At 71.5% G+C, this 57,671-nt stretch carries 51 protein-coding genes (1 of these 51 running past the window's edge); 38 read left to right on the top strand and 13 right to left on the bottom strand.

Annotated elements, in window-relative coordinates; translation table 11 throughout:
• Positions 1 to 583 carry the 5' portion of an MIP/aquaporin family protein gene (locus BZZ08_RS21365; protein WP_104633861.1) on the bottom strand. It extends 212 nt beyond the left edge of the window, so the window shows 583 of its 795 coding nt (coding positions 1-583); the start codon lies at positions 581 to 583; its stop codon lies beyond the left edge, outside the window.
• Between the two features lie 338 nt (positions 584 to 921).
• On the bottom strand, positions 922 to 1,686 hold the full coding sequence (locus tag BZZ08_RS21360; protein WP_104633860.1) for an IclR family transcriptional regulator: 765 nt from the start codon (positions 1,684 to 1,686) through the stop codon (positions 922 to 924).
• 447 nt (positions 1,687 to 2,133) lie between these two features.
• On the opposite strand from BZZ08_RS21360, the gene metH reads away from it, so the two are divergent.
• The 3 genes from metH (at position 2,134) to BZZ08_RS21335 (ending at position 8,524) form a co-directional block, all read left to right on the top strand.
• Positions 2,134 to 5,646 carry a methionine synthase gene (gene metH, locus BZZ08_RS21350; protein ID WP_104633858.1) on the top strand — a complete coding sequence of 1,171 codons (3,513 nt, stop codon included), beginning with the start codon at positions 2,134 to 2,136 and terminating at the stop codon, positions 5,644 to 5,646.
• A 128-nt stretch (positions 5,647 to 5,774) separates the two neighbouring features.
• Complete coding sequence (locus BZZ08_RS21345) at positions 5,775 to 6,476, top strand: HAD family hydrolase (protein ID WP_104633857.1); 702 nt, start codon at positions 5,775 to 5,777, stop codon at positions 6,474 to 6,476.
• Between the two features lie 443 nt (positions 6,477 to 6,919).
• Complete coding sequence (locus tag BZZ08_RS21335) at positions 6,920 to 8,524, top strand: ABC transporter substrate-binding protein (protein ID WP_104633855.1); 1,605 nt, start codon at positions 6,920 to 6,922, stop codon at positions 8,522 to 8,524.
• A gap of 117 nt (positions 8,525 to 8,641) precedes the next feature.
• On the opposite strand, the gene BZZ08_RS21330 is transcribed toward BZZ08_RS21335, so the two are convergent.
• Positions 8,642 to 9,313 carry a response regulator gene (locus BZZ08_RS21330; protein WP_007447882.1) on the bottom strand — a complete coding sequence of 224 codons (672 nt, stop codon included), beginning with the start codon at positions 9,311 to 9,313 and terminating at the stop codon, positions 8,642 to 8,644.
• A 16-nt stretch (positions 9,314 to 9,329) separates the two neighbouring features.
• Positions 9,330 to 10,328, bottom strand: coding sequence for a RecB family exonuclease (locus BZZ08_RS21325; protein ID WP_198601609.1), 999 nt, complete (start codon positions 10,326 to 10,328; stop codon positions 9,330 to 9,332).
• A 173-nt stretch (positions 10,329 to 10,501) separates the two neighbouring features.
• On the opposite strand from BZZ08_RS21325, the gene BZZ08_RS21320 reads away from it, so the two are divergent.
• The 3 genes from BZZ08_RS21320 to BZZ08_RS21310 all read left to right on the top strand — a co-directional run bounded on the left by BZZ08_RS21320 (position 10,502) and on the right by BZZ08_RS21310 (position 14,008).
• Complete coding sequence (locus tag BZZ08_RS21320; RefSeq protein WP_198601608.1) at positions 10,502 to 12,166, top strand: site-2 protease family protein; 1,665 nt, start codon at positions 10,502 to 10,504, stop codon at positions 12,164 to 12,166.
• A 128-nt stretch (positions 12,167 to 12,294) separates the two neighbouring features.
• A complete protein-coding gene (locus BZZ08_RS21315) occupies positions 12,295 to 13,197 on the top strand; it encodes a tRNA (adenine-N1)-methyltransferase (RefSeq protein WP_104633854.1) in 903 nt (300 codons plus the stop codon).
• A 220-nt stretch (positions 13,198 to 13,417) separates the two neighbouring features.
• Positions 13,418 to 14,008 carry a hypothetical protein gene (locus BZZ08_RS21310; RefSeq protein ID WP_104633853.1) on the top strand — a complete coding sequence of 197 codons (591 nt, stop codon included), beginning with the start codon at positions 13,418 to 13,420 and terminating at the stop codon, positions 14,006 to 14,008.
• Between the two features lie 73 nt (positions 14,009 to 14,081).
• On the opposite strand, the gene BZZ08_RS21305 is transcribed toward BZZ08_RS21310, so the two are convergent.
• Positions 14,082 to 14,387 (bottom strand): ferredoxin, encoded by a 306-nt coding sequence (locus BZZ08_RS21305; protein WP_052837735.1) that lies wholly within the window; start codon positions 14,385 to 14,387, stop codon positions 14,082 to 14,084.
• Positions 14,388 to 14,632: 245 nt separating this feature from the next.
• Here BZZ08_RS21305 and arc point away from each other — a divergent pair, with 245 nt between their 5' ends.
• The 6 genes from arc (at position 14,633) to prcA (ending at position 20,783) form a co-directional block, all read left to right on the top strand.
• Positions 14,633 to 16,399, top strand: a complete 1,767-nt coding sequence (gene arc, locus BZZ08_RS21295) for a proteasome ATPase (RefSeq protein ID WP_030190765.1) — start codon at positions 14,633 to 14,635, stop codon at positions 16,397 to 16,399.
• Positions 16,400 to 16,630: 231 nt separating this feature from the next.
• Entirely contained in the window at positions 16,631 to 18,142 is a 1,512-nt protein-coding gene (gene dop, locus BZZ08_RS21290) for a depupylase/deamidase Dop (RefSeq protein WP_338119079.1), read from the top strand.
• A gap of 178 nt (positions 18,143 to 18,320) precedes the next feature.
• Positions 18,321 to 18,539 carry a ubiquitin-like protein Pup gene (locus BZZ08_RS21285; protein ID WP_011027899.1) on the top strand — a complete coding sequence of 73 codons (219 nt, stop codon included), beginning with the start codon at positions 18,321 to 18,323 and terminating at the stop codon, positions 18,537 to 18,539.
• A 33-nt stretch (positions 18,540 to 18,572) separates the two neighbouring features.
• Positions 18,573 to 19,166 carry an endonuclease VII domain-containing protein gene (locus BZZ08_RS21280; protein ID WP_104633872.1) on the top strand — a complete coding sequence of 198 codons (594 nt, stop codon included), beginning with the start codon at positions 18,573 to 18,575 and terminating at the stop codon, positions 19,164 to 19,166.
• The gene (gene prcB, locus BZZ08_RS21275; RefSeq protein WP_104633850.1) at positions 19,118 to 19,963 is read left to right on the top strand and encodes a proteasome subunit beta; all 846 of its coding nucleotides are present in this window, start codon (positions 19,118 to 19,120) and stop codon (positions 19,961 to 19,963) included. Before BZZ08_RS21280 ends, prcB begins: the two co-directional genes overlap by 49 nt.
• Positions 19,964 to 20,024: 61 nt before the next feature.
• Positions 20,025 to 20,783, top strand: coding sequence for a proteasome subunit alpha (gene prcA, locus BZZ08_RS21270; protein ID WP_104633849.1), 759 nt, complete (start codon positions 20,025 to 20,027; stop codon positions 20,781 to 20,783).
• 34 nt (positions 20,784 to 20,817) lie between these two features.
• On the opposite strand, the gene BZZ08_RS21265 is transcribed toward prcA, so the two are convergent.
• Positions 20,818 to 21,828 carry a LacI family DNA-binding transcriptional regulator gene (locus BZZ08_RS21265; protein WP_198601607.1) on the bottom strand — a complete coding sequence of 337 codons (1,011 nt, stop codon included), beginning with the start codon at positions 21,826 to 21,828 and terminating at the stop codon, positions 20,818 to 20,820.
• A gap of 104 nt (positions 21,829 to 21,932) precedes the next feature.
• Between BZZ08_RS21265 and BZZ08_RS21260 the strand changes: the two genes are divergently transcribed.
• The 16 genes from BZZ08_RS21260 (at position 21,933) to BZZ08_RS21185 (ending at position 38,364) form a co-directional block, all read left to right on the top strand.
• Positions 21,933 to 23,192 carry an MFS transporter gene (locus tag BZZ08_RS21260; RefSeq protein ID WP_104633847.1) on the top strand — a complete coding sequence of 420 codons (1,260 nt, stop codon included), beginning with the start codon at positions 21,933 to 21,935 and terminating at the stop codon, positions 23,190 to 23,192.
• Between the two features lie 9 nt (positions 23,193 to 23,201).
• Positions 23,202 to 24,563, top strand: coding sequence for a Pup--protein ligase (gene pafA / locus BZZ08_RS21255; protein WP_003977186.1), 1,362 nt, complete (start codon positions 23,202 to 23,204; stop codon positions 24,561 to 24,563).
• A 164-nt stretch (positions 24,564 to 24,727) separates the two neighbouring features.
• Positions 24,728 to 25,735, top strand: a complete 1,008-nt coding sequence (locus BZZ08_RS21250) for an FKBP-type peptidyl-prolyl cis-trans isomerase (protein ID WP_104633846.1) — start codon at positions 24,728 to 24,730, stop codon at positions 25,733 to 25,735.
• 60 nt (positions 25,736 to 25,795) lie between these two features.
• Complete coding sequence (locus BZZ08_RS21245; RefSeq protein WP_064727030.1) at positions 25,796 to 26,167, top strand: FKBP-type peptidyl-prolyl cis-trans isomerase; 372 nt, start codon at positions 25,796 to 25,798, stop codon at positions 26,165 to 26,167.
• 137 nt (positions 26,168 to 26,304) lie between these two features.
• Positions 26,305 to 27,258 (top strand): helix-turn-helix transcriptional regulator, encoded by a 954-nt coding sequence (locus BZZ08_RS21240; protein ID WP_104633845.1) that lies wholly within the window; start codon positions 26,305 to 26,307, stop codon positions 27,256 to 27,258.
• A gap of 18 nt (positions 27,259 to 27,276) precedes the next feature.
• Positions 27,277 to 28,365: a helix-turn-helix transcriptional regulator gene (locus tag BZZ08_RS21235; protein ID WP_104633844.1), complete on the top strand. Its 1,089-nt coding sequence runs from the start codon at positions 27,277 to 27,279 to the stop codon at positions 28,363 to 28,365.
• Positions 28,362 to 28,685: a hypothetical protein gene (locus BZZ08_RS21230; RefSeq protein WP_104633843.1), complete on the top strand. Its 324-nt coding sequence runs from the start codon at positions 28,362 to 28,364 to the stop codon at positions 28,683 to 28,685. The genes BZZ08_RS21235 and BZZ08_RS21230 overlap by 4 nt, the downstream gene beginning before the upstream one ends.
• 10 nt (positions 28,686 to 28,695) lie before the next feature.
• Complete coding sequence (locus tag BZZ08_RS21225; RefSeq protein WP_059299654.1) at positions 28,696 to 28,890, top strand: hypothetical protein; 195 nt, start codon at positions 28,696 to 28,698, stop codon at positions 28,888 to 28,890.
• Positions 28,891 to 29,167: 277 nt separating this feature from the next.
• Positions 29,168 to 29,455, top strand: coding sequence for a Sec-independent protein translocase subunit TatA (tatA, locus tag BZZ08_RS21220; protein ID WP_104633842.1), 288 nt, complete (start codon positions 29,168 to 29,170; stop codon positions 29,453 to 29,455).
• Between the two features lie 47 nt (positions 29,456 to 29,502).
• The gene (tatC, locus tag BZZ08_RS21215; RefSeq protein ID WP_104633841.1) at positions 29,503 to 30,453 is read left to right on the top strand and encodes a twin-arginine translocase subunit TatC; all 951 of its coding nucleotides are present in this window, start codon (positions 29,503 to 29,505) and stop codon (positions 30,451 to 30,453) included.
• Positions 30,454 to 30,519: 66 nt separating this feature from the next.
• Entirely contained in the window at positions 30,520 to 33,372 is a 2,853-nt protein-coding gene (locus BZZ08_RS21210; protein WP_104633840.1) for a DEAD/DEAH box helicase, read from the top strand.
• Positions 33,373 to 33,734: 362 nt separating this feature from the next.
• Positions 33,735 to 35,360 (top strand): sensor histidine kinase, encoded by a 1,626-nt coding sequence (locus BZZ08_RS21205; protein WP_104633839.1) that lies wholly within the window; start codon positions 33,735 to 33,737, stop codon positions 35,358 to 35,360.
• A gap of 26 nt (positions 35,361 to 35,386) precedes the next feature.
• Positions 35,387 to 35,764, top strand: a complete 378-nt coding sequence (locus BZZ08_RS21200) for a roadblock/LC7 domain-containing protein (protein WP_167308645.1) — start codon at positions 35,387 to 35,389, stop codon at positions 35,762 to 35,764.
• Positions 35,761 to 36,195, top strand: a complete 435-nt coding sequence (locus tag BZZ08_RS21195; RefSeq protein ID WP_104633838.1) for a DUF742 domain-containing protein — start codon at positions 35,761 to 35,763, stop codon at positions 36,193 to 36,195. Before BZZ08_RS21200 ends, BZZ08_RS21195 begins: the two co-directional genes overlap by 4 nt.
• Positions 36,176 to 36,796, top strand: coding sequence for a GTP-binding protein (locus BZZ08_RS21190; protein WP_104633837.1), 621 nt, complete (start codon positions 36,176 to 36,178; stop codon positions 36,794 to 36,796). Before BZZ08_RS21195 ends, BZZ08_RS21190 begins: the two co-directional genes overlap by 20 nt.
• A gap of 62 nt (positions 36,797 to 36,858) precedes the next feature.
• Positions 36,859 to 38,364 (top strand): cytochrome P450, encoded by a 1,506-nt coding sequence (locus BZZ08_RS21185; protein WP_104633836.1) that lies wholly within the window; start codon positions 36,859 to 36,861, stop codon positions 38,362 to 38,364.
• 21 nt (positions 38,365 to 38,385) lie between these two features.
• Here the strand turns inward: BZZ08_RS21185 and BZZ08_RS21180 are convergent, their stop codons facing one another.
• Positions 38,386 to 39,348 carry an RluA family pseudouridine synthase gene (locus BZZ08_RS21180; protein WP_104633835.1) on the bottom strand — a complete coding sequence of 321 codons (963 nt, stop codon included), beginning with the start codon at positions 39,346 to 39,348 and terminating at the stop codon, positions 38,386 to 38,388.
• Between the two features lie 107 nt (positions 39,349 to 39,455).
• Between BZZ08_RS21180 and BZZ08_RS21175 the strand changes: the two genes are divergently transcribed.
• Positions 39,456 to 40,037 (top strand): GNAT family N-acetyltransferase, encoded by a 582-nt coding sequence (locus BZZ08_RS21175; RefSeq protein ID WP_198601606.1) that lies wholly within the window; start codon positions 39,456 to 39,458, stop codon positions 40,035 to 40,037.
• Positions 40,038 to 40,109: 72 nt separating this feature from the next.
• Here BZZ08_RS21175 and BZZ08_RS21170 read toward each other — a convergent pair whose 3' ends face one another.
• Together BZZ08_RS21170 and BZZ08_RS21165 are read right to left on the bottom strand one after the other, a co-directional pair.
• Positions 40,110 to 40,952 carry a siderophore-interacting protein gene (locus BZZ08_RS21170; protein ID WP_104633833.1) on the bottom strand — a complete coding sequence of 281 codons (843 nt, stop codon included), beginning with the start codon at positions 40,950 to 40,952 and terminating at the stop codon, positions 40,110 to 40,112.
• Positions 40,953 to 41,042: 90 nt separating this feature from the next.
• Complete coding sequence (locus BZZ08_RS21165) at positions 41,043 to 41,948, bottom strand: 5'-3' exonuclease (protein ID WP_104633832.1); 906 nt, start codon at positions 41,946 to 41,948, stop codon at positions 41,043 to 41,045.
• 192 nt (positions 41,949 to 42,140) lie between these two features.
• On the opposite strand from BZZ08_RS21165, the gene BZZ08_RS21160 reads away from it, so the two are divergent.
• The 4 genes from BZZ08_RS21160 (at position 42,141) to BZZ08_RS21145 (ending at position 47,531) form a co-directional block, all read left to right on the top strand.
• Entirely contained in the window at positions 42,141 to 43,253 is a 1,113-nt protein-coding gene (locus tag BZZ08_RS21160; RefSeq protein ID WP_104633831.1) for a quaternary amine ABC transporter ATP-binding protein, read from the top strand.
• A complete protein-coding gene (locus tag BZZ08_RS21155; protein WP_104633830.1) occupies positions 43,246 to 45,861 on the top strand; it encodes an ABC transporter permease/substrate binding protein in 2,616 nt (871 codons plus the stop codon). Before BZZ08_RS21160 ends, BZZ08_RS21155 begins: the two co-directional genes overlap by 8 nt.
• A gap of 370 nt (positions 45,862 to 46,231) precedes the next feature.
• Positions 46,232 to 46,801 (top strand): helix-turn-helix domain-containing protein, encoded by a 570-nt coding sequence (locus BZZ08_RS21150; RefSeq protein ID WP_104633829.1) that lies wholly within the window; start codon positions 46,232 to 46,234, stop codon positions 46,799 to 46,801.
• 10 nt (positions 46,802 to 46,811) lie between these two features.
• Positions 46,812 to 47,531 carry a helical backbone metal receptor gene (locus tag BZZ08_RS21145; protein WP_104633828.1) on the top strand — a complete coding sequence of 240 codons (720 nt, stop codon included), beginning with the start codon at positions 46,812 to 46,814 and terminating at the stop codon, positions 47,529 to 47,531.
• Here the strand turns inward: BZZ08_RS21145 and BZZ08_RS21140 are convergent.
• Positions 47,458 to 48,636 (bottom strand): TDT family transporter, encoded by a 1,179-nt coding sequence (locus BZZ08_RS21140; protein ID WP_104633827.1) that lies wholly within the window; start codon positions 48,634 to 48,636, stop codon positions 47,458 to 47,460. The two genes, BZZ08_RS21145 and BZZ08_RS21140, sit on opposite strands and share 74 nt — an antisense overlap.
• 70 nt (positions 48,637 to 48,706) lie before the next feature.
• Here BZZ08_RS21140 and BZZ08_RS21135 point away from each other — a divergent pair, with 70 nt between their 5' ends.
• Positions 48,707 to 49,693, top strand: coding sequence for a LysR family transcriptional regulator (locus BZZ08_RS21135; protein WP_104633826.1), 987 nt, complete (start codon positions 48,707 to 48,709; stop codon positions 49,691 to 49,693).
• Positions 49,694 to 49,780: 87 nt separating this feature from the next.
• Here BZZ08_RS21135 and BZZ08_RS21130 read toward each other — a convergent pair whose 3' ends face one another.
• Both BZZ08_RS21130 and BZZ08_RS21125 read right to left on the bottom strand, forming a co-directional pair.
• Entirely contained in the window at positions 49,781 to 50,473 is a 693-nt protein-coding gene (locus tag BZZ08_RS21130) for a gamma-glutamyl-gamma-aminobutyrate hydrolase family protein (RefSeq protein ID WP_104633825.1), read from the bottom strand.
• 63 nt (positions 50,474 to 50,536) lie between these two features.
• Positions 50,537 to 51,247: a FadR/GntR family transcriptional regulator gene (locus BZZ08_RS21125; RefSeq protein ID WP_104633824.1), complete on the bottom strand. Its 711-nt coding sequence runs from the start codon at positions 51,245 to 51,247 to the stop codon at positions 50,537 to 50,539.
• A 107-nt stretch (positions 51,248 to 51,354) separates the two neighbouring features.
• Between BZZ08_RS21125 and glnA4 the strand changes: the two genes are divergently transcribed.
• The 4 genes from glnA4 to BZZ08_RS21105 are packed head-to-tail and all read left to right on the top strand — an operon-like array spanning position 51,355 to position 55,875.
• Positions 51,355 to 52,713, top strand: a complete 1,359-nt coding sequence (gene glnA4, locus BZZ08_RS21120) for a gamma-glutamylethanolamide synthetase GlnA4 (protein ID WP_104633823.1) — start codon at positions 51,355 to 51,357, stop codon at positions 52,711 to 52,713.
• A gap of 8 nt (positions 52,714 to 52,721) precedes the next feature.
• The gene (locus tag BZZ08_RS21115; protein ID WP_198601605.1) at positions 52,722 to 54,101 is read left to right on the top strand and encodes an aldehyde dehydrogenase family protein; all 1,380 of its coding nucleotides are present in this window, start codon (positions 52,722 to 52,724) and stop codon (positions 54,099 to 54,101) included.
• A 6-nt stretch (positions 54,102 to 54,107) separates the two neighbouring features.
• Positions 54,108 to 54,905 carry a 3-oxoacyl-ACP reductase gene (locus BZZ08_RS21110; RefSeq protein ID WP_104633822.1) on the top strand — a complete coding sequence of 266 codons (798 nt, stop codon included), beginning with the start codon at positions 54,108 to 54,110 and terminating at the stop codon, positions 54,903 to 54,905.
• Between the two features lie 37 nt (positions 54,906 to 54,942).
• Complete coding sequence (locus BZZ08_RS21105; protein ID WP_104633821.1) at positions 54,943 to 55,875, top strand: DUF2510 domain-containing protein; 933 nt, start codon at positions 54,943 to 54,945, stop codon at positions 55,873 to 55,875.
• 21 nt (positions 55,876 to 55,896) lie between these two features.
• Here the strand turns inward: BZZ08_RS21105 and BZZ08_RS21100 are convergent, their stop codons facing one another.
• Positions 55,897 to 57,105 (bottom strand): amino acid deaminase/aldolase, encoded by a 1,209-nt coding sequence (locus BZZ08_RS21100; RefSeq protein ID WP_104633820.1) that lies wholly within the window; start codon positions 57,103 to 57,105, stop codon positions 55,897 to 55,899.
• Between the last annotated feature and the right edge of the window lie 566 nt (positions 57,106 to 57,671).

Genomic DNA, 57,671 nt, shown 5'->3' with positions numbered 1-57,671 from the left:
CGGTGATCAGGGCGCCCAGGATGCCGAGGCCGTTGCCCTCGTCGTTGAGGCCCTGGGTGAGGATGGCGAGGAGCAGGACGAAGGTGCCGATGATCTCGGTGGCGAGGTTCTGGACCGTGTGCCGGATCTCCGGACCGGTGGAGAAGACGCCCAGGACGGGGCCGGCGCCCTTCTCCTGCGCCTCGACGGACTTGGCCGTCGTGTCCTGCGCGCCGGGACCGCCGACGATCTCCCGGTCGGTGAGGTGGGCCTGGAACTGGCCGTAGTAGGTGATCCAGACCAGCACCGCGCCGATCATGGCGCCGAGGATCTGTCCGGCGAAGTAGGTCGGCGTGTTGCTCCAGTCGCCGTCCTTGATCGCGATACCGATCGTCACGGCCGGGTTCAGGTGGGCTCCGGAGAGCGGCCCCGATATGTAGGCCGCCGTCATGACGGCGAAGCCCCACCCGAGGGTGATGGCGACCCAGCCGGCGTTGCGCGCCTTGGAGGCCTTGAGCGTCACGGCGGCACACACGCCGCCGCCGAGCAGGATGAGTATGGCGGTACCGATGGTCTCGCCGATGAAGATGTCGGAGCTGGACACCCGCGACTCCTTTGTCCTTCGTCCAGGGGAAGCCGAACCCCCGGGTCCCTCCGGGTGTTCCGGCGCCCTCGGTATGAGAGCGATGGCGGCCCTTGGCACTGTCCCACTCTAACGCGTATTGCCGGTAGGTGTTCGACAATGCCGACCGATGGACGCGAGTCTCGTTCGGCGCCACGCGTGCGTCAAGAGCTGTGTTATCGAAAGCACGATCGTTATTGATCGTCGCGGGTTATCGCTCTCCGGCCATCCCCGCGGGGATGGCATCCGCGGGAACGCCGAGGGCCGGAACACCGTCGGTGCCCCGGCCCCTGCGCGTGTGCGCGCCTGCTCGCGCGCCCCTAGAACCGCCCGGCGCCCAGATCGCGCGACACCGCGCGGGCGCAGTCCCGTACCGCCGCGACCAGCTCGGGCCGCAGCTCGCCCTCCCGGCACAGCCGTTCCACGGCCCCCGTGATGCCGACCGCGCCGACCGGCATGCGCCTGCGGTCGTGGATGGGGGCGGCGACGGAGGCGATGCCCTCCCAGGTCTCCTCGACGTCGGCGGCGTACCCGCGCGCGCGGGTGATGTCCAGGACGTGCTCGAAGCCGTCCGGCTCGCAGACGGTGCGGTCCGTGAACGCCTCGCGGTCGGCCTCCAGCGCCTCGCTGTGCGCGACCGGGTCGTACGCCGACAGCACCTTGCCCAGCGCCGTGGAGTGCAGCGGCTGCATGGCCCCGATCTCCAGGACCTGCCGGCTGTCGTCGGGCCGGAAGACGTGGTGCACAATCAGAACGCCCCGCTGGTGCAGGACCCCGAGGTGGACGCTCTCGCCGCTGGAGCGGGCCAGGTCGTCCGTCCACACCAGGGCACGGGCCCGCAGTTCGTGCACGTCCAGGTAGGTCGTGCCCAGGCGCAGCAGCTCGGCGCCCAGCTGATAGCGCCCCGAGGCGTCGTCCTGTTCGACGAAGCCCTCCTGCTGGAGGGTGCGCAGAATGCCGTGCGCGGTGCCTTTGGCCAGACCCAGCGACGAGGCGATGTCCGACAGGCCGAGCCGCCGCTCGCCGCCCGCGAGCAGGCGCAGCATCGCGGCCGCCCGCTCGAGCGACTGGATGTTCCGTGCCATCGACGTACTGCCTCCGTCCCCTTCGACTGCCGACCTCGGCGTCGCTGACGTCGTTCGGCAATGCCGAACACTACCGGTCGATGCCGACCTCCCGCTAATGGTCGGCGGGCAACTGTTGCACTTCGGCCACCTCACGGTGACCACGGACGTCCGCACCGGGCCCGCGACCGGACGCGTGCACCGGGCCCGCGACCGGACCCGTGCACCGGACAGGTGTACGGACGGCTGTGCCGCGCGGGCCACCGCCGTCGCGGGGGTGTTCCGGGCGGGCCAGCTCATCCGTTCGGCGGCTCTTCGCGCCGCCATCCTCGTCCGTCTCGTGGACGCCCCGACCATCGGCCCCCGGTCCCGGCTACCCTGGCGGCGTGCGTTCTCCCGGGGCGTCCACGGCGGACGGCACCGGGCACACGCAAAGCCGACAGCCGTCGCACCCTAGGGAGCCCCTTCATGGCCTCGTCGCCATCCACCCCGCCCGCCGACACCCGCACCCGCGTGTCCGCCCTCCGAGAGGCCCTCGCCACCCGCGTGGTGGTCGCCGACGGCGCCATGGGCACCATGCTCCAGGCACAGAACCCCACGCTGGACGACTTCCAGCAGCTGGAGGGGTGCAACGAGGTCCTGAACCTCACCCGGCCCGACATCGTCCGCTCGGTGCACGAGGAGTACTTCGCGGTCGGCGTCGACTGCGTCGAGACCAACACCTTCGGCGCCAACCACTCCGCCCTCGGCGAGTACGACATCCCCGAACGCGTCCACGAGCTGTCCGAGGCCGGCGCACGCGTCGCCCGCGAGGTCGCCGACGACTTCGCCGCCCGGGACGGCCGGCAGCGCTGGGTGCTGGGCTCCATGGGCCCCGGCACCAAGCTCCCCACCCTCGGCCACGCCCCGTACACCGTCCTGCGCGACGCCTACCAGCGCAACGCCGAGGGCCTGGTCGCCGGGGGCGCCGACGCCCTGCTCGTGGAGACCACGCAGGACCTGCTCCAGACCAAGGCCTCGGTGCTCGGCGCCCGGCGCGCCCTGGACGCCCTGGGCCTCGACCTGCCGCTCATCGTGTCCGTCACCGTCGAGACCACCGGCACCATGCTGCTCGGCTCCGAGATCGGCGCCGCGCTCACCGCGCTGGAACCGCTCGGCATCGACATGATCGGCCTGAACTGCGCCACCGGCCCCGCCGAGATGAGCGAGCACCTGCGCTACCTCGCCCGGCACTCCCGCATCCCGCTGACCTGCATGCCCAACGCCGGTCTGCCCGTCCTGGGCAAGGACGGCGCCCACTACCCGCTGACCGCGCCCGAGCTGGCCGACGCACACGAGACCTTCGTCCGCGAGTACGGCCTGTCCCTGGTCGGCGGCTGCTGCGGCACCACCCCCGAGCACCTGCGCCAGGTCGTCGAGCGGGTCCGGGACACCGCCCCCACCGCACGCGACCCGCGCCCCGAGCCCGGAGCCGCCTCGCTCTACCAGACCGTGCCCTTCCGCCAGGACACCTCCTACCTGGCCATCGGCGAGCGCACCAACGCCAACGGGTCGAAAAAGTTCCGCGAGGCCATGCTGGACGGCCGCTGGGACGACTGCGTCGAGATGGCCCGCGACCAGATCCGCGAAGGCGCGCACATGCTCGACCTGTGCGTCGACTACGTCGGCCGGGACGGCGTCGCCGACATGGAGGAGCTGGCCGGCCGGTTCGCCACCGCCTCCACGCTGCCGATCGTGCTGGACTCCACCGAGGTCGAGGTCGTCCGGGCCGGTCTGGAGAAGCTCGGCGGCCGCGCGGTGATCAACTCGGTCAACTACGAGGACGGGGCGGGACCCGAGTCCCGCTTCGCGCGCGTCACCACGCTGGCCCGGGAACACGGCGCCGCGCTGATCGCGCTCACCATCGACGAGGAGGGGCAGGCCCGCACCGCCGAGAAGAAGGTCGAGATCGCCGAACGGCTGATCGACGACCTCACCGGCAACTGGGGCATCCACGAGTCCGACATCCTCGTCGACTGCCTGACCTTCACCATCTGCACCGGTCAGGAGGAGTCCCGCAAGGACGGCCTGGCCACCATCGAGGGCATCCGCGAGCTGAAGCGGCGCCACCCGGACGTGCAGACCACCCTCGGCCTGTCGAACATCTCCTTCGGCCTCAACCCGGCCGCCCGCATCCTGCTCAACTCCGTCTTCCTCGACGAGTGCGTCAAGGCGGGCCTGGACTCGGCCATCGTGCACGCGAGCAAGATCCTGCCGATCGCCCGCTTCGACGAGGAGCAGGTCACCACCGCCCTCGACCTGATCTACGACCGCCGCCGCGAGGGCTACGACCCCCTGCAGAAGCTGATGCAGCTCTTCGAGGGCGCCACCGCCAAGTCGCTCAGGGCCTCCAAGGCCGAGGAACTGGCCGCCCTCCCGCTGGAGGAGCGCCTCAAGCGCCGCATCATCGACGGCGAGAAGAACGGCCTGGAGCAGGACCTCGACGAGGCCCTCCAGGAGCGTCCGGCGCTCGACATCGTCAACGAGACCCTGCTCGACGGCATGAAGGTCGTCGGCGAACTGTTCGGCTCCGGCCAGATGCAGCTGCCGTTCGTGCTCCAGTCCGCCGAGGTCATGAAGACCGCGGTGGCCCACCTGGAGCCGCACATGGAGAAGACCGACGACGACGGCAAGGGCACCATCGTGCTGGCCACCGTCCGCGGCGACGTCCACGACATCGGCAAGAACCTCGTCGACATCATCCTGTCCAACAACGGCTACACCGTCGTCAACCTCGGCATCAAGCAGCCCGTCTCCGCGATCCTGGAGGCCGCCGACGAGCACCGGGCCGACGTCATCGGCATGTCCGGCCTCCTGGTCAAGTCCACCGTGATCATGAAGGAGAACCTGGAGGAGCTCAACCAGCGCGGGCTGGCCGCCGACTACCCGGTCATCCTCGGCGGCGCGGCCCTCACCAGGGCCTACGTCGAACAGGACCTCCACGAGGTCTACGACGGCGAGGTCCGCTACGCCCGCGACGCCTTCGAGGGCCTGCGCCTGATGGACGCGCTGATCGGCATCAAGCGCGGCGTGCCCGGCGCCAAGCTGCCCGAGCTGAAGCAGCGCCGGGTGCGGGCCGCCACCGTGGAGATCGACGAGCGCCCCGAGGAGGGGCACGTCCGCTCCGACGTCGCCACCGACAACCCGGTCCCCGAGCCTCCCTTCCGCGGCACCCGCGTCGTCAAGGGCATCCAGCTCAAGGAGTACGCCTCCTGGCTCGACGAGGGCGCCCTCTTCAAGGGCCAGTGGGGCCTCAAGGAGGCCCGCACCGGCGAGGGACCCTCCTACGAGGAGCTGGTCGAGTCCGAGGGCCGCCCGCGGCTGCGCGGCCTGCTCGACCGGCTCCAGACGGAGAGCCTGCTGGAGGCGGCCGTGGTCTACGGCTACTTCCCCTGCGTCTCCAAGGACGACGACCTGATCGTCCTGGACGACGACGGCAACGAACGCACCCGCTTCACCTTCCCCCGCCAGCGCCGCGGCCGGCGGCTGTGCCTGGCCGACTTCTTCCGCCCGGAGGAGTCCGGCGAGACCGACGTGGTCGGCTTCCAGGTCGTCACCGTCGGCTCCCGCATCGGCGAGGAGACGGCCCGGATGTTCGAGGCCAACGCCTACCGCGACTACCTGGAACTGCACGGCCTGTCCGTACAGCTCGCCGAGGCCCTCGCCGAGTACTGGCACGCGCGCGTGCGCTCCGAACTCGGCTTCGCCGGGGAGGACCCGGCCGAGATGGAGGACATGTTCGCCCTGAAGTACCGGGGCGCCCGCTTCTCCCTCGGCTACGGCGCCTGCCCCGACCTGGAGGACCGCGCGAAGATCGCCGCGCTCCTCGAACCGGAGCGGATCGGCGTCCACCTGTCCGAGGAGTTCCAGCTCCACCCCGAGCAGTCCACCGACGCCATCGTCATCCACCACCCGGAGGCGAAGTACTTCAACGCCCGCTAGGCGCTCCGTACCCGCCCCCGTCGGCCACACCAGGCGTTCGCGTCCCGCACGACGTACACTGGTCGGTCCACTGCAGGCCGGCTCCCTTCGTGGGAGCCGGCCTGATCGTCCCTCAAGGAGGTACGTGGATGACCAGTACGGTCCCCGCGCTCGGAACCCGTACGGCCGAAGGCTCCGCCCTCCAGGCCGTGCTCCTCGACATGGACGGCACCCTGGTGGACACCGAGGGCTTCTGGTGGGACGTCGAGACGGAGGTCTTCGCCTCCCTCGGCCACACCCTCGACGACTCCTGGCGCCACGTCGTGGTCGGCGGCCCCATGACCCGCAGCGCGGGCTTCCTGATCGAGGCCACCGGCGCCGACATCACCCTCGCCGAACTCAGCGTCCTGCTCAACGACGGCTTCGAGCAGCGCATCGGCCGTGACCTGCCGCTCATGCCCGGCGCCGCACGGCTGCTCGCGGAGCTGTCCGCGCACGAGATCCCCACGGCCCTGGTCTCCGCCTCGCACCGGCGCATCATCGACCGCGTCCTGAAGTCGCTCGGCCCCCAGCACTTCGCCCTCTCCGTCGCGGGCGACGAGGTGCCGCGCACCAAGCCGCACCCCGACCCGTACCTGGCGGCCGCGGCCGGACTCGACGTGGACCCGGCCCGGTGCGCCGTCGTCGAGGACACCGCGACCGGGGTCGCCGCCGCGGAGGCCGCCGGCTGCCACGTCGTGGCGGTGCCCTCGGTCGCACCCATCACCCCGGCCGTCCGGCGCACGGTGGTCGCCTCCCTGGACGAGGTCGACCTGGTATTTCTGCGCGGTCTGATGACCCGAATGCGCTAGGCGTTCACCAAGCGTGGACGGCGTCGGCGCGGCATTTCTGGGAAGGGCCGTCCCGGCGCGACACCAGGGGTGTTCACGGTCCATTTCCGCCGCTTCGGATGGCCGAATTCCGGCAGGAGCGACCGAAGTCAGACTGTGATGTTCGCCACGCCATCAAGGGTCGACAGGGGTGCGGACGTGTGCTGCTTCCAGCCTGGCGAACGTTGTCGAGGGGCCCTTGTGTCCTGATTGGTGAAAGCCTGCACGAATCCTTCCCCTGTCGGGTTTTCGGTGTGTCCACACCCGGTTTCGCTCCGTGATGAGCCCCCAACTCCGGTGGCTGCGAGCGCCCGTGCGGGCGCGGACTAATCTCGTCGCGAGAACATCGGCCACTACCCCCGTGATCCGCCGCGACACCCCTGCATGCCGGATACACGGACCGACAGCTCTGGAGAAACTCGAGCATGAACCGCAAGACTTTGGTGCTGCCGGCCGTCGTCGGCCTGCTCGCGCCGGTGCTCGCCGCCTGCGGCGGATCGGACAGCGGCAGCGGCGACGGGGACGCGATCGCCGTCGGCACCACGGACGGGTTCAGCGTCTCGAAAGAGATCACCGCGCCCTTCGACCCGGCGTACGCCTACGACGTCGGCGCCTGGAACATCATGCGCCAGACCTCGCAGACGCTGATGGTGCTGCCCCGCGGTGACGGCGAACCCGTGCCCGAGGCCGCCCAGCAGTGCGGATTCACCGACACCGGCAACGAGCGCTACGCGTGCACCCTGCGAGACGGCCTGGAGTTCGCCAACGGAGACCCCGTCACCGCCGAGGACGTGAAGTACTCCATCGAGCGTGTCCGGAAGATCAACGCCGACACCGAGGTGGCCTCCATCCTCTCCACGGTCGACACCGTCGAGACGAAGGGCGACCGCGAGGTCATCTTCCACCTCAACACCGCCGACGCCACCTTCCCGTTCAAGCTGTCGACGCCGGTCGCCGGCATCGTCAACCCGAACGACTACGAGAAGGACAAGCTGCGCGACGGCTTCGAGCTGACCGGCTCGGGCCCGTACACGATGAAGGCCGAGGTCAAGGGCGACCAGATGACCAAGGCCGTGTTCACCAAGAACCCCACTTACAAGGGGAGTCTCAAGGTGAACAACGACAAGGTCGAACTCGTGTCCTTCGCCGACGCCGAAGCCATGGGCGACGCCATCGACAAGGGCGACATCGACGTGATGACCCGCGCGATGACGCCGGAACAGGTTCAGAACCTGTCCAAGGCCACGGACGGCGACGTCGGCCTGGTCGAGGTGGCCGGCCTCGAGATCCGCTACCTCGCCTTCAACACGGACGCCGCCACGGTCAAGGACAAGGCCGTCCGCGCCGCCATGGCCCAGCTCATCAACCGCAGCGAACTCGTCTCCGCGGTCTACGGATCCCAGGCCGAACCGCTGTACTCGATGGTTCCGGCCGGCATCACCGGCCACTCCAACTCGTTCTTCAACAAGTACGGCGACCCCAGCGTCGCCAAGGCGAAGGCGATGCTGGAGGACGCGGACATCACCACGCCGGTCAAGCTGACGCTGCACTACACGACGGACCACTACGGCGCCGCGACCAAGCCGGAGTTCGAGCACCTCCAGAAGCAGCTGAACGACAGCGGTCTGTTCGACGTCGACATCAAGGGCACGCCCTGGGAGAAGTTCCACAAGGCGGAGCGCAACCGGGAGTACGACGTCTTCGGCATGGGCTGGTTCCCCGACTTCCCGGACGCCGACAGCTTCGTCGCGCCGTTCCTCGACAAGGGCAACACCCTCAACATCCCGTACGCCAACCCGCAGATCATCAACGACCTGATCCCCGCCTCCCGCGGCGAGGCCGACCGGCTCTCCGCGGTGGACAGCCTCACCGAGATCCAGGACATCACCGCCAAGGACGTCCCGCTGATCCCGCTCTGGCAGGGCAAGCAGTACGTCGCCACCCGCGACGACGTCACCGGCACGGCCTACCTCCTCAACTCCTCCTCCTCGCTCCAGCTGTGGGAGCTGGGCCGGGGCGTGAGCGGCTGACGCCGGCACCGGACAAGCCCGAAGGGCGCCTTCCTCCGGTCGGAGGAGGGCGCCCTTCGGGTTGCGCGCATGCCCGGTTGGGCACATGCCGGGTCGTGCACATGCCGCCGGGAGCGGCTACTGCGCGCCGGGACGCACCAGACCGCTCTCGTACGCGTACACCGCGGCCTGCACCCGGTCCCGCAGGCCCAGCTTGGTCAGCACATGCCCCACATGGGTCTTGACGGTGGTCTCGCTGACGAACAGGTCCGCGGCGATCTCCGCGTTGGACAGCCCGCGGGCCACCAGCTTCAGCACCTCGACCTCACGGTCCGTCAGCGTGTGCAGGGTGTCCGGCACCGGCTCGTCCCCGGAGGGCAGATGCGTGGCGTACTTGTCGAGCAGCCGCCGGGTGATGCTCGGGGCGAGCATCGCCTCGCCGCCCGCCACCACACGGATCGCCTGCACCAGTTCGTTGGCCGGGGCGTCCTTGAGCAGGAAACCGCTGGCGCCCGCCTTCAGCGCCTCGACCACGTACTCGTCGAGGTCGAACGTGGTCAGCACCAGCACCTTCGCCGGGCCGTCCCGCTCGGGCCCGGTGATCTGCCGGGTCGCCTCCACTCCGTCCATCCGCGGCATGCGGATGTCCATCAGCACCACATCGGGCTGCAGCGCCCGCACCTGGTCGAGCGCCTGGAGGCCGTCTCCGGCCTCGCCGACGACCGCGAGGTCCTGCTCCGCCTCCAGAATCATCCGGAAGCCCGTGCGCAGCAGCGGCTGGTCGTCGACCAGTAGGACGCGGATGGCCACGTAAGTCTCCTTCTCGCTAGTCCGGCCCCATTCTGCCCTGCTCGACGACACCGGGGTCGGCCGCCCTCACCGGCAGCGGGTAGGGCGGGGGAGTGCCGCCGAACTCCGGACAGTGCGCCTGGTGGTCGCACCAGCCGCACAACTTCGTGGGGCGCGGCCGCCAGTCACCCGTCTCGGTCGCCAGCCGGATCGCCTCCCACAGCGCCAGCAGCTTGCGCTCGACCCGCTCCAGGTCGGCCAGGACGGGGTCGTACGTGAGCACGTCGCCGCTGCCGAGGTAGACCAGCTGCAGCCGCCGCGGGACGACCTTCTTCAGCCGCCACACCACCAGCGCGTAGAACTTCATCTGGAACAACGCGCCCTCGGCGTACTGCGGCCGGGGCGCCTTGCCCGTCTTGTAGTCGACGATCCGCACCTCGCCGGTGGGGGCCACGTCGACCCGGTCGATGATGCCGCGCAGCCGCAGCCCGGAGTCCAGCTCGGCCTCGACGAACAGCTCCCGCTCGGCGGGCTCCAGCCGACTCGGGTCCTCCAGCGTGAACCAGCGCTCGACGAGCCGCTCCGCCTCGGTCAGCCACTGCGCCAGCCGCTCGCCCCGCGGATCGTCCGCGAACAGCTCGCCGACCTCCGGCCTGCTCTCCCGCAGCCGGTCCCACTGGCCGGGGACCAGCGCCGTCGCCCTCGGCGCCGTGCGCTCGGCCGCCGGGGCGTCGAAGAGCCGCTCCAGCACCGCGTGCACCAGGGTGCCCCTGGTCGCCGCCTCGCTGGGCTTCTCCGGCAGCCGGTCGATGACCCGGAACCGGTACAGCAGCGGGCACTGCATGAAGTCGCCGGCCCGGGAGGGCGAGAGCGAGGTGGGCGGTATCGACACGGGCGCGGGCGAGGCGGCCGCCGCCGTCGGGCCGGCCGCCGGGGCCGCCGGCTCCACCGCCGCGTCCGCCTGGTCCACCACTGCCGCCGCCGGTCGGGATGGGCCGCCGGCGTCCTCCGCGACATCCTCGGTACTCGTCTCCATAGCCACCGACCTTACGGCCGGCCACCGACAGCGACCCAGCCCGCAGGCGTGACCCGTGTGACGGAGGGGAAGCAGAGGGGGTGCCGGAGCGGAACGGGCGGCAAGGGACGCATACCATCGACACGAGACCCTCCCGACCGGCAGGCGGGAGACGCTTCGAACGAGGGGACACCGTGGACGTGAGCGGCGGGAGCGGGCAGCCGCGGTCCGGCAACGACGAGTCGGCCGAGCCCCAGGCACATCCCCCGGCCCCGGCCGCCGACCCCACCGACCCCGCACCACGCGAACCCGCCGGCCCGACGGCCACGGGACCCGAGACGCGAGGCACCGAGACGCCGGAGCCCGAGACGCCGGAGCCCGAGGCACAGGGACCCGAGACGCCGGAACCGCAGACGCCCGTGCCCCCCACGGGGGAGACCCCCGGCGAGAGCCCCGCCGCACGTGACGAGCCCGGCCGGTCCACCCCGGACACGGCGACCGGGAAACCGGACGCGGACACCCGCGGCGAGGACGACACGAGCGCCCGGTCGCGGCCGCCGTCGGACGGCGAGCGCGAGCCGGGGCCACCCGAGCCCCCGGACCCGGCCGCGGGCCCCCGGCACGCCGCTCACCACACCGGCCCCCCACCCCACCGCACCGAGGCCCACACCGACCCCACGGGCGGCCCGGGACGACCCCCGCGGCGCCGACCGGAACCCGGGGGCGGGCTGCTGATGGGCCGGCCCTTCGGCGTGCCCGTGTACGTCGCCCCCAGCTGGTTCCTCGTCGCCGTCCTGATCACCTGGGTGTTCGGCGGCCAGCTCGACCGCGTACTGCCCGAGCTGGGTGCCGCCCGCTACCTGGTCTCCCTCTTCTTCGCCGTCGCCTTCTACGCCTCCGTCCTCGTCCACGAGCTCGCCCACACCGTCGCCGCCCTCCGCTTCAAGCTCCCCGTCCGCCGCATCCAGCTCCAGTTCTTCGGCGGCGTCTCCGAGATCGAGAAGGAGGCCGAGACCCCCGGCCGCGAATTCGTGCTGGCCTTCGTCGGCCCCCTGCTCTCCCTCGTCCTCTCCGGCGTCTTCTACGCCGCCCTGCTCCCCGTCGAGCCCGACAGCGTCGCCGGCGTGCTGCTGGCCGGCCTGATGGTCTCCAACCTCATCGTCGCCGCCTTCAACCTGCTGCCCGGCCTCCCCCTCGACGGCGGACGGATGCTCCGCGCCGTCGTCTGGAAGATCACCGGCAAACCGATGAGCGGCACGATCGCCGCCGCCTGGGTCGGCCGCGCCCTCGCCATCGCCGTCCTGATCGGCCTGCCGCTGCTCACCCAGTCACTCGGCAGCGACGCCGCGGACGACGTCGGCATGGACACCGTCATGGACGCCCTGCTCGCCGCCATCCTCGCCGCCATCATCTGGACCGGCGCCGGAAACAGCCTCCGCATGGCCCGCCTGCGCGAACACCTCCCCGAGCTGCGCGCCCGCGCCCTCACCCGGCGCGCCGTCCCCGTCCAGGCCGACACCCCCCTCTCCGAGGCCCTGCGCCGCGCCAACGCCTCCGGAGCCCGCGCCCTGGTCGTCGTCGACGCCGACGGCACCCCCGCCTCCCTGGTCCGCGAGGCCGCCATCGTCGGCGTACCCGAGCACCGCCGCCCCTGGGTACCGGTCAGCACCCTCGCCCAGGACCTCACCGACGGCATGCGCGTCTCCGCCGAGCTGTCCGGCGAGGAACTCCTGGACGCCCTGCGCGCCAACCCGGCCACCGAGTACCTCGTCGTCGAGGAGACCGGCGAGATCTACGGCGTCCTGTCCGCGGCCGACGTGGAACGCGCCTTCGTCAAGGCCATGGCAAGGCCCAGCTGAACCCCGCGCCCCGAAAGGGCGGGGGAACCGCGCGAGCAACCCCGAACGGCCCGCGCCGTTCGCACGCACCGGAGCCACCACCCCCTGGGCCGGTCAAGCCCCCCGCAGGGAACGGGTAGGCTGGTCACATGTCCGAACCGACCGGTGCCGCCCGCAGGCGCGGGCCCTTCAAGGTCGGGGACCAGGTTCAGCTGACCGACCCCAAGGGCCGCCACTACACGTTCACGCTCGAGGCCGGGAAGAACTTCCACACCCACAAGGGTTCCTTCCCCCACGACGAACTGATCGGTGCTCCCGAGGGCAGCGTCGTCCGCACCACCGGGAACGTCGCCTACCTCGCGCTGCGCCCCCTGCTCCCCGACTACGTCCTGTCCATGCCCCGCGGGGCAGCCGTCGTCTACCCGAAGGACGCGGGGCAGATCCTCGCCTTCGCCGACATCTTCCCCGGCGCACGCGTCGTGGAGGCCGGCGTGGGCTCCGGCTCCCTCAGCAGCTTCCTGCTGCGCGCCATCGGCGACCAGGGCATGCTGCACTCCTACGAGCGCCGCGAGGACTTCGCCGAGATCGCCCAGCAGAACGTGCAGCGCTACTTCGGCGGCCCGCACCCCGCCTGGCAGCTCACCGTCGGCGACCTCCAGGACAACCTGTCCGACGCCGACGTCGACCGCGTCATCCTCGACATGCTCGCCCCGTGGGAATGCCTGGAGGCCGTCTCCAAGGCACTCGTGCCCGGCGGCATCCTGTGCTGCTACGTCGCGACCACCACCCAGCTCGCCCGGACCGTCGAGTCCATCCGCGAGATCGGCTGCTTCAACGAGCCCACCTCCTGGGAGACGATGATCCGCAACTGGCACGTGGAGGGCCTCGCCGTCCGCCCCGACCACCGGATGATCGGCCACACCGGCTTCCTGCTCACCGCCCGCCGCCTCGCCGACGGCGTCGAGCCGCCCATGCGCCGCCGCCGCCCCGCCAAGGGCGCCTACGGCGAGGACTACGAGGGCCCCAACGCCGGCGGAGGCTCCGGCCGCTGAGGCGGCCCGTGCCGCGTACAACGTACGGACGCCGTGGTGGAGTTCCGGGACACCGCCGGAACTCCACCACGGCGTCGACGCGTTGACGGCGACCACCCGGCGGGACACCCGCCCGCACGAGAATCGGAACGAGTACCCACCCCGCCGTTCCCCCGCACTGTGACGTGTGGCACGATGCTGGCCACCCCCACCGGCACAGCCCTCACAGGAGACACTCCTCGTGCAGCACCCCGCCGTTCCGGACCTCTCGCACACCCACACCCGGCCGATCCACTGGGTCGCCACCGCCACGGCCGTCGCCGCGGTGGTCGCCCTGTCCTCGGTCCTCCAGCCCGACGCCGCGACGGCGGCCCAGAGCGGCGACACGCCCGCGGCCACCGCTCCCAAGAGCGCACCGGCCCACATCGCGCCGCCCGATCCGGCCACCGTGGCCTTCCCCCTGGAATGCGGCCCGGTCAAGGCCCTCGTGCAGAAGAAGGCATCCGGCGACCTCGACGGCGACGGCCGGCCCGAAACAGTGGCCGTCGTCCACTGCGACGCGCCCATGGGCACACCCCCCGACGGCGTGTACGTCATCACACGGGACACCGACAGCGGCAAGCCCCGCGTCGTCGCCACCCTCGTGGACCCCGAGGACCGCCGTACGGCCACCGGACTCGCGGTGCGCGACGGCGTCGTCCGCGCCACCCTCCTCGGCTACTCGACGGCCGACGTGCCCAGTTGCTGCCCCGACGTCACGGACGACGTGAAGTGGCGGTGGAAGAACGGCACGTTCGTCAGCGACACGCCCTCACAGGCGCGCACCGTGTGACCCGCGCCCCCGCACAGACCGTGTGACGCACCAGACATCGGTCACGGAGCGTACGCGCCACGTCACAGTTTGGTCACTCTGAGTCCGGGCCGTACACCTCGGCCCTGTCCGAAACCCGACGTACGTGGATGCACTCGCCCGGACACTCCTTCGCGGAGTCCACCACATCCGTGAGAAGCGTCAGCGGCACGGGGGTTGTCGCCCCAGGCGCCTGCAGCAGCTCGTCGTCCGCGCCCTTCACATAGGCCAGACCATCGATGTCCAGCTCGAACACCTCGGGCGCGTACTGGGCGCAGATGCCGTCGCCGGTACACAGGTCCTGGTCGATCCAGACCTCCAGAGCCTCGCCGTCGACTCCGGCCTCCTGCTGCACGCTCATCTCTCCTGCCGTTTCCTGCGCCGAGCCGCTCGGGAATCCGGCCAGCTCTGACGGGTGTTGAACACTTCGAGCCTACCCCCGCCGGGGTTCCCCTCACGTTCCGTGGGTATTCCCCTGGCGTGAGGGAGAGCGCAAGGGTGAAGATCGGACACACCCCGACCGTCTTTGTGATCTAGGGGTTTCAATCGACACCCACCCAGGTAGGGTCTGGAAGCGTCCAGCTCCCCATGGAGGAGGTGAGGACCGTGGCAGCCCACGACGACGACATGAACCGCGGCATCCGCCCGGGACGCGGGTCCGAGGACCCGGCCGGGCAGGTGGCCTACCTTGAGCAGGAGATCGCCGTCCTGCGACGCAAGCTCGCCGAATCTCCGCGACACACGAGAATTCTCGAAGAGCGGATCGTCGAACTGCAGACCAATCTGGCCGGCGTGTCCGCCCAGAACGAGCGACTCGCCGGCACACTCCGCGAGGCCCGCGACCAGATCGTGGCCCTCAAGGAAGAGGTCGACCGGCTGGCCCAGCCACCCGCCGGCTTCGGTGTCTTCCTGCAGGCCAACGAGGACGGCACCGCCGACATCTTCACCGGCGGCCGCAAACTCAGGGTGAACGTCAGCCCGAGCGTCGAGCTCGACGAGCTCCGGCGCGGCCAGGAAGTGATGCTCAACGAAGCACTCAACGTGGTCGAGGCCATGGAGTACGAGAGCGTCGGCGACATCGTCACCCTCAAGGAGATCCTCGAGGACGGCGAGCGCGCCCTGGTACTCGGCCACACCGACGAGGAAAGAGTGGTACGGCTCGCCGAACCCCTGCGCGGCCTCACCATCCGCCCCGGCGACGCCCTCCTGCTCGAACCCCGCTCCGGCTATGTCTACGAGGTCGTTCCCAAGAGCGAGGTCGAAGAACTCGTCCTCGAAGAGGTCCCCGACATCGGCTACGAGCAGATCGGTGGCCTCGGCGGACAGATCGAAGCCATCCGCGACGCGGTCGAGCTCCCCTATCTCTATCCCGACCTGTTCCGGGAGCACGAGCTGCGCCCGCCCAAGGGCGTCCTGCTCTACGGGCCCCCCGGATGCGGCAAGACGCTCATCGCCAAGGCCGTCGCCAACTCGCTGGCCAAGAAGGTCGCCGAGGTCACCGGACAGGCCGCCGGCAAGAGCTTCTTCCTCAACATCAAGGGCCCCGAGCTCCTCAACAAATACGTCGGCGAGACCGAGCGGCAGATCCGCCTGGTCTTCCAGCGGGCCCGTGAGAAGGCCAGCGAGGGGACCCCCGTCATCGTCTTCTTCGACGAGATGGAATCCCTCTTCCGCACCCGCGGCTCCGGCGTCAGCTCGGACGTGGAGAACACCATCGTCCCGCAGCTGCTCGCCGAGATCGACGGCGTGGAAGGCCTGCAGAACGTGGTCGTCATCGGCGCCTCCAACCGCGAGGACATGATCGACCCCGCCATCCTGCGGCCCGGCCGGCTCGACGTGAAGATCAAGATCGAACGTCCGGACGCCGAAGCGGCCAAGGACATCTTCGGCAAGTACCTCACCGAACGCCTCCCCCTCCACTCCGACGACCTCGCGGAGCACGAGAAGGACAAGGCGGCCACCGTCCAGAGCATGATCCAGACGGCGGTGGAACAGATGTACGCCGAATCCGAGGAGAACCGCTTCCTGGAAGTCACCTACGCCAACGGCGACAAGGAAGTCCTCTATTTCAAGGACTTCAATTCCGGCGCCATGATCGAGAACATCGTGGGCCGCGCCAAGAAGATGGCGATCAAGGACTTCCTCGACAAGAACCAGAAGGGCCTCCGCGTCTCCCACCTCCTCCAGGCCTGCGTGGACGAGTTCAAGGAGAACGAGGACCTGCCCAACACCACCAACCCCGACGACTGGGCCCGCATCTCCGGAAAGAAGGGCGAACGGATCGTGTACATCCGTACGCTCGTCACCGGAAAGCAGGGTGCGGACACCGGACGCTCCATCGACACGGTGGCAAACACCGGTCAGTACCTGTAAAAGCGGGGCGGCTGCGGGTGCCCTCACCGGGTACCCGCAGCCGACTGTTTTCCGGAGCCCCGGCTGGAGCAAGGCAATGACGCAAATGATCTCCCCGCCAGCGCAAAGGCGTTCTAGGCTCTTCCATACCGCCGAGTCGCGCAGTGCGGGGACGGGCACCGCACACGCATCGGAGCGCCAGCGGTACTTGAGCGGCGCCCACTACGGGCGCCGCCGGGCAAGGAGGGCCGCATGACCGTACGGCGAGTAATGGGCATCGAGACGGAGTACGGAATCTCCGTCCCCGGCCACCCCAACGCCAATGCCATGCTCACCTCGTCCCAGATCGTCAACGCCTACGCGGCGGCGATGCACCGGGCCCGCCGGGCCCGCTGGGACTTCGAGGAGGAGAATCCGCTCCGGGACGCGCGAGGCTTCGACCTCGCCCGCGAGGCCGCCGACTCCAGCCAGCTCACCGACGAGGACATCGGCCTCGCCAACGTCATCCTCACCAACGGAGCACGGCTCTACGTCGACCACGCCCACCCCGAATACAGCGCTCCGGAAGTCACCAACCCCCGCGACGCCGTCCTGTGGGACAAGGCCGGCGAACGCATCATGGCCGAGGCCGCCGAACGCGCAGCCCAGCTGCCCGGTGCCCAGCCCATCCACCTCTACAAGAACAACACCGACAACAAGGGCGCCTCCTACGGCACGCACGAGAACTACCTGATGAAGCGGGAAACCGCTTTCTCGGACATCGTGCGCCACCTGACGCCCTTCTTCGTCTCGCGCCAGGTCTTCACCGGCGCCGGCCGCGTCGGCATCGGCCAGGACGGCCACGAGCACGGCTTCCAGCTCAGCCAGCGCGCCGACTACTTCGAGGTCGAGGTCGGCCTGGAGACGACGCTCAAGCGCCCCATCATCAACACCCGCGACGAACCGCACGCGGACGCCGAGAAGTGGCGCCGGCTGCACGTCATCATCGGCGACGCGAACCTGTCCGAGATCTCGACGTACCTCAAACTGGGCACGACGGCCCTGGTCCTGTCCATGATCGAGGACGGCTTCATCGCCGTCGACCTCGCCGTGGACCAGCCCGTACGCACCCTCCACCAGGTCTCGCACGACCCCACGCTCAAACACCTCGTCACCCTGCGCAGCGGCCGCACACTGACCGCCGTGCAGCTCCAGATGGAGTACTACGAGCTGGCCCGCAAATACGTCGAGGAGCGGTACGGCGCCGACGCCGACGACCAGACCAAGGACGTCCTCGGCCGCTGGGAGGACACCCTCAACCGGCTCGAGAACGACCCGATGAGCCTCGCCGGCGAGCTGGACTGGGTCGCCAAGCGGGAGCTCATGGAGGGCTACCGCCGCCGCGACAACGTCGACTGGGACGCCGCCCGGCTGCACCTCGTCGACCTCCAGTACGCCGACGTACGGCCCGACAAGGGCCTCTACAACCGTCTGGTGGACCGCGGCCGCATCAAGCGCCTGCTGGACGAGAACGAGGTCGAGCGGGCCCGTACGAAGCCGCCGGAGGACACCAGGGCCTACTTCCGCGGGCGCTGCCTGGAGCAGTACGCGGACGACGTCGCGGCGGCCTCCTGGGACTCGGTGATCTTCGATCTGCCGGGCAGGGACTCGCTCCAGCGGGTCCCAACCCTGGAACCGCTTCGCGGAACGCGTAATCACGTCAAGGAGCTCCTGGACCGCTGCCGCACCGCGGACGACCTGGTCAGGGTCCTGTCCGGCGGGTGAGCGGGTCGAGCGGGTACCGGGGAGTAGACAGCCGGGCAGGGTGGAATATCCCAGGTCCGGGAACCATGGAAATGGCCTCCGTACGTTGAGGAGAGTGCGGGGCCGATGTCGGACCCGGCTTGTAGGGTCTGATCTTGACCGAGCAACTGTGTCGGGCGAACCGAGCGGGGTGAGGGTTATGGCGACCAAGGACACCGGCGGCGGGCAGCAGAAGGCCACGCGGTCCACCGAGGAGGTCGAGGAGCAGGCGCAGGACGCGCAGGCGTCGGAGGACCTCAAGGAGCGCCAGGAAAAGCTGAGCGACGACGTGGACTCCGTCCTGGACGAGATCGACGACGTACTCGAGGAGAACGCAGAGGATTTCGTTCGCTCGTTTGTTCAAAAGGGCGGCGAGTAGCCTTCGAAATGAAGGTTGCAGCGGGGGGTTCGCTTGTCGATCGAAGAACATGGTAGGCGCTGCTCGCGGTGCAAGGACCACAAGCCGCGGGCAGCGTTTGCACGGAACAAGGCGATGCGCGACGGGCCGCAGGCCTACTGTCGCGAGTGCGCTGCGGTCTGCCACCAAGAACGCCAGGCGGCCAAGGGGCCCGACGTTCGCCCGCGAGTGGAGGTGCCCGAGGGGCACAAGCTCTGCCGGACGTGCGGGGAGATCAAGCCTCACCGTGCGTGGACCACGAATCGCACAGCGTCTGATGGTCTGGCGACGCTCTGCACGTCCTGCAAAGCGGCGCAGGGCCGAGCAGGCCACCTGAAGCGCCAGTACGGCATCACCGCAGCAGAACGTGATGCCCTGATCGCAAGTCAAGGCGGCATCTGCTGCATATGTCTTGCCGCTCCCGCCGCACATGTGGATCACTGCCACGAGACGGGTAGGGTCCGTGGCGTACTGTGCTTCAGCCGCAACGCTGCGCTGGGGCAGTTCAAGGACCGGCCCGATGCCATAAGGCGGGCTGCCGCATACGTGGAAGGAATCGCGTGGAAGCCAACACTCGTAGCACCGGGCGTCTACCAGCTGCCTTCCTGACGCCCGGGTCCTCTTCTTTCATGGACTTCCTCGGTGAGCACCAGCCGGAGATGCTCCCGGGCAACCGGCAGCTGCCGCCGGTGCAGGGCGTCATCGAGGCACCGCACGGCACCACGATCGTGGCGGTCACGTTCCCCGGGGGTGTCGTCCTCGCCGGTGACCGGCGGGCCACCATGGGCAACATGATCGCCCAGCGGGACATCGAGAAGGTCTTCCCGGCCGACGAGTACTCGGCGGTGGGCATCGCCGGTACGGCCGGTCTGGCCGTGGAGATGGTGAAGCTGTTCCAGCTGGAGCTGGAGCACTTCGAGAAGGTCGAGGGCGCGCAGCTGTCCCTGGAGGGCAAGGCGAACCGTCTGTCGACGATGATCCGGTCCAACCTGGGCATGGCGATGCAGGGGCTGGCCGTGGTGCCGCTGTTCGCCGGGTACGACGTGGACCGGGGCAGGGGCCGCATCTTCTCGTACGACGTGACGGGCGGCCGGTCCGAGGAGCGGAACTACGCGACCACGGGTTCGGGCTCGGTCTTCGCGCGCGGTGCGATGAAGAAGCTCTTCCGTGACGACCTGACCGAGGAGCAGGCCACGACGCTCGTGGTGCAGGCGCTGTACGACGCGGCTGACGACGACTCGGCGACCGGTGGTCCCGATGTCGCCCGCCGGATCTATCCGATCATCACTGTGATCACCGAGGACGGTTTCCGTCGGCTCGGTGAGGACGAGGCCGCGGAGCTGGCGGGCGCGGTGCTGCGGGCGCGGCTCGAGCAGCCCGACGGTCCGCGGGCCGCGCTGCTGTAGCGGGCGCGGTTCTTCGTTGTCAGGTGGTCCAGTGATTTCGACAGGAAGGGACGGATAACCGGTGTCGACGCCGTTCTATGTATCTCCTCAGCAGGCGATGGCCGACCGGGCGGAGTACGCCCGCAAGGGCATCGCCCGTGGTCGCAGCCTGGTCGTGCTGCAGTACGCCGACGGCATCGTGTTCGTCGGTGAGAATCCGTCCCGTGCGCTGCACAAGTTCAGCGAGATCTACGACCGGATCGGCTTCGCGGCCGCCGGCAAGTACAACGAGTACGAGAACCTGCGGATCGGCGGGGTGCGCTACGCCGACCTGCGGGGTTACACCTATGACCGGGACGATGTGACGGCGCGCGGTCTGGCGAACGTGTACGCCCAGACGCTGGGCACGATCTTCTCCAGTCAGGCCGAGAAGCCGTACGAGGTGGAGCTGGTCGTCGCGGAGGTCGGTGACAGTCCGGAGAACGACCAGATCTACCGGCTGCCGCACGACGGTTCGATCGTGGACGAGCACGGTTCGGTGGCGGTCGGGGGCAACGCGGAGCAGATCAGCGGGTATCTGGACCAGCGGCACCGGGACGGCATGACGCTGGCCGAGGCGCTGAAGCTGGCGGTGCAGGCGCTGTCCCGCGACACCAACGGGACCGAGCGGGAGATTCCGGCGGAGCGGCTGGAGGTCGCGGTGCTGGACCGGACGCGTCCGCAGCAGCGCAAGTTCAAGCGCATCGTGGGCGGCCAGCTGTCGCGGCTGCTGGATTCCGGTGCGGGGGACGCGTCGGCCGAGACCGAGACCGAGACCGAGTCCGGGTCGGACGAGGAGTAGGCGCTCCCTTCGGCTCATCCGACCGCGGCTCACCTCACGGCGGCGCTGCCGTGGATCCGCGTACGACCAGGCTGACCGGCAGGTCCCCCTTCTCGGGGGGCCTGCCTTCCAGTACCGCCAGCAGGGCGCGCATGCCCCGTTCGCCGAAGGCCTCCGCGTCGAGGCGGACGGTGGTGAGTTCGGGGTCGATGGCGGTGGCGAGGCCGAGGTCGTCCAGGCCGGTGACGGACAGGTCGTCGGGGACGCGGAGTCCGGCGCGCCGGACGGCCTTGTAGGCGCCGGCCGCGAGTTTGTCGTCGTCGCATACCAGCGCCGTGGGCCGGGGCCCGGGCGCGGCGAGGGCGGCCTCCGTGGCCCGCTGGGCGCCCTCGATCGAGATGGGTGCCCGGATCGTGCGCAGTTCGGTGCCGGGGGCTTCGGCGAGCCGTGAGGCCAGTTCGCGGGCGCGTACCTCGAAGGTCCAGGACGGGATGTCGGCCGCGAGGTGGAGGAAGCCGCGGTGGCCGAGGGACAGCAGGTGTTCGGTGACCTGGCGGATGCCGTCGGCGATGTCGAGGTTGACGGTGGCGGCGCCCAGGCTGCCGTCGGGGTCGCTGTCGAGCATGACCAGGGGGAGGTGGTCGCCGCGGATGGCGGAGAGGGCGTCGGCGGCCATGGAGGAGGCGATGACGCCGTCGAGGGCGGCCTGTGCGGAGGCGAAGGGGTCCCGGGCGGGGCCCACGCCTTCGGGTGAGGGGTAGAGGACCACGCCGAAGCCGTGTTCGGCGGCGACGCGTGCGGCGCCGGTGTAGACCTCCGCGAAGAACTCGGTGGTGAGGGCGGGGACGACCAGGAGCACGGTGCGGGTGCGGCCGAGGCGCAGGTTGCGTGCGGCCAGGTTGGGGCGGTAGCCGAGTTCCAGGGCGGCGTCGCGGACCCGCTGGGCGGTCGGTTCGGAGACGCGGCCGCGCCATTTGTCGCCGAGGACCAGGGAGACGGCTGCCTGGGAGACGCCGGCGGCCTGGGCGACGTCCCGGCTCGTGGGGCGGGTGCTGCCTCGTGCCACCGTTCGCCTGCGCTTTCGTCTGGACTGCTGAACTGGCGACATGGTACGTATGGCGGCAGGAGTTATACGTAACACTTGCTGGAGTGAGGACAAGGAGGTGCGTCGTGATCGCCGGGTATCTGGACATTCTCCGGGCGCGGCATGCCGTGCGGCTGCTCGTCGGCACGCTGGTCGGGCGGTTGCCGAACGCCACCGCGGCGATCGCGATCGTGCTGTTCGTGCGGGCCGAGGGTGGTTCCTACAGCCTCGCGGGGGCGCTGGCCGCGGTGTACGGCGTCGCCAACGCCGTGGGGCAGCCGGTGCTGGGTCGGCTGGTGGATCTGCACGGGCAGCCGCGGGTGCAGTTGCCGGCCGCGGTGCTGTCGGCGCTGGCGATGGCCGTGTTCGCCTTCGCGGGCACCGGGACGGCCGTGCTCGCCTACGGGGCCGTGGGGGCGGCCGGGCTGTTCACGCCGCCGCTGGAGGGCGGGCTGCGGGCGTTGTGGCCGAGTGTGCTGGGCGAGGAGGACCAGGTGCACACGGCGTACGCGATGGACGCCGTGGCGCAGGAGGTCATGTTCACCGTCGGGCCGCTGCTGGTGACGGTGTGCGTGTCCCTGTGGTCGCCGCAGGCGGCGCTGCTCGTGCTGAACGCTGTCGGTGTGCTGGGCGCGCTGTCCGTGGCCGTGTCGCCGCCCTCGCGGGCGTGGCGGTCGGCGCCGCGGGAGGCGCACTGGCTGGGCGCGCTGCGCTCGGGCGGGCTGCTGGCGCTGCTGGGGGCGTTCCTGTTCATCGGGATGGCGCTCGGGTCCATCACGGTGGCCTCGGTGCCGTACGCCGACGACCACGGGGGTGACGCCGTGTACGGGTGGCTGATGGCCGCGCTGGGGCTCGGTGCGCTGGCCGGGGGAGCGGTCTACGGGGCGCGGCGGTGGACCGGCGAGCCGGCGCGGCGGCTGCGGATGCTGGTGGCCCTGCTGGCGGTCTGCTACCTGCCGTTGCTGCTGATGCCGGGCGCGGTGGCCATGGTGCTGCTCACGGTGCTCGCGGGTGTCTTCCTGGCGCCGTGCATCGCCTGCGCGTTCGTGCTCGTCGACGTGCACGCGCCGCGGGGGACGGTGACGGAGGCGTTCTCGTGGCTGGTGACGACGTTCACCGTGGGCGCGTCGGTGGGCACCGGCCTGGCGGGGCCCGTCGTGGAGCACGGTGGGGCGCTGTGGGGCTTCGCGGTGCCGGGGGCGGCGGGGGGCGTCTCGCTGCTGGTGCTGGCGTGCACCGGGCGGGTCCTCGCAGCTCCCGCGCGGGGAGCGGTGGTTGCGGCTTCATCGGAAAATGATCCAAACCGTGCCGTCGAACCCCGTTTCAGTTCGGGTCATCAGGCGTAATGTTCAGTCATGGACCGCCGCATTTTCGGGCTGGAGAACGAGTACGGCGTCACGTGCACGTTCAGGGGACAGCGCCGCCTGTCGCCTGACGAGGTGGCGCGGTACCTCTTCCGCCGTGTCGTGTCATGGGGCCGCAGCAGCAATGTCTTTCTGCGCAACGGGGCCCGCCTCTATCTCGACGTGGGATCACATCCGGAATACGCGACACCCGAATGTGACAACGTGACCGAGCTCGTCACCCACGACAAGGCGGGCGAGCGCATTCTCGAAGGACTCCTGGTGGACGCCGAACGACGCCTGCACGAGGAGGGAATCGCGGGCGACGTCTACCTCTTCAAGAACAACACCGACTCCGCCGGCAACTCCTACGGCTGCCACGAGAATTACCTCGTGGCCCGGCACGGGGAGTTCTCGCGGCTCGCGGACATCCTGATTCCGTTCCTGGTGACGCGGCAGTTGCTGTGCGGTGCGGGCAAGGTGCTGCAGACGCCGCGCGGTGCCGTGTACTGCGTCAGTCAGCGGGCCGAGCACATCTGGGAGGGCGTCTCCTCGGCGACGACCCGGTCCCGGCCCATCATCAACACGCGCGACGAGCCGCACGCCGACGCCGAGCGTTACCGGCGTCTGCACGTCATCGTGGGCGACTCGAACATGTCCGAGACGACCATGCTGCTCAAGGTCGGCGCCACCGACCTGGTGCTGCGCATGATCGAGGCGGGCACGGTGATGCGGGACCTGACCCTGGAGAACCCGATCCGGGCGATCCGCGAGGTCAGCCACGACATCACCGGGCGCCGCAAGGTGCGCCTGGCCAGCGGCCGGGAGGCGTCGGCGCTGGAGGTGCAGCGGGAGTACTACGAGAAGGCCGTGGACTTCTGCGAGCGCCGCGGCATCCGCACGGGCACCGTGGAGCGGGTGCTGGAGCTGTGGGGCCGCACGCTGGACGCGATCGAGGCGGAGGACCTCGACCGCATCGGCACCGAGATCGACTGGGTCATGAAGTACAAGCTGCTGGAGCGGTACCGGGCCAAGCACAACATGACCATGTCGCACCCGCGGGTCGCGCAGATAGACCTCGCCTACCACGACATCCACCGGCGTCGTGGTCTGTACTACCTGCTCGAGAAGAAGGGCCAGGCCGCCCGGGTCGCCAACGACTTGAAGATCTTCGAGGGCAAGTCCGTTCCGCCGCAGACCACTCGGGCCCGGCTGCGCGGCGACTTCATCCGGCGGGCCCAGGAGCAGCGCCGGGACTTCACCGTCGACTGGGTCCACCTCAAGCTGAACGACCAGGCGCAGCGCACCGTGTTGTGCAAGGACCCGTTCCGGTCGGTGGACGACCGGGTGGAGAAGCTGATCGCCGGGATGTGATCCGGGCGGCATGAGGCCGGACGGGTGAGAGGAGCGTCTTCGCGCGAAAGCGCGGAACGCCACACGGGCACCGTACGTTAGCCGTGCGGTGCCCTTCTCACGCCGTAGAGTTGCGCGCACGCCAGCCAACAGGACCGACCCGATATCGATACGAGGCCCCCACCGTGCGCCGACGTTCACTCCTCATCGCCGTCCCCGCGGGACTGGTCACGCTCGCCGCCTGCGGTGACGGTGACGACTCCGGCTCATCGAGCAACGCGAGCGACAGCCCGTCGCCCGACGCGTCGGCCTCGTCGGCCGCACCGCCGCCGAAGATCGTCGACGGTCCGCTGCCGGCGATCACGGCGGGGACGAAGTTCGACGAGAAGCCGACCGTCGCGAAGGGCAGTGGCGAGCCCTCCAAGGATCTCGCGGTCAAGACGGTCATCGCGGGCGGCGGCAAGGCCGTCGCGGAGAACGACTTCATCTCGGCGAACTACCTCGGTCAGGTCTGGCAGAGCGCGAAGGTCTTCGACAACTCCTACGACCGCAAGACCCCTCTGGTCATCCAGCTCGCCCAGGGCAGCATCATCGACGGCTGGCGGTACGCGCTCACCGGCAAGAAGACCGGCAGCCGCGTCCAGTTCTCGGTGCCGCCGACCTGGGGGTACGGGAAGCAGGGCAACGAGCAGGCGGGTATCAAGGGCGACGACACGCTGGTGTTCGTGGTCGACGTCCAGGACACCTTCAACGCCCGGAGCAGCGCCGACGGCAAGAAGGTCGCGCAGGACGACGCCGCCCTGCCGAAGGTCGGCACCAACACCGACGGCAAGGCGCCCTCCATCGAGGTGCCGAAGACCGACCCGCCGAAGAAGCTCGCCGCCGAGTACGTCCTGGAGGGCGACGGCGCCGAGGTCGGGGCCCAGGACAGTGTGCTGGTGCAGTACGAGGGTGTGCTGTGGGACGGTGGCAAGGAGTTCGACTCCACGTACGCCAGGAAGCAGCTGACGTCGTTCTCGCTGCAGCAGGTCGTCAAGGGCTGGGCGCAGGGACTGACGGGCAAGAAGGTCGGCAGCCGCGTCCTCATCGTCATCCCGCCGGACCTGGGTTACGGCGACAGCCCGCCGGAGGGCAGCGGTATCGAGAAGGACTCCACGCTGGTCTTCTCCGTGGACATCCTCGCGAAGATGTGACGCCTCGGAGATGTAAGACTTGGGCCGTTGCCTTTCCGCAGACAAGCAGGAGCTGAACACGTGAGCATCGACAAGCCCGAGGTCGACTTCCCGGGCGGCGAGCCCCCGGCGGACCTCGAGATCAAGGACATCTGGGAGGGCGACGGCCCGGTTGCCGAGGCCGGTCAGACCGTGACCGTCCACTATGTGGGCGTGACCTTCAGCACGGGCGAGGAGTTCGACGCCAGCTGGAACCGCGGTACGCCGTTCCGCTTCCCGCTCGGTGGCGGCCGCGTCATCGCGGGCTGGGACCAGGGCGTGCAGGGCATGAAGGTCGGCGGCCGCCGCCAGCTGACCATCCCGGCGCACCTCGCGTACGGCGACCAGAGCCCGACCCCGGCGATCCCGCCCGGCTCGACGCTGATCTTCGTGGTCGATCTGCTCGGAGTCTGATCGAAGTACGAGCGGCCGGCGATCGGAGCCGGTCACCTGGGGTCCATGCCTGTCCGGGCATGGGCCCTCGGCTTTTGCCGCGCCACCGCGGGGCGGTACGGTCATCCGTCGTAAGCACCATAGGGAGAAGGGCGTCGATGGCCATTGCCAAGGCCGAGCGGCTGATGAACCTGGCGCTGTGTCTGCTCGGGACGCGGCGGCCACTCAGCAAGCGTGAGCTGCGCGAGTCCGTCGAGGCCTACCTCGAGGCGGGGTCCGACGACTCCTTCAACCGCATGTTCGAGCGCGACAAGGACGACCTGCGCGAACTCGGACTGGTCATCGAGACCGTGGAGAGCCTGGACGGCGAGATCGGCTACCTGGCCCGACGGGACAGCAACCGGCTGCCGCCCATCACCCTGGACGCCGAGGAGGCCGCCGCCCTCGGGCTGGCCGCGAAGGTGTGGCAGCAGGCCCGGCTCGCCGGTGCCGCGAGCGGCGCGCTGCAGAAGCTGCGGGCGGCCGGCCTGCCCGAGGACGTCGATCCGTACGAGGCGCACAGCGCGCTGGAGCCCCGCATCCCGGTGCACGAGGCGGCCTTCGAGCCGCTGATGCTGGCCTGCCGCGACCGCCGGCCGGTCGTCTTCGACTACCGCAAGGCCAATGCCGCCCAGCCCGAGCCCCGGCACGTGGAGCCGTGGGCGCTGGAGTGCTGGCGCGGCCACTGGTACCTGGCGGGCTTCGACCGCGACCGGGGTGCCGAGCGGGTGTTCCGGCTGTCGCGGATCACGGGGAAGGTGCGCTCGCGCGGATCGCGTTTCACCGCACCGGTGCCCGACGTCGTCACCGTCCGGGAGACGGTCGCGAGCTGGGCGGGGGAGAGCGCCGACCGTTCCGCGCTGATCCGGCTGCGCGCGGGCGCCGGGTACCCCCTTCGGGCGAAGGCCACCGGGGTGCGGGAACTCGGTGACGGCTGGGACGAGTTGGAGATTCCGTACGGGCACGGCCTGGACGCCTGGCTGGTGGAGTTCGGGCCGGACGTGGTGGTGCTGGAGCCCGCCGAGCTGCGTGCGGACGTGGTGGACCGGCTGCGTGCCGTGGCCAAGGGCTGAGGGGGAGCGGACAACACAGTGGCAGGCAAACCGGTCAGGCCCGTGAACGCCATCGACCAGACCCGACGGATGCTGTCCCTGGTGACGTATCTGCGTGAGCGCCCCGGAGCCCGGGTCGAGGACGTGGCGCGCGCCTTCGGCATCACCGAGGACGAGCTGGTCTCCGACCTCGACGTGCTCCCGATGTGCGGGACCAGCTTCCGGGGCGGCGATCTGCTGGACATCGACACCGACGGCGAGCGCATCTGGTGGCACAACCCGGCCGCGCTCGGCGCGGACGCCGCGGAGCCGCTGCGGCTGGCCGCCGACGAGGCCACCGCGCTGCTCGTGGCCGCCCGGGCCGTGGCGACCCTGCCGGGGCTGCGCGAGAGCGACCGGCAGGCGCTGCTGCGGGCGACCGCGAAGGTGGAGACGTCGGCCGGCGATGCCGCCGGTGCCAGCTCGCGGCTGTCCGTCACCTTCGAGTCCGAGGGCGGTGTCTTCGCCGACGTCGACCGGGCCATCTCGGAGCGCCGCCGGCTGTGGATCCGGTACTACTCGCCGGCCCGCGACGAGGTCACCGAGCGCGAGATCGACCCCATCCGCCTGGTCAGCGTCGGGCACACGTATGTGGAGGCGTGGTGCCGCCGCTCCGAGGCCCGGCGCACCTTCCGGCTCGACCGGGTCGCCGAGATCCGCATCCTGGACGAGCCCTCCGCACCGCCGGAGGTGGAGCTGCGGGACCTGTCGGAAGGGCTGGTGCAGCCCGCCGCGGAGGACCCCGAGGTCGTCGTGGAGGTCGGCCCGGGCGGCCGCTGGGTCGCCGAGTACTACCCGCACGACAGCGCGGATGAACTTCCCGACGGCGGTCTGCGTATCACTCTGCGCACCCCCGACCCCGCCTCCCTGCGGCGGCTGGCGCTGCGGCTCGGCCGCGACGGCCGGATCGTCTCCCCGTCCGCGCTCGCCGACAGCGCCCGGCAGGCCGCCCGTGAGGCGCTGACCGCGTACGACGGGATCGAGGCGGCCGGGGCGCCGGGCGGGGCGGAGACGGTCACCGGGGCCGGGGCGCGCCGGGGCGCCGGGGCGGTCGACGGGCAGCACGACAGGCAGGAGCGAGCACTGTGAGCGACCCCCTGGGACCGTGCGGGCCGTCCGGGCCGTCCGGGCCGTCGTCCGGGCCGGGCATGACGGCGGCGACCGCGTTCGCCGGCATGAGACGCGTGTCACCGGTCGTGTTCAAGGCGGGCTGCCCGGACTGCCGGGGCCGTTTCGAACTCGCCGCGAGCGCCCTGCGCCTGGCCATCGGCGCCACGAGCCGCACCACCTTCTACTCGTTCACCTGCCCCGAGTGCGGGTCGGCCGTGCGCAAGCCGGCGGGGGAGCGGGTCGTGGAGCTGCTCACCGGCGGTGGGGTCAGGACCCTGCGGCTGCACTCGACGGTCTAGTCTCGACGTCATGTTCTGGCCGATGTTCGCGGTTGCCGTGGGTTTCCTGGGTCTTGCCGTCCTCGCGGTGTTCGCCGTGAAGGTGTTCGTGGAGGCGCAGCGCCTCGGCCGGCAGGTGACGGACTCCACCCGCCGGATCAGCCGGGCCGCGGAGGACCTGGAGCGCGCGACCGAGAGCGCCGCCCGGGCCGTGGACGCCCTGTGAACACCCTGGATTCCGCCGGGAAGTGGCGCCGGTGACCCGACGGGCCGGTGTGAGTTACGTTTTGGGACACTTCGCCCTGTCACCTCACCGGCCCCGGGCGGTACGCTGCTGGTCGCGGCCAGGAAAACGAGGCCCGGTCGCGGACGGGAGTACGCACGGGGATTGCCTCACGTTCACCCCTGAGCGTTACGATCGCTGCACAAGACGATCGATCGGACGTATGTCCGGCCGGTCGGACAGCACCCACCCAGCCGCCTCGGTGAGAAGGTAAAGACTTATGTTCGGAAGGCTCGGCGCCCCCGAGATCATTCTCATCCTCGTCGTCATCATCCTGCTGTTCGGCGCGAAGAAGCTTCCGGACATGGCGCGGTCGCTCGGCAAGTCGGCGCGCATCCTCAAGAGCGAGGCCAAGGCCATGAAGAACGAGGCCAAGTCCGACGAGGCCGCCCCCGCCGACCCGCCCACCCCCGAGCAGTCCGCGGCGCAGCGCACCATCCAGGCCGCCCCCGGCGACGTGACCAGCTCCCGGCCGGTCACCGAGCCGACGGACACGACCAAGCGCTGACGCAGGGCCGGTGACCTCCGGCCCGCCGCACGAGATGGGAACGTGGGTTGCTGAAGCCTGCCCGCAACAAGGAGAAGGATCCCGAGGGGCGGATGCCGCTCGCGGAGCACCTTCGTGAGCTCCGCAACCGGCTCGCGAAGGCGCTGCTGGCCGTCGTCGTCGTCACGGTGGTCGCCGCCTTCTTCTATCAGGAGATCATCAACTTCCTCACCGAGCCGATCCTCAAGTCGGTCGGCTGTGAGAAGTCGTTCGGCGAGCTGGCCGAGGCGAAGGCCGGCTCGGAACCGTGCGCGCAGATCACCATCAACGGCCTGCTCGGCCCCTTTACCCTGGCGCTGAAGGTCTCTCTGACGGCCGGTGTGGTGCTCGCCTCGCCGGTCTGGCTCTACCAGCTGTGGGCGTTCGTCGCCCCGGGCCTGCACAGGAACGAGAAGAAGTACGCCTACGCGTTCGTCGCCACCGGCGCCCCGCTGTTCCTCATCGGCGCCTACTTCGCCTACGCGGTGCTGCCCACCTCGGCGAAGGTCCTGATCGAGTTCACCCCGAGCGACGTCGACAACCTGCTGCCCCTGGACGAGCTGCTCGATCTCGTCACGCGCATGGTCCTGGTCTTCGGTCTCTCCTTCGAGCTGCCGCTGCTGCTGGTGATGCTCAACTTCACCGGGGTGCTGACCGGCAGGCGGATGCTCGGCTGGTGGCGCGCGATGATCATGGGGATCACCCTGTTCGCGGCCATCGCCACGCCCAGCACGGACCCGCTGACCATGCTCATGCTGGCCGGGCCGATCTGGGTCCTGTACTTCGCCGCGGTCACCGTCTCCCTGCTGAACGACCGCCGCAAGGCCCGCCGCGAGGCCCTCGAACCCGATGACGACGAGGCCTCCGACCTGGACCTCACCCCTGAGGACATCGGCGAGGTCGAGCCCGTGACCACCGCCCGTGCCCTGCCCGAGCAGGCCACGAAGGACCGGGTCAACGGCTACGACGACGTGACCTGAGGACCGCCGGGGCGGTGACGGCAGGCGTCGCCGCCCCCCGGAGCCCCCAGACAGCCGATCCCGATAATGATCGTCCGGTTGTCAGTGCGGGCCGGTACGCTCGAAAGCACGATGACAGAGGATCTCTTACCGGCCGAGCGGTACGCGGCAGCCCGTCAGCGCGCTGCCGAGCAGGCCACCGCGCTCGCCTCCTTCCGCGAGATGTACGACTTCGGCCTCGACCCCTTCCAGATCGAGGCCTGTCAGGCGCTCGAGGCGGGCAAGGGCGTGCTGGTGGCCGCGCCCACCGGTTCCGGCAAGACCATCGTCGGCGAGTTCGCCGTCCACCTCGCCCTCCAGCAGGGCAGGAAGTGCTTCTACACGACACCCATCAAGGCCCTGTCGAACCAGAAGTACGCCGACCTGTGCCGCCGCTACGGCAGCGACCGGGTGGGCCTGCTCACCGGCGACAACAGCGTGAACTCCGACGCCCCGGTGGTCGTGATGACCACCGAGGTCCTGCGGAACATGCTGTACGCGGGCTCGCAGACCCTCCTCGGCCTCGGCCACGTGGTCATGGACGAGGTGCACTACCTCTCCGACCGGTTCCGCGGCGCCGTCTGGGAGGAGGTGATCATCCACCTCCCCGAGTCCGTGACCCTGGTGTCACTCTCGGCGACCGTGTCGAACGCGGAGGAGTTCGGCGACTGGCTCGACACCGTGCGCGGCGACACCCAGGTGATCGTCTCCGAGCACCGGCCCGTGCCGCTGTTCCAGCACGTGCTGGCCGGGCGCCGGATGTACGACCTGTTCGAGGAGGCCGAGGGCCACAAGAAGGCCGTCAACCCCGACCTCACGCGCATGGCGCGCCTGGAGGCCAGCCGCCCGTCCTACCAGGACCGCAGGCGCGGCCGCGCCATGAAGGAGGCCGACCGCGAGCGGGAGCGCAGACAGCGCTCGCGGGTGTGGACGCCGAGCCGCCCCGAGGTCATCGAGCGGCTGGACTCCGAGGGGCTGCTGCCCGCGATCACCTTCATCTTCAGCCGGGCCGGCTGCGAGGCCGCCGTCCAGCAGTGCCTGTACGCGGGCCTCCGGCTCAACGACGAGGGCGCCCGGGAGCGGGTGCGGGCCCTCGTCGAGGAGCGGACCGCCTCCATCCCCCGCGAGGACCTGCACGTCCTGGGCTACTACGAGTGGCTGGAGGGACTGGAGCGCGGCATCGCCGCCCACCACGCGGGCATGCTGCCCACCTTCAAGGAGGTCGTCGAGGAGCTGTTCGTGCGCGGTCTCGTGAAGGCCGTCTTCGCGACCGAGACCCTCGCCCTCGGCATCAACATGCCCGCCCGCTCGGTCGTGCTGGAGAAGCTCGTCAAGTGGAACGGCGAGCAGCACGCCGACATCACCCCCGGCGAGTTCACCCAGCTCACCGGCCGGGCCGGCCGCCGCGGCATCGACGTCGAGGGACACGCCGTGGTGCTGTGGCATCGCGGCATGAACCCCGAGCACCTCGCGGGGCTGGCCGGCACCCGCACGTATCCGCTGCGCTCCAGCTTCAAGCCGTCGTACAACATGGCGGTCAACCTGGTCGAGCAGTTCGGCCGGCACCGCTCGCGGGAGCTGCTGGAGACGTCGTTCGCGCAGTTCCAGGCGGACAAGTCGGTCGTCGGCATCTCCCGTCAGGTGCAGCGCAACGAGGAGGGCCTGGAGGGCTACAAGGCCTCCATGACCTGCCACCTCGGCGACTTCGACGCGTACGCCCGGCTGCGCCGCGAGCTGAAGGACCGCGAGCAGGAGCTGGCCCGGCAGGGCGCCGACCAGCGGCGTGCCGAGGCCGCCGTGGCGCTGGAGAAGCTGAAGCCGGGCGACGTCATCCACGTGCCCACCGGCAAGTACGCGGGCCTCGCCCTGGTCCTCGACCCGGGGCTGCCCGCCGGTCGGTCCAACGGCCACCGGGGCTTCGACCACCACGACGGGCCCCGCCCGCTGGTGCTGACGGCCGAGCGGCAGGTCAAGCGGCTGGCGTCGATCGACTTCCCGGTGCCGGTCGAGGCGCTGGACCGGATGCGGATCCCCAAGTCCTTCAACCCGCGCTCCCCGCAGTCCCGCCGCGACCTGGCCTCCGCGCTGCGCACCAAGGCCGGGCACATCCCGCCCGAGCGGGCCCGCAAGAAGCGTTCCCAGGCCGCCGACGACCGGGAGATCGCCCGGCTGCGCAAGGCGATCCGCGCCCACCCCTGCCACGGCTGCGACGACCGGGAGGACCACGCCCGCTGGGCCGAGCGCTACCACCGGCTGCTGCGCGACACCTCGCAGCTGGAGCGCCGCATCGAGGGCCGGACGAACACCATCGCCCGCACCTTCGACCGGATCGTCGCCCTGCTGACCGAGCTGGACTACCTGCGCGGCGACGAGGTCACCGAGCACGGCAAGCGCCTGGCCCGGCTCTACGGCGAGCTGGACCTGCTCGCCAGCGAGTGCCTGCGCGAGGGCGTGTGGGAAGGGCTGTCCCCGGCCGAGCTGGCCGCCTGCGTCTCGGCGCTGGTCTTCGAGTCCCGGGTCGCCGACGACGCGATGGCGCCGAAGGTGCCCTCGGGCAGGGCGAAGGCCGCGCTCGGCGAGACGGTCCGCATCTGGGGGCGCCTGGACGCCCTGGAGGAGGACTTCCGGATCAGCCAGACCGAGGGGGTCGGCCAGCGCGAGCCGGACCTCGGCTTCGCCTGGGCGGCGTACATGTGGGCCTCCGGCAAGGGCCTCGACGAGGTGCTGCGCGAGGTGGAGATGCCGGCCGGTGACTTCGTGCGCTGGTGCAAGCAGGTCATCGACGTCCTGGGCCAGATCTCGGCCGCCGCGCCCGGCGACGGCTCCACCGTCCCGAAGAACGCGCGCAAGGCGGTCGAGGAACTGCTGCGCGGGGTGGTCGCCTACTCGTCCGTGGGCTGACCCCCGCCCCAGCACGGCCCGGCGGGACATCCCGCCGGGCCGTCGCGCGTTCCGGAGGCCCGGCGCCTCTTTTCCCTCATCACGGTGAGTGATTTTCGAGCACCCGTGAGGCATTACTCCATGTGTTCGAATGACTCCCCGGCGTGCAAATGGGCCCGACCATACTCCAGTCCCCGCGCCCGTTTCAGGTGCTTGCCGAATATGACACGGCGATGATCCCCCCGGACTAAGCTCGCCCGCAGCGCACCGAGTTGAGGTGTATTCGCGCGCTTGTTCCCAATGCGCCGAAGATCCCGACAACTCCCAGACATACCCCGCCGCAAGCTCCCCCATCCCCGCCGATTCGTTTTCAGAGGGCCTACATGGTGAGTGTTGATTCCCCTCCAGGTCGCCGTGAACTTCCCTACGCGCGAACGCTGTTGCTGCCGGCCATACTGATGGCCGCGGCCACCGGGGCCGCCGTCGCCCTCGTGACGGAACCGGCCCGGCTCGCCGTCGGCCTGTGCGGTGCCGTCGCCACCGTCCTGGTGATCGCCGCGGGCGCCGAAGCGGTGCGCCGCGGCCGCGCGCTGCGGACCCTGCGCGCCGAGCACGCCCGTCACACCGCGTATCTGGAACACCGGGCCGCCGGACACCACGAGGAGATGGTCCGCCTCGGGGCCGAGGTCATCCCGACCGTCCTGCGCCACATGCGCCGGGGCGCCACGCCCCGCGAGATGATGAACCGCCTGGGCGAGGTGGACCCCACCTACGCCGAACTCGGCGAGCCCCAGCGCAAGCTGGTCCGCATGGTCTGCGAGATCGTCGACCACGAGGACGCCATGCGCGAGTCCGCCGAGCGCTCCTTCGTCGACATCGCCCGCCGTGTCCAGGCGATCGTCCACCAGCAGCAGAAGGAACTGCGCGAGATGGAGGAGGACCACGGGCGCAACCCCGAGGTCTTCGACGACCTCCTGCGCATCGACCACGGCACCTCGCTGATCGGCCGCCTCGCCGACTCCATCTCCGTGATCGGCGGCGGCCGGCCCGGCCGCCAGTGGCCCGAGCCGGTCGCCCTGTACAGCGTGCTGCGCGGCGCCATGTCCCGGATCCTGGAGTACCGCCGGATCAACCTGGCCTCCATCGCCAAGGTCAACATCAAGGGCACCGCCGTCGAACCGGTCATCCACGCGGCGGCCGAACTCCTCGACAACGCCACCCGCTACTCGCCGCCCGCGGCCAAGGTGCACGTCACCGCGACCGAGGTGCAGAGCGGTGTGTGCATCGAGATCGAGGACGCCGGCGTCAGCCTCAGCGAGGAGTCCCGCGGCCGCATCGAGGGCCTGCTCGAGCAGGCCAAGCGCGGCACCGACGTGCAGGACCTCGCCCACCACCCGCGCCTGGGCCTGTCCGTGGTCGGCCGGCTGTGCACCCAGTTCGGCATGGACGTCTCGCTGCGCGCCTCCGCCTACGGCGGCGTCCGCGCCATCCTCATCGTCCCCAGCAAGATGATGACCACCGAGCCCGGTGTCGGCCTCGCCCACGGCATCGGCGCCACCTCGATCCCCACGCCCGGGCCCGACGCCCTGCCCGGACCGGAGCGCAAGCCCAAGAAGCGCCGTCCCACCAGCCCCCGGATCCCCGCCAACGTCTCCCTGGAGGACGACGTCCCCGAGGTGACCGAGTGGACGGCCGGCGGACTCCCGCAGCGCCGCAGCCGGGTCAAGATGCCACTCAGCCAGCGCCTGGCCGAGCAGGCGGCGTGGGAGCGGGAGGACGCCGAACGCGAGGCCCGCCAGGCCGCCGAGCGCGCCCGCAACGGCATCCCGGCGCCCGCCGAGCCGGAGCCCGCGCAGGACAAGGACCAGGGCGGCCTGCCGCCGGGCCACTTCATCGGCGCCTTCTGGGAGGGGCTCAAGCAGCACCCGGGCACGACCCAGGCCCACCAGCAGTCCAGCAGCAGTGAGCCGGCCCACGCCCCGGCAGACGACGAGGGGAACCTCAAGTGATCGAGCAGCAAGGCAAGTTCGACTGGATGCTCCGGGACCTCTACGACGGCGTCCCGGGCATCGAGATGATCGTGGTGCTCTCCGCCGACGGCCTGCGCATCGCCCGCTACTCCGGGGACCCGGACGCCGCCGACCGGGTCGCCGCCGCCTGCGCGGGCCTGCAGAGCCTGGCCAGCGCCGTCAGCCAGGAGATCCCCACCAGCGACGGCGACATGAAGATGGTGCTCATCGAGATGAACGGCGGCTACTTCTACCTGATGGCCGCCGGCCCCAACGCCTATCTCGCGGTGCTCTCCGACGTCCGCTGCGAACCCGGCCGGATGGGCCTGAGCATGGCCGACCTGGTCGCCCGGATCGGCCCCCATCTGACCAGTCCCGCACGGCGCAACGGGCAGACCGTATGACTCCTCCCAGGCGCCAGAGGCGATCCCCCGGGCCGGACCGGCCCGCCGCGCCGGCCCCTTCCGCCACACCGGCCCCTTCCGGCGCGCCCGCCAAGGAGGGCGAGCTCCGCAACCCCGAGCGGCTCTTCGTCATCGGCGGGGAGGGAGGCGGCGAACGCGCCGACATCGACCTCGTCACCCTGATCGTGGCCCGCGCCGACCCCCCGGTGTCCGCCACACCGGAACAGGCCGCCCTGCTGCGGCTGTGCGCCGCGCCCCTGTCCGTGGCCGAGCTGTCGGCCTACCTGAGCCTGCCGTTCAGTGTGGTGACCGTGCTGCTCACCGACCTGCTGGCGTCGGAACTGGTGCAGGCCCGCGCCCCGATCGTCCGCCAGAAGGTCGCCGACCGAAACCTCCTCGAAGCGGTGATGCATGGACTTCAAAAGCTCTGACACGATCCCGGGCCCACGCACCGAGGACCGGCTGCCGCACACGGCCGAGGCCGCCGTGAAAATCGTCATCGTGGGCGGCTTCGGGGTCGGCAAGACCACCATGGTCGGCTCGGTCAGCGAGATCAGACCGCTGACCACCGAGGAGACGATGACCCAGGCCGGCATCGGCGTCGACGACAACTACGGCTCCCCCTCCAAGACGGCCACCACGGTCGCCATGGACTTCGGCCGTATCACCATCACCGACGAGCTGGTGCTGTACCTCTTCGGCACGCCCGGCCAGGAGCGCTTCTGGTTCCTGTGGAACGGCCTGTTCGAGGGCGCCCTCGGCGCGGTCGTCCTGGTCGACACCCGCCGCCTGGAGGTCAGCTTCGACGTGATGGGACGCCTGGAGGAGCGCGGCGTGCCCTTCGTCGTCGCCGTCAACACCTTCCCCGACGCGCCCCGTTACCCCGTCGCGGAACTGCGCACCGCGCTCGACCTGCCCGAGGAGATCCCCATCCTCGACTGCGACGTGCGGCGCCGGGCCTCCAGCCGGGACGTCCTGATGACCCTGATGCGCTTCCTGCACGCCCTCGCCATGAAGGGCGCGCTCACCTGACCGGCGCGCCCACCCCAGACCCCCTCTGACGTGACCACACCCTTTGTTTGCGGAGCGAGACTGTGACGCCTGAACGCCACTCCCCGACCGGAACGGGCGAACCCCTGCTCGAACCACCGCCCGGCTGCCCCGCCCACGGCCTCGGGCCGGGCGGACTGCACCGGCTGCACGCGGCGGACGACCTGGAGGAGCTGTACGAGAAGCTCCGCGATCAGCACGGGCCGGTGGCGCCCGCGCTGCTCCACGACGACGTACCCGTGTGGGTGGTTCTCGGGCACGCCGAGAACCTGCACATGGTGAGCACCCCCTCCCAGTTCTGCCGCGACAGCCGGATCTGGACCCCGCTCAACGAGGGCATGGTCAAGCCCGACCACCCCCTGATGCCGCACATCGCCTGGCAGCCCATCTGCTCCCACGCCGAGGGCGACGAACACAAGCGGCTGCGCGGCGCGGTCACCAGCGCCATGTCCGACCTCGACTACCGGGAACTGCGCCGGCACATCAAGCGCTACACCCAGCGCATCGTCAACCGCTTCTGCGAGGAGGGCCGCGCCGACCTGGTCAGCCAGTTCGCCGAGCACCTGCCGATGGGCGTGATGTGCCACCTGCTCGGCATGCCCGAGGAGTACAACGACCGGCTGGTGGAGGCGGCCCGCGACACCCTCAAGGGCACCGAGACGGCGATCGCCAGCCACGCCTACGTCATGGAGGCACTGGGACGGCTCACCGCCGCCCGCCGGGCCGAACCGGCCGACGACATCGCCGGCCGCCTGGTCACCCACTCGGCCGGGCTCACCGACGACGAGGTGCGCGAACACCTGCGGGTGGTCCTGCTGGCCGCCTACGAGGCGACCGTCAACCTGATCGCCAACGTGCTGCGCGTGGTCCTCACCGACCCGGGCTTCCGCGCCCAGCTCAGCGGCGGCCAGATGACGGTGCCCCAGGCGGTCGAGCAGTCCCTGTGGGACGAACCGCCCTTCAGTACCGTCTTCGCCTACTTCGCCAAGCAGGAGACCGAACTCGGCGGTCAGCGCATCCGCGCCGGTGACGGACTGCTGCTCGGCATCGCGCCGGGCAACGTCGACCCGCGCATCCGTCCGGACCTGAGCGCCGACATGATGGGCAACCGCGCCCACCTCGCCTTCGGCGGCGGCCCGCACGAGTGCCCCGGGCAGGACATCGGGCGGGCCATCGCCGACGCCGGCATCGACGCGCTGCTGATGCGGCTGCCCGACGTCCAGCTCGACTGCGACGAGGACGAACTGCGGTGGCGGTCGTCGATCGCCTCGCGGCACCTGGTGGAACTGCCGGTGCGGTTCGAGCCCAGGGCGCAGCAGGACATCATGGAGCAGCCGAGCCACGCCCCGGCCCCGGCACGGCGCGCCGCCTGGCACGTCGGCCTCTCGACGCCGGAAGAGCAGACGCAGCCGCCGCAGCCGCCGCTTCCGTCCCAGCCGCCGCAGCCCGTGTCGATGACGGCCGCCGAGCCCCAGCAGGCGCCGGGAGCGGACCAGACCCTTCCCCGCGGTGCCTGGCAGCGCTTCCTGCGCTGGTGGCGCGGCCACTGACGGCCGGCCGACCCCGTCCGCCTACCGTTCCTCCCGCGCCGCCCAGTCCTCGTACGCCGTCCAGGCGCCGAGGGACCGGCCGCTGCGGAAGCGGTGTGCGTGCCCCGTGACCGGATCGGTGAACGCCAGCCCCCGCGCGAGCAGTTGCAGCGGGCGCCGGAAGTCACCGGCCGGCACGGGGGCGGCCACCTCGGGGTAGAGGGGGTCGCCGAGGATCGGCACGCCGAGCGCGTTCATGTGCACGCGCAGCTGGTGCGTCTGGCCGGTGCCCGGGACCAGCCGGTACCGGCCTAGCCCGCGGTCGGGCCGGTGCGCGAGCAGCTCGACGCGGGTCACGGCGTTCGGCTCGCCGTCGACCTCGCGGGCGGCGAGCACCCCGCGCTCCTTCAGGATCCGGCTGCGGACCGTGCGGGGGAGGGCGAGCGCCGGGTCGTACGGGGCGACGGCCTCGTACTCCTTGCGCACCCGCCGGTCGGCGAACAGGCCCTGGTACGCGCCGCGTTCCTCGGGGCGCACGGTGAACAGGACCAGCCCCGCCGTGAGCCGGTCCAGGCGGTGCGCGGCGCCGAGTGCCGGGACCCCCAGCTCGCTGCGCAGCCGTGCCAGCGCGGTCTGCGTGACGTGGCCGCCGCGCGGGGTGGTGGCCAGGAAGTGCGGCTTGTCCAGGACGACGATGTGCTCGTCGCGGTACACGACCTCCAGCGGGAAGGGCACCGGAACCTCGGCGGGCAGCTTGCGGTGGAACCACACGAACATGCCCGGCTCGTACGGCGCGTCGCCCGGCACGGGGCGCCCGTCCGCCCCGACGAACAGCCCGGCGTCGAACATGCCGTCGACCACACCGGCGCCCGCGCCCGACAGCCGCTCCGTCAGATGCTCCCGCACCGTGGCCCACGGCCCGTCAGCGGGCAGCCGCACCCGTACCGCGTCGATGCCGTCGCGCTGCGGCAGGGGCGAGGGCGGGGGAGGGGTACGGCGTCTCATCACCTGCCAGCGTACGAGGCGGTGGCCTGCGACGGTGGACCTCGCAGTCGTCATCGCCCCGGAAATCCGCTGGGCCGCCGGACGCCCCCGTTGGCAGGATGCCGCCCATGCCCTACCTCACCAGCCCGGTCCTCGCCGCCGGCACCCTCTCCCGCACCCCGCAGCCCACGCTCCCCACCGGCGACGGGCTGGTGCTGCGCCCCTGGCGCACCGAGGACGCGCCCGCCGTGCACGCCGCCTTCCAGGACCCGGTGCTGCGCCACTGGCACGTCCGGGCCGCCGACTCCGAGGAGGAGGTGCGGGGCTGGATCACCGAGTGGCAACGGGCCTGGAAAGGTGAGCGCAACGTGCAGTGGGCGGTCGCCGACGCGGCGGACGACCGGCTGCTCGGCCGGGTCGCGCTGCGGGAGATGGTGCTCGGCGACGGGGTGGCCGAGGTCGCCTACTGGACGACGGCCGACGCCCGCGGCCGGGGCGTCGCCGCGCGGGCCACCCGCACCCTCGCCCGCTGGGCCCTGGACGAGATCGGCTTCCAGCGCCTGGAACTCTCGCACGCCGTGGCCAACGAGGCCTCGTGCCGCGTCGCCGAAAAGACGGGCTTCGCCCTGGAGGGCATCAAGCGCAGCGCCCTCCTCCACACCGACGGCTGGCACGACATGCACCTGCACGCCCGCGTACGAGGCGACTGACGGAGGCGTGGCCCGCGGGGCGCGGGGCCTGCTGGGCGTCGCCGTGTGGGTGGTCGTGGGCCGGTGGAGGCGTTACGCCGCCGTTGCGCCCTCCTGCTCGGCCTCGATGCGGGCGTTCCACTCGCGCTTGGAGGCCTGCCAGCCGTCCTCGTTGTGGCCGAGTCGCCAGTAGCCGGAGATGGACAGGTCCTCGCGGGGGACCTCCCGCTCCAGCCGCAGGTACCGGCGCAGGTCCTTCACGCAGGCCGCCTCGCCGTGGACGAACGCGTGCAGCCTGCCCTCGGGGAACTCCAGCGCGCGCACGGCCTCGACCAGGGCCTGCCCGACCGGGCGGCCGGCGCGGTGCAGCCAGACCACCTCCACGTCGGAGTCGATCTTCTGCTCCTCCTCGGGCCCCTCGATCTCGACGAAGGCGAACGCGCGGGCGCCGTCGGGCAGCGCCTCCAGGGAGCGGGCGATCGCGGGCAGCGCGCTCTCGTCACCGGCGAGCAGGTGCCAGTCGGCGGCGGGGTCGGGGGCGTAGGCGCCGCCGGGGCCCATGAAGTGGATCTCGTCGCCGGGCCGCACCCGCCTCGCCCAGGGCCCGGCCAGTCCCTCGTCGCCGTGGATGACGAAGTCCAGCGTCATCTCGCGGTGCTCGGCGTCCCAGTGGCGGACGGTGTACGTCCGGGTCACCGGCCACTGCTCGCGGGGGAACTCCTCGCGGATCCGCTCCATGTCGAAGGGCTCCGGATAGGTCGCGCCCCCGGAGGGGAAGAGCAGCTTCACATAGTGGTCGGTGCAGGTGTCCGCCGCGAACGCGGAGAGCCCCTCGCCGCCGAGCACCACGCGCTGCATGTGCGGGGTCAGCCGCTCGGTGCGGACGACCTGCGCGGTGTGCGGCTTGCGCGGCTTGCGTGCCGGACGGTCTGCCATGACGGCCTCCCTGCTCCTGAGTTAGGTATACCTAAGCTAGCATCCCGGCCCGGCGTGTGGCTCAGGGAAAGGGGCGCCGCGTGCCGCCGCTCAGGCGGTGAGCGTGGTCAGCAGCCGCTGCAGCGACCCGCCCAGCCCCCAGCGGGCCGCCAGCGCGTCCAGCGCCTCGGCGTCGCGCGGTCCGTGCGGCAGCGCCGTGCCGGTGTCCGGCAGCGGCACGTCGTCCGCCACCCGGACGACCTTCGGGGCCACCGCGAGATACGGCCCGGCCTCGGTCAGCCGCTTGCGCTGCGTGGGGGTGAGCTTCGCCTTCGGGTCGTCGACGGCGGCCTGGATCCCGGCCAGGTCCCCGAACTCGGCGAGCAGTTTCGCCGCCGTCTTCTCGCCGATGCCGGGCACGCCGGGCAGACCGTCGCTCGGGTCGCCGCGCAGCAGGGCCAGATCGGCGTACCCGCCGCCGTCGACGCCGTACTTCTCGCGCAGCGCGGCCTCGTCGACGAGGTTGAGCGTGCCGACGCCCTTGACCGGGTAGAGCACGCGCACGCCGCGCGCGTCGTCGACCAGCTGGTAGAGGTCGCGGTCGCCGGTGACGATGTCCACCGGGCCCGTGGCCCGCGCCGTGTAGGTGCCGATGACGTCGTCCGCCTCGTATCCCGGCACACCGACGCGGGCGATGCCGAGCGCGTCGAGGACCGCCTCGATGACCGGCACCTGCGGGGACAGCGTGTCGGGCACCTCCTCCTCGTCGGGGCCCGCCGGGCGTTCCTCGGCCACCCGGTGTGCCTTGTAGGAGGGGATCAGCTCCACCCGCCAGTGCGGTCGCCAGTCGGCGTCCATGCAGGCGACCAGGTGGTCGGGCCTGTGGTCCTTCACCAGGCGGTCGATGAAGTCCAGCAGCCCGCGCACGGCGTTCACCGGCGTGCCGTCGGGCGCCCGTACCGAGTCCGGCACGCCGAAGTAGGCGCGGAAGTAGAGGGAGGCGGTGTCGAGAAGCATCAGTCGTCCGGTCACGCCTCGCATCATGCCGCAGGTGAGGTGGGTGAGGGACGGGGGGCTGTGAACTGAGTCACTCATATGTTTGGCGCATAAGGATCGGGGCAGGCGCGCACCCGGGCCGAAGCTGGTTGATGCATTCAACTGTTAGGGGAGCTTTGGGCCCTGTCCCTGCCCCCGAGCCAAGAGGTAAGCGTGTCAGCCAGACTAGAGGCCGAGAACCTGTACAAGGTCTTCGGCAGGAAACCGGACCAGGCAGTCGGACGACTGCGCCAGGAAGACGTCCGCAAGGACCAGGGGGACGTCCGGGAGGAACTGCGCGCCGACGGCACCACCGCCGCGGTCATCGACGCGTCCTTCACCGTGGAGCCCGGCGAGATCTTCGTGGTCATGGGGCTGTCCGGATCAGGCAAGTCCACGCTGCTGCGCATGCTCAACGGTCTGTCGGAGCCGACCGCCGGGCACGTCCGCTTCGGGGGCCAGGACCTCACCGAGCTCAGCGACCGCGAGCTGCGCGAGGTCCGTTCCAAGAAGATCAGCATGGTCTTCCAGCACTTCGCGCTCTTCCCCCACCGCAGCGTCCGTGACAACGCTGCCTACGGTCTCGAAGTGCAGGGCGTGCCCCGCGCCGAGCGCGAACGCCGCGCCGACGAGGCGCTCGCCCTGTGCGGCCTGGCCGGCTGGGAGAAGTCCTGGCCCGACGAGCTGTCCGGCGGCATGCAGCAGCGGGTCGGCCTGGCCCGCGCGCTCGCCACCGACGCCGACCTGCTGCTGATGGACGAGTCCTTCAGCGCCCTCGACCCGCTGATCCGCCGCGACATGCAGGACCAGCTGCTCGACCTGCAGAAGACCCTGAAGAAGACCATCGTCTTCATCACCCACGACCTCAACGAGGCCATGCGCCTGGGCGACCGCATCGCCATGATGCGCGACGGCCGGATCGTGCAGATAGGCACCGCGCAGGACATCCTGATACGTCCCGCCAACGACTACGTCGCCTCCTTCACCAAGGACGTCGACCGCTCCCGCGTCCTGACCACCGGGTCCGTCATGGAGACCGACCTGCGCGGTGACGAGGCGGACTGCGACTGCGAGACCGCCACGCCCGAGACGCCGTTCTCGGAGCTGTGCGCGATCAGCGCCCGCGTGCCCCACGCGGTGGCGGTGGTCGACGGTGACCGCCGGCTGGTCGGCGTCGTCCCGGCCCAGCGGCTCATCGGCTTCCTCGGCGACGAGGACGACGTCGTCCCCGGCGTCTGCGGCAACCCGCGGGACAAGGGCGGCAAGAAGGTGATCAGCCGTGCCTAGGATCCCCCTCGGCGACTGGGTCAACAGCAGCGTCGACTGGCTGCTCGACAACGTCTCCTGGCTCTTCACCTTCTTCAAGAGCGTCTTCACCGGCGCCTACGACGGCATCAACGCCGTCCTCCAGGCCCCCGAGCCGCTGCTGCTCGCCGGCATCTTCGCCGTGCTGGCCTTCTGGCTGCGCGGCACCGTCGCCGGTGTCCTCTCCTTCGTCGGCTTCGCCTTCATCGACTCCCTCGGTCTGTGGGAGAACGCGATGGTCACCCTGGCGCTCCTGCTGGTCGCCACGATCATCGCCCTGGTCGTCTCGGTGCCGGTGGGCATCTGGGCGGCCCGCTCGGACCGGGTGAGCGCCTTCGTCCGGCCGGTCCTGGACTTCATGCAGACGCTGCCCGCGATGATCTACCTGATCCCCGCGATCCTGTTCTTCGGGACCGGTTCCGCCCCGGGCATCGTGGCCACCCTCATCTTCGCCCTCGCCCCCGGCGTCCGGATGACCGAGCTGGGCATCCGCCAGGTCGACAAGGAACTGGTCGAGGCGGCGGAGGCGTTCGGCACCACGCCCCGCAACACCCTGCTGCGCGTCCAGCTCCCGCTGGCGCTGCCCACCGTGATGGCGGGCGTCAACCAGGTCATCATGCTCGGCCTGTCCATGGCCGCGATCGCCGGCATGGTCGGCACCGGCGGCCTCGGCGGCGACGTCATGGAGTCCATCGGCCAGCTCAACGTCGGCCTCGGCGCCGAGGCCGGTGTCGCCATCGTGATCCTGGCGATCTACCTGGACCGCATGACCAGCGCGCTGGGCACGCACGTCTCCCCCCTGGGCCGCCGCGCCGCCGCCAAGGCGCGCGCCGCCAAGGGCCTGAAGATCTGGTCCTACCGCCCCCAGCCGCAGGTCGCCGTGATCGGCATCGTGATCCTCGCCCTGGTGGCCGGCGGCATGGGCATGTTCGGCGGCAGCTCCGACGACGCCGACACGGCGGGCGGCGGCAACAACGTCGGCAACGGCAAGAAGGTCTCCATCGGCTACATCCCCTGGGACGAGGGCGTCGCCTCCACGTTCCTGTGGAAGGAGATCCTCGAACAGCGCGGCTTCGAGGTCGAGGCCAAGCAGTTCGAGGCCGGTCCGCTCTACACCGCGCTCGCCCAGGGCAACATCGACTTCCAGACCGACTCGTGGCTGCCCACGACGCACGAGCAGTACTGGAAGAAGTACGGCAAGCAGCTCGAGGACCTCGGCTCCTGGTACGACCAGACGTCGCTGGAGCTGACCGTTCCGGCGTACATGAAGGACATCAACACCCTCGACGACCTCAAGGGCAAGGCCGGCCTCTTCGGCGGGAAGATCACCGGCATCGAGCCCAGCGCCGGTGAGATGAACCTGCTCAAGAGCAAGGTCCTCAAGGAGTACGGCCTCGACAAGGAGTACAAGGTCGTCGACAGCTCCACGCCGGCGATGCTGGCCGAGCTGAAGCGGGCCTACAGCAAGCAGGAACCGATCGTCACCACGCTGTGGTCCCCGCACTGGGCGTACAACGACTACAAGCTGAAGAAGCTGAAGGACCCCAAGAACGCCTGGGGCAAGGGCGACGGCGTGCACTCGCTGTCCCGCAAGGGCTTCTCGGACGACAACCCGGTCGTGGCCGAGTGGCTGAAGGACTTCTCCATGACGGAGAAGCAGCTCACCAGCCTCGAGGCCGAGATCAACAAGGCCGGCAAGGGCCGGCAGCAGGACGCCGTCCGCACCTGGCTCAAGGCCAACCCGGGCGTCGTCGACAAGCTCGCCCCGGTCGAGGGCGGCAGCGGCGGCACCCCCGCCGAGGCCAAGCAGGCCCTCGACGTGGCCTGGTTCCCCTGGGAGGAGGACGTCGCCGTCACCTACCTGTGGAAGAACGTCCTCGAGCGCCGCGGCTACAAGATGAACCTCAAGCAGATGGACGTCGGCCCGGTCTACACCGGCCTGGCCTCCGGAGGCATCGACCTCAACTTCGACGCGTGGCTGCCGTACGCCCAGAGCAACTACTGGAACAAGCACAAGGACAACCTCACCGACCTGGGCACCTGGTACGAGCCGACCTCCCTGGAGATCGCCGTCCCCTCGTACGTGAAGGACGTCAAGTCCCTCGCGGACCTCAAGGGCAAGAGCGACCTCTTCGACGGGAAGATCATCGGCATCGAGCCCGGCACCGGTGAGATGCAGCTGCTGAAGAACGAGGTCCTGCCGGGCTACGGCCTGGAGGACGAGTACGAGGTCGTCGACGGCTCCACGCCCGCCATGCTGGCCGAGCTCAAGCGCGCCCTCGCCAAGAAGGAGCCGGTCGCGGTCACCCTGTGGTCGCCGCACTGGGCCTACAGCGACTACGAGCTGACCAAGCTGAAGGACCCGAAGAAGGCCTTCGGCGAGGGCAACACGATCCGGACCATCTCCAGCAAGGACTTCCCCGAGCAGTACCCGCAGCTCACGAAGTGGATCAAGAACTTCAAGATGAGCGAGGACGAGCTGGGCAGCCTGGAGGCCGAGATCAAGGACCGCGGCCAGGGCCAGGAGGAAGAAGCCGTCGCGGCCTGGCTGAAGGACCACCCGGACATGGTCGGCCGGATGACCCCCTAGCAGCGCGGTACTGCTTTCTGACGGTCACCCCGAGGGGTGGGCCCGGCGGCGTCTCCTGACGGCGCGCCGCCGGGCCCACCCCTCGGGTCGTTCCCGGACCGGACACGGTAGGAATTCGGCCAACCACGGAGCGCCAGGCCCCGGCCTGAGCATCCCCCGACCGGGGGCGCGAGCGGCTGGCGGGAACATGCGGGACCGTCCACGCCTTGAACCGGTAGGGCGCGCGGACCCGCCCGTCGATGGCGAGAAACGTGAGGTCGCGGCCACCGCACCGTGACATCGATGTGACGGCCGCATGAAACGGTTTGCCGAACATGCGTAGGGTGCAGAGAACTCATCAGGACGACGGGTGGAGGAGGGAGCCGGAGCGATGGGCGACCACAAGGATCAGCACCTCCGGGTGGGCGCGGCCGTACGGCGGCGGCGCCGGGACCTCGAACTCACCCTCGCCGTGGTGTCCGAGCGCAGCGGCCTGTCCGTGCCCTTCCTGAGCCAGATCGAGAACGACCGGGCGCGGCCCAGCCAGACCTCCCTGGAGAAGGTGGCCGACGCCCTGCGCACCACCGCCGTGGAGCTGCTCGCCGCGGCCGACCCCGCGTGCAGCGTCGACGTGGTCCGTGCCGAGGACCCCGACCCCGAGCTGGCACCCAGGGTGCGCTCCCTGGTGCGCGGGCACCACCAGATGCACGCCTTGGAGTTCACCGGCGACCACGACGCCGGCCGGGAACTGCAGTTCCGCAACGACCAGTTGATGTTCGTCGCCGAGGGTGCCGTGGAGATCGAGGCCGAGGGCCGCGCCTACCGCCTGGGGCGCGGCGACACGCTGTACCTCACCGGCGGGGTGCGGCACCGCTGGCGGGCCACCGTGCCGGACACCCGGCTGATCGTCGTCGCCGTCGCCGAGCACATCGAGGCGGTCCGGGAAGGGCCCCGCCGGTGAGGCCGCGCCGGTGAGGGTGGTCTCGCTGGTGCCGTCGCTGACCGAGGCGGTGGCCCGTACGGTGCCGGGCGCCCTGGTCGGCGCCACCGACTGGTGCACCCACCCGGCCGCCCTCGACGTCGTCCGCGTCGGCGGCACCAAGAACCCGCAGACCGAGCGGATCCTCGCCCTCGCCCCCGACCTGGTCGTCGCCAACGAGGAGGAGAACCGCGCCCCCGACCTCGACGCCCTGCGCGCGGCGGGCGTCGAGGTGCTGGTGACCGAGGTGCGCACCGTCCCGCAGGCCGTCACCGAGCTGGACCGGGTGCTGACCGCCTGCGGCGCGCCCTCCCGGCCCCGCTGGCTGGACGAGGCGCAGGCCGCCTGGGCGGACCCGCCCGTCCCCGGGCGGCGCGTCACGGCCGTCGTGCCCGTCTGGCGCAGGCCCTGGATGGCGCTGGGCCGGGACACCTTCGCGGGGGACGTCCTGGCCCGCCTCGGCGTCGACCACCTGTACGCCGGCCATGCCGAGCGCTACCCGAAGGTCCCGTTGGACGAGCTGCGGGCGGCCCGCCCGGACGTCGTGGTGCTGCCGGACGAGCCTTACCGCTTCACCGCCGACGACGGCCCGGAAGCCTTCCCCGGCCTGCCCTGCGCCCTCGTCGACGGGCGGTACCTCACGTGGTACGGGCCGTCACTGGCCCGGGCGCCCCGGGCGCTGGCCGCGGCCCTGCGAGCAGCCCGCCGCTGAGCAGGCCCCGGGCGGTGTGCACGGCGGCGACGGCCCAGGCGGCGACGAGCAGGGCGTACAGGGCGACGGCGAGCCCGTCGTAGACGACCAGCCCCGTCTCCCGGGCCAGCGCCTCGGTGCCGGTGACACAGGTGCCCACCGGGAAGGTGAAGGACCACCACGTCATCGAGAAGCGCATGCCCTCCCGGCGGGCCCGCACGACGTGCGCGACGGCGAACGCCAACCACATCAGGGCGAAGCCCGTCACGGGCACCCCGTACAGCACGGCGAAGACCGAGAAACCCTCGGCGTACGGCCCCGGCAGGACACCCGGCGCCACGTCCGCGAACTTCCCCACGGCGGTCGTCGACTGCCCGAGCGGGCCGAGGACGAGGAACAGCGACGGGGTGAGCGCCAGCGGCAGCGGGCCGCCGGTGAGCAGCCTGCCGAAGATGACCGGGAGCGTCACCAGGGTCGCGCACAGGCTCACGCCGAACAGCGCGACGCAGGCGAGGAGCAGCGTCTGGCGGGGCTGCCCCGGCGGGAGGTGCGGGACGAGCAGCGGGCCGACGGCCGCGGACACCATCGGTGCGACGAGCGGCAGCAGCCACACCGGGCTGGCCTGCCCCGGCTCGATGCGGTGGCGTACGCCCATCAGGTACGGCACGGCGACCGCCGCCGCGAGCCCGATCACCGTACCGGCGGTGAACAGCACGGTGTCCAGGGCGACCGCGGCCGACGTGCCGGTCCAGTCCCGGCCGAGGGTCAGGGCGCCGCCGCCGACCGCCAGCAGGGCCATCGACAGACAGCCGTAGAACGGGGCCGCGGCCGGGTCCAGGAGATGGGCGCGGGCCTGGTCGCGGTGGTGGCGCCAGTGCAGGGACCGGGCGGCCAGCAGCACCGCCAGCAGGAGGAGGGACAGGGCCCAGACCGCGGTGCACACGGCCCGCAGGCCGGGCACGTGCCCGGGGAGCGCGGCTCCCGCCGTACCGACGATGGCGGTGCCCATGACGCAGGCGTACCAGTTGGGTCCGAGATGGCGCACGGCCGGGACCCGCCGGACGGCCGGGCCGACGGCGGGGGAGGGGGAGGGCGCGGGAGAGCGGTGCTGGGCTGCGGTGACCATGGCTCCACCGTCCCGGCGGGCGAAGCCCCTGACCAGGGACCATGTCTCTATGAGGGCATAAGCTGGGGTTATGAGCGGTGGCAGGGGCGGCAGTACGGGCGAGGGCACGGGCATCGGCGCGGACGCCGTGGCGGGCGGGCGCGACACCCGGGCGCGGCACGCGGCGGGTTCGCTGGCACACCGGGTGCCGGACCTCGGTGCGATGGAACTGCTGCTGGCGGTGGCGCGCCTGGGCAGCCTCGGCGGGGCGGCGCGCGAGCTGGGCATCACGCAGCCGGCCGCCAGCAGCCGCGTCCGCTCGATGGAACGGCAGCTGGGCGTCGCCCTGGTGGACCGCTCGCCGCGCGGTTCCCGGCTCACCGACGCGGGCGCGCTGGTCACGGACTGGGCACGGCGGATCGTGGAGGCCGCCGAGGCGTTCGACGCGGGCGCGCAGGCGCTGCGCGACCGGCGGGACTCACGGCTGCGGGTCGCGGCGAGCATGACCATCGCCGAGTACCTGCTGCCGGGGTGGCTGGTCGCGCTGCGCACCCAGCTGCCGGACACGGCGGTGTCGCTGCTGGCGGGCAACTCGGCGGCGGTGGCCGAACGGCTGCTGGCCGGCGAGGCCGATCTCGGCTTCGTGGAGGGGGTGAGTGTCCCGACCGGCCTCGACTCCGCGGTCATCGGCCACGACCGGCTCATCGTGGTGACCGCGCCGGGCCACCCCTGGGCCCGCCGCAGGCGCCCGCTGGAGGCGGCGGAGCTGGCCGCCACGCCGCTGATCCTGCGGGAGAAGGGCTCGGGCACCCGGCAGGTCCTGGACGCGGCGCTGGGCGGCCTGGCCCGCCCGCTGATCGAACTGTCCTCGACCACGGCCGTGAAGGCGGCCGCGGTGGGCGGCGCGGGCCCCTCCGTCCTCAGCGAACTCGCCGTCGGCGAGGAACTGACCACCCGGCGCCTGGTGAGTGTCCCCGTGGCGGACGTCGTCCTGGCCCGCGACCTGCGAGCGGTGTGGCCCACCGGCCACCGCCCCACCGGACCGGCCCGCCAACTGCTCTCCCTGACCCGGGCGTAGACGCGCGGCCGGAGCGTCCCAGCACCGGTCGCGCACCGGTCGCACCGGCGCGGCGGCCGGCCTGGTGGTGGCATTCCGTCGGGGGCCTCAGCCCGCTCGTGACGCGTCCACCAGTGCTCGCATCACGCGCGCGTCCTCGCCCATCTCCGGGTGCCACTGGACGCCCAGGACCCAGCCGGGCGCGGAGGGCAGTTCGACGGCCTCCACGGTGCCGTCCGCCGCGTGGGCCGACGCGATCAGGCCGGTGCCGAGCCGGTCCACCGCCTGATGGTGGTACGTCGGCACGAACGCCTCCTCCGGTACGGCACCGGCGTACAGCGTCCCCGGCACCGGCCGGACCGGGTGGCCGCCGAACACGCCCACCACCTCGGCGTGCCCCTCGATGTGCTGGACGAGGGTGCCGCCCAGGGCGACGTTGAGCAGCTGCATGCCCCGGCAGACGCCCAGCAGCGGGACGCCCGCGGCCAGGGCCGCCTCGATGAGCGCCAGCTCCCAGGCGTCCCGGGCCCGGGACGGCGGGCCGGTGCGCGGATCGGGCTCGGCGCCGTAACGCACCGGCTCCACGTCCGGGCCGCCCGCGATCACCAGCCCGTCGAGGCGGGCGACGGCCGCGGCGGCGTGCTCCGGCGCGTCCGGCGGGAGCATCGCGGCCAGCCCGCCCGCCCGCTGCACCAGCCGCGGATACCCGGCCGGCAACAGCACCGCCTCCAGCTCCCACACGCCCCAGCGCGCGCCGGACTCCAGATACGTACTGACACCGATCAGCGGCCGGTCGGCCATCCGCCCTCCAGACAATGAACCGTTCTCATACCTTTGCCGGAGCGTGCGCCCCCGGCAAGGCGCTCAGGTCAGGAACCCGCGCAGCAGCGCCGCCGTCCCCGCGCAGTGCTCCCGCGCGATCTCCCGCGCCCCGTCCGCGTCCCCGTCGAGCACCGCCTCCACCAGCGCCGCGTGCTGGCGCTGGGAGTGCTCCAGGTTGCGCACCAGCAGCGGGATGCAGTCGAGCAGGTCGTTGAGGGTGGCGCGGACCGCCGCGTACTGCGCCGCCAGCGCCGGTGAGCCGCACAGCTCCGCCAGGGTGAGGTGCAGCATCGTGTCCAGCCGCCGGTACTGCGCCAGCGGCGCCTCCCGGGTGCCGGCCAGCGCCTCGCGCAGCCGCGCTGCCCCCGGGTCCGGCAGTCCGTGCGCCGCGCACAGCCCGGCCGCGCCCGCCTCCAGCACCTCCCGGAAGCGCAGCACGTCCTCGATGTCCACCCCCGCCACCCGGCGCCGCAGCTCGTCCTCGCCGCCCGCGTCCGCGCGGGGCAGCACGAACGTTCCGCCGTAGCGCCCCCGTCGTGCCTCGACCAGCCCCTGCTCCTGGAGCACCCGCAGCACCTCGCGCAGCGTCACCCGGCTGATCCCCAGCCGCTCCGCCAGTTCCCGCTCGGCCGGCAGCCGCTCGCCCCCCGCCACCAGGCCCAGCCGGACGACCTGGAGGATCTGCTCCAGCGCCTCCTCGAAGCCGTTTCCGGCCCGCACCGGTCGCAGGACCGGCGCCAGCCGGTCCGTCACGCTCCCGGCACCCCCGGCGGATTCCTCCCACACGCCGCCGCGCCCCCTTCCCAACCAAAGGTTCCCGGCAATACCTTATGGCTCCCGGCCAGAAGGAGGCTCTCCCCGTGGCAGACCGCACACCCCCGCTCGGGGTCGAGGAACTGCACGCCCTCGTCGCCGCCGGTGACATCGACACCGTCGTCCTGGCCTTCCCCGACATGCAGGGCCGCCTCCAGGGCAAGCGGTTCGCCGCGCGGTTCTTCCTCGACGAAGTCCTGGAACACGGCACCGAGGGCTGCAACTACCTCCTCGCCGTCGACGCCGACATGAACACCGTCGACGGCTACGCCATGTCCTCCTGGGACCGCGGCTACGGCGACTTCGCCCTGCACGCCGACCCGGCCACCCTGCGCCGGCTGCCCTGGAACGAGGGCACCGCGATGGCCGTCGCCGACCTCGCCTGGGAGGACGGCTCCCCGGTGCTCGCCGCGCCCCGCCAGATCCTGCGCCGCCAGCTGGAACGGCTCGCCGGGCACGGGTACACCGCGCAGGTCGGCACCGAGCTGGAGTTCATCGTCTTCCGCGACACCTACGAACACGCCTGGGACGCGGGCTACCGCGGCCTGACCCCGGCCAACCAGTACAACGTCGATTACTCGGTGCTCGGCACCGGCCGCGTCGAACCCCTGCTGCGCCGCATCCGCAACGAGATGGCCGGCGCCGGTCTCACCGTCGAGTCCGCCAAGGGCGAGTGCAACCCCGGGCAGCACGAGATCGTCTTCCGCTACGACGAGGCCCTGGTCACCTGCGACCAGCACGCGGTCTACAAGACCGGCGCCAAGGAGATCGCCGCCCAGGAGGGCATGTCCCTCACCTTCATGGCCAAGTACAACGAGCGCGAGGGCAACTCCTGCCACATCCACCTCTCGCTCGCCGACGCCGACGGTCGCAACGCGATGGCCGACGGGACCGGCATGTCCGAGGTCATGCGGCACTTCCTCGCCGGACAACTGGTGGCACTGCGCGAGTTCTCCCTCCTCTACGCCCCGCACATCAACTCCTACAAGCGTTTCCAGCCCGGCTCCTTCGCCCCCACCGCCGTCGCCTGGGGCCACGACAACCGCACCTGCGCCCTGCGCGTCGTCGGCCACGGCCGCTCGCTCCGCTTCGAGAACCGGCTCCCCGGCGGCGACGTCAACCCGTACCTCGCGGTGGCCGGCCTGGTCGCCGCCGGACTGCACGGCATCGAGCAGGGGCTGGAGCTGCCCGGCCCCTGCCCCGGCAACGCCTACGCCGCCGACTACGAGCACGTCCCCACCACCCTGCGCGAGGCCGCCGAGCTGTGGGAGAACAGCACCCTCGCCAAGGCCGCCTTCGGGGACGAGGTCGTCGCCCACTACCGCAACATGGCGCGCGTCGAACTGGACGCGTACGACGCCGCCGTCACGGACTGGGAACTGCGCCGCTCCTTCGAACGCATGTGAGGCACCGGTTGTCCGAGAAACTCCCCGACGAGCTACGTGTACTGAATCCCGCCACCGAAGAGGTCGTCGCCACCGTCCCCGCCGCCTCCGCGGCCGACGTGGACGCCGCCGTCGCCCGCGCCGCACGGGCCCAGACCGCCTGGGCCGCCCTCGCCCCCGGCGACCGGGCCCGGCTGCTGCGCCGCTTCGCCGCCACCGTCGACGAGCACCTGGAGGAGCTGGCCCGCCTGGAGGTCCGCCAGGCGGGGCACCTGCTCGGCAACGCCCGCTGGGAGGCCGGCAACGTCCGTGACCTGCTCGACTACGCCGCCGGGGGAGTGGAGCGGCTCACCGGACGCCAGATCCCGGTGGCCGGCGGCCTGGACGTCACGCTCCTCGAACCGCTCGGCGTCGTCGGCGTCATCGCCCCCTGGAACTTCCCGATGCCGATCGCGGCCTGGGCCACCGCACCGGCGCTCGCGGCGGGCAACGCGGTCCTCCTCAAGCCCGCCGAGACGACCCCGCTCACCGCGCTCCGCCTGGCCGGACTCGCCCTGGACGCGGGCCTTCCCGAGGGCCTGTTCCAGGTGCTGCCCGGGCACGGGCCCGTCGCGGGGGACGCGCTCGTCGAGCACCCGGGCGTCGCCAAGATCGTCTTCACCGGGTCCACGGCCGTCGGCCGACAGGTGGCCGCCAAGGGCGCGGCGCTCCTCAAGCCCGTCACCCTCGAACTCGGCGGCAAGAGCCCCAACATCGTCTTCGCCGACGCGGACATCGAGGCCGCCGCGGCCGCCACGCCCATGTCCTTCCTGGACAACGCGGGCCAGGACTGCTGCGCCCGCACCCGCGTCCTCGTCCAGCGGTCCGTGTACGACCGTTTCCTGGAACTCCTCGCCCCCGCGATCGAGGCCGTCCGCGTCGGCGACCCGGCCGACGAGAGCACCGAGATGGGTCCGCTGATCTCCCGCGCCCAGCTGGAGCGCGTCCGCTCCCACGTCCCCGCCGACGCCGCCGGCATCCGCGGCAAGGCACCCGAGGGCGGTCCCGGCTTCTGGTTCCCGCCCACCGTCCTCACCGGCGTCGACGCGCACGCGCGCGTGGCCGTCGAGGAGGTCTTCGGGCCCGTCGCCGTCGTCCTGCCCTTCGCGGACGAGGCCGACGCGATCCGCCTGGCCAACGCCACCGACTACGGCCTGTCCGGCTCGCTGTGGACCCGGGACGTCGGCCGCGCCCTGCGCGTGTCGGGCGCGGTGCGCGCCGGGAACCTGTCCGTCAACTCGCACGCCAGCGTCCGCTACTGGACACCGTTCGGCGGGTTCAAGCAGTCCGGCCTCGGCCGCGAACTGGGCCCGGACGCGCTGACCGCGTTCACCGAGACCAAGAACGTCTTCATCAGCACGGAGGCCTAGCCACTCATGACCGAGCCACACACGACCGGGGACATCATCTGCCGCCGTCTGGTCGGCCGTACCGCCGTGGTCACCGGGGCGGGCAGCGGCATCGGCCTCGCCACCGTCCGCCGGCTGGCCGCCGAGGGCGCCCACGTCGTCTGCGGCGACGTGGACGAGACCCGGGGCAAGGCCGCGGCCGAGGAGACCGGCGGCCTCTTCGTCAAGACCGACGTCACCGACCCCGAGCAGGTCGAGGCGCTGTTCGCGGCGGCGTACGACACCTACGGCAGCGTCGACGTCGCGTTCAACAACGCCGGCATCTCGCCGCCCGACGACGACTCCATCCTGGAGACCGGCCTGGAGGCGTGGAAGCGCGTCCAGGAGGTCAACCTCACCTCCGTCTACCTGTGCTGCAAGGCCGCCATCCCCTACATGCGCCGCCAGGGCCGGGGCTCCATCATCAACACCGCGTCCTTCGTGGCCCGGATGGGCGCGGCCACCTCGCAGATCTCGTACACCGCCTCCAAGGGCGGCGTCCTCGCCATGTCCCGGGAACTGGGCGTGCAGTTCGCGCGGGAGGGCATCCGCGTCAACGCGCTGTGCCCGGGGCCGGTCAACACCCCGCTCCTCCAGGAGCTGTTCGCCAAGGACCCGGAGCGGGCCGCGCGCCGTCTCGTGCACATTCCGGTGGGGCGGTTCGCCGAGGCCGAGGAGATCGCCGCCGCCGTCGCCTTCCTGGCCAGCGACGACTCCTCCTTCGTCAACGCCACGGACTTCCTGGTGGACGGCGGGATCTCCGGGGCGTACGTCACACCGCTGTAGAACACCGCGCGCGGCGTCCTACAGTGCCGGGATGAGCATGACGCCGCCGCCCGGCTGGTACCGCGACCCGTCGGCCCCGCACCAGGAACGGTGGTGGGACGGCGCCGCCTGGACGGAGCACCGCCGCGCCCCCGAACCCGTCGGGTACGGGCCGGCGGTGGGCGCCCCGGACCCCGGGCCGGGGACGCGCTCCGGCGGACGCGGGAAGGCCGTCGCCCTCACCGCCGCCGCGGCCGTGCTGGTCGGGGCGATCGTCACCGGCGTGTTCGTCCTGCGGGAGGACGACGGCGGCAGCCCGCGGACGCAGACCCCGCCGGTCACGGCGACCGCCACCGGCCCCGCGCCGGTGAGCGACCCGCCGTCCCCCGCACCCAGCGCCTCCGAGCCCTCCGCCGACGATCCGTCCCTGGTCGAGGACCAGCTCAACGGCATCACCTTCCCGCTGCCGGACGGCTGGGTCCGGCCCAAGTACGTCGCCGAGGACGACGTCATGATGACCACCGACGGCACCTACGACTGCCCCGCCGACGGCAGCGTGTGCCGGCACGGCCTCGTCGTCTCCCGCACCGTCACGGCGAACGCCGAGTCCGCCCCGAAGGTCCTCGCCCAGCAGGACATCGAGGACGCCGCCGACGACGCCTACGACCGCGACCTGATCGGCAACAAGCCCTTCGGCGGCATCGAGTCCCACCAGGAGGTGGCGTCCGGTCCCGTCGCGGTCGCCGGACGCGCCGGGTACTACGTGCGCTGGCGGGTGAAGACGGCGAAGGGGCCCGGCGGTTACGTGCAGTCGACGGTCTTCCCGTCCACCGTCGGCACCGAGTCCCCGATCCTCGTCCGCTACGTCTTCGACGCCGGCGAGGACGGACCGCCACTGGCGGACATGGCCCGGATCACCAAGGGCATCCGGCCCGTCGGCGACGCGGACACCGGCGGCGGCGTGGGCAGCGGCATCGGCCCGACGGACTGACCCCGGCCCAGGGCGCCCGCGCTACAGGAAGGTGCGCCCCTCGCCCCGGTACGTCGGCACCGTCGCCGTCACCGCGTCCCCCTCCACCAGGTGCAGCGCGTCGAACCGCTCGCACAGCTCCCCGGCCTTGGCATGCCGGAACCACACCTTGTCGCCGATCAGCAGGTCGTCGGCGGGCGAGCCCAGCAGCGGCGTCTGCACCTCGCCCGGGCCCTCCTGGGGGTCGTAGCGCAGCCCCTCGGGCAGGTACGGCACCGGCAGCCGGTCGGGTCCGGGCGCGCCCGAGGCCGGATACCCGCCGCCGAGCACGGTCACGACCCCGACCCCCGGCCGCCGTACGACGGGCTGGGCGAACAGCGCCGCCGGACGACCGCTGAACGACGTGTAGTTGTCGAACAACCGCGGCACGTACAGCCCGGAACCGGCCGCGATCTCCGTCACCGCGTCCTCGGCGGCGGTGTGCTGCACGCTGCCCGTGCCACCGCCGTTGACGAACTCCAGGCCGGGCACCACGGCCCGCACCGCCCGCACCACGGCCGCCCGCCGCTCGGCCAGTTCCCGGCGGGCGGCGGCCTGCATCAGCCGCACGGCACGCGACCGGACCGGACGCCCCGCCACCGCGTCGCCGACCCCGGCGACATGCCCCTCGTACGCCATGATGCCGACGACCTCGAACCCGGGCCGGCGGGCCACCGCGCGGGCCAGGTCGGCGACCTCGGCGGGGGAGTGCAGCGGCGAGCGCCGGGCCCCGACCCGCACCCGGCCCCCGAACAACTTCAGCGAGGTGTCCAACTCCAGGCACACCCGCACGACTTCCCGGCCGCCGTCGCCGTCCCGCGCCGCGTCGACGAGGTCCAGCTGCGCCACGTCGTCGACCATCACCGTCACCGCGGAGGCCAGTTTGGGGTCGGCGGTCAGCTCGGCGTACCCGGTCCGGTCCGCCGACGGATAGGCGAGCAGCACGTCCTCGAAACCGGAGCGCGCCAGCCACAGGGACTCGGCCAGCGTGAACGACATGACGCCCGCGAAACCGTCCCTGGCCAGGGCCCGTTCCAGCAGCGCACGACAGCGTACGGACTTGCTGGCGACCCGGATCGGCTTCCCGCCGGCCCGGCGGACCAGGTCGTCCGCGTTGGCGTCGAAGGCCTCCAGGTCCACGATCGCCACAGGGGCGTCCAGATGGGCGGTGGCCCGGTCGTAACGGGCCCGGTCGGCGGCGCGCGCAGTCATGGACGCAGCCTGCCAGACAGGATTACCGCAGGGTAGGGGGACGATCCGGGCCAATGCCACGGGCGTGCGGACTGGTTCCCCCTCGGGCGGGGTCACGTCGTAGAGTGACGCGCACGCACGGCGGGCCCGCCCCGGCGGCAGGGCCCTGGCGGCCGCGCCGGGATGATGGTCCTCCCGAGCGGGTATGCGTGCCCGGGACGGAACGGTTCCGCGCCGGGCCGGGCAGGAGACGACCACGGTCGGGACCACCGTCTTGGGCCCGTGTCGGAGAGACGGGCCGGGCCCGGGGAAACGGGGGGTGCATGAGCACGGAAGCGCGCCGCGCCTCCTTCCCCCCGCCCCCCGAGACCCCACCCCACCCGCAGACTCCACCCCACCCGCAGACCCCGCCCCGCCCTACGACGCCCCCGAGCCCCGAGCCTCCGCCGACCCCGCCGCGCCCCGAGCCCGTGCCCGGTCCGTCGTCCGCGCCGGGGCGGCCCGGCACCGTTCCCCGGTCCACCTCGCCCCGGCCGGAGTCCCCGGCCCGCCCGGCGACGCCGCCGCGTCCGGAGCCCGCGCCCGGT

Origin of the sequence: Streptomyces sp. MH60, from assembly GCF_002939385.1 — a bacterium.
In the GTDB taxonomy this organism is placed as follows: Bacteria; Actinomycetota; Actinomycetes; order Streptomycetales; family Streptomycetaceae; genus Streptomyces.
Note: the sequence above shows the minus strand (reverse complement) of the source record. Positions and strands in the feature narration are given on the sequence as shown.

Bases quoted from the DNA above. Each gene is read 5' to 3' on its own strand.
- tatA (WP_104633842.1), top strand. From the start codon at position 29,168: ATGTTCGGAAGGCTCGGCGCCCCCGAGATCATTCTCATCCTCGTCGTC.
- BZZ08_RS21200 (WP_167308645.1), top strand. From the start codon at position 35,387: ATGCTCCGGGACCTCTACGACGGCGTCCCGGGCATCGAGATGATCGTG.
- BZZ08_RS21240 (WP_104633845.1), top strand. From the start codon at position 26,305: ATGGCCATTGCCAAGGCCGAGCGGCTGATGAACCTGGCGCTGTGTCTG.
- BZZ08_RS21305 (WP_052837735.1), bottom strand. From the start codon at position 14,387: ATGAGCGTGCAGCAGGAGGCCGGAGTCGACGGCGAGGCTCTGGAGGTC.
- BZZ08_RS21140 (WP_104633827.1), bottom strand. From the start codon at position 48,636: ATGGTCACCGCAGCCCAGCACCGCTCTCCCGCGCCCTCCCCCTCCCCC.
- BZZ08_RS21345 (WP_104633857.1), top strand. From the start codon at position 5,775: ATGACCAGTACGGTCCCCGCGCTCGGAACCCGTACGGCCGAAGGCTCC.
- metH (WP_104633858.1), top strand. From the start codon at position 2,134: ATGGCCTCGTCGCCATCCACCCCGCCCGCCGACACCCGCACCCGCGTG.
- BZZ08_RS21180 (WP_104633835.1), bottom strand. From the start codon at position 39,348: ATGAGACGCCGTACCCCTCCCCCGCCCTCGCCCCTGCCGCAGCGCGAC.
- BZZ08_RS21210 (WP_104633840.1), top strand. From the start codon at position 30,520: ATGATCGTCCGGTTGTCAGTGCGGGCCGGTACGCTCGAAAGCACGATG.
- BZZ08_RS21285 (WP_011027899.1), top strand. From the start codon at position 18,321: ATGGCGACCAAGGACACCGGCGGCGGGCAGCAGAAGGCCACGCGGTCC.
- BZZ08_RS21195 (WP_104633838.1), top strand. From the start codon at position 35,761: ATGACTCCTCCCAGGCGCCAGAGGCGATCCCCCGGGCCGGACCGGCCC.
- BZZ08_RS21360 (WP_104633860.1), bottom strand. From the start codon at position 1,686: ATGGCACGGAACATCCAGTCGCTCGAGCGGGCGGCCGCGATGCTGCGC.
- BZZ08_RS21335 (WP_104633855.1), top strand. From the start codon at position 6,920: ATGAACCGCAAGACTTTGGTGCTGCCGGCCGTCGTCGGCCTGCTCGCG.
- BZZ08_RS21225 (WP_059299654.1), top strand. From the start codon at position 28,696: ATGTTCTGGCCGATGTTCGCGGTTGCCGTGGGTTTCCTGGGTCTTGCC.
- BZZ08_RS21325 (WP_198601609.1), bottom strand. From the start codon at position 10,328: ATGGAGACGAGTACCGAGGATGTCGCGGAGGACGCCGGCGGCCCATCC.
- BZZ08_RS21165 (WP_104633832.1), bottom strand. From the start codon at position 41,948: ATGCTTCTCGACACCGCCTCCCTCTACTTCCGCGCCTACTTCGGCGTG.
- BZZ08_RS21170 (WP_104633833.1), bottom strand. From the start codon at position 40,952: ATGGCAGACCGTCCGGCACGCAAGCCGCGCAAGCCGCACACCGCGCAG.
- BZZ08_RS21190 (WP_104633837.1), top strand. From the start codon at position 36,176: ATGGACTTCAAAAGCTCTGACACGATCCCGGGCCCACGCACCGAGGAC.
- BZZ08_RS21150 (WP_104633829.1), top strand. From the start codon at position 46,232: ATGGGCGACCACAAGGATCAGCACCTCCGGGTGGGCGCGGCCGTACGG.
- BZZ08_RS21315 (WP_104633854.1), top strand. From the start codon at position 12,295: ATGTCCGAACCGACCGGTGCCGCCCGCAGGCGCGGGCCCTTCAAGGTC.
- BZZ08_RS21175 (WP_198601606.1), top strand. From the start codon at position 39,456: ATGCCCTACCTCACCAGCCCGGTCCTCGCCGCCGGCACCCTCTCCCGC.
- BZZ08_RS21205 (WP_104633839.1), top strand. From the start codon at position 33,735: ATGGTGAGTGTTGATTCCCCTCCAGGTCGCCGTGAACTTCCCTACGCG.
- BZZ08_RS21100 (WP_104633820.1), bottom strand. From the start codon at position 57,105: ATGACTGCGCGCGCCGCCGACCGGGCCCGTTACGACCGGGCCACCGCC.
- BZZ08_RS21105 (WP_104633821.1), top strand. From the start codon at position 54,943: ATGACGCCGCCGCCCGGCTGGTACCGCGACCCGTCGGCCCCGCACCAG.
- dop (WP_338119079.1), top strand. From the start codon at position 16,631: ATGACCGTACGGCGAGTAATGGGCATCGAGACGGAGTACGGAATCTCC.
- BZZ08_RS21130 (WP_104633825.1), bottom strand. From the start codon at position 50,473: ATGGCCGACCGGCCGCTGATCGGTGTCAGTACGTATCTGGAGTCCGGC.
- BZZ08_RS21135 (WP_104633826.1), top strand. From the start codon at position 48,707: ATGAGCGGTGGCAGGGGCGGCAGTACGGGCGAGGGCACGGGCATCGGC.
- pafA (WP_003977186.1), top strand. From the start codon at position 23,202: ATGGACCGCCGCATTTTCGGGCTGGAGAACGAGTACGGCGTCACGTGC.
- BZZ08_RS21110 (WP_104633822.1), top strand. From the start codon at position 54,108: ATGACCGAGCCACACACGACCGGGGACATCATCTGCCGCCGTCTGGTC.